The sequence below is a fragment of the Lysinibacillus sp. NPDC059133 genome (assembly GCF_042755925.1).
In the GTDB taxonomy this organism is placed as follows: Bacteria; Bacillota; Bacilli; order Bacillales_A; family Planococcaceae; genus Lysinibacillus.
Genome location: NZ_JBHZDH010000033.1, coordinates 1 through 55,791, shown reverse-complemented (window position 1 = coordinate 55,791; position 55,791 = coordinate 1). Strand labels below are relative to the sequence as shown.

At 36.2% G+C, this 55,791-nt stretch carries 60 protein-coding genes, 4 pseudogenes and 1 riboswitch; of the genes and pseudogenes, 48 read left to right on the top strand and 16 right to left on the bottom strand.

The window, feature by feature from the left end; translation table 11 throughout:
* Positions 1 to 745, bottom strand: a 745-nt coding sequence (locus ACFXN8_RS16920) for a transposase (RefSeq protein WP_386846698.1), incomplete at its 3' end; no start/stop codon positions are given.
* Positions 746 to 940: 195 nt separating this feature from the next.
* Here ACFXN8_RS16920 and ACFXN8_RS16915 point away from each other — a divergent pair.
* The 10 genes and pseudogenes from ACFXN8_RS16915 to ACFXN8_RS16870 form a co-directional block, all read left to right on the top strand.
* On the top strand, positions 941 to 1,105 hold the full coding sequence (locus ACFXN8_RS16915) for a hypothetical protein (RefSeq protein ID WP_386846696.1): 165 nt from the start codon (positions 941 to 943) through the stop codon (positions 1,103 to 1,105).
* A gap of 108 nt (positions 1,106 to 1,213) precedes the next feature.
* Positions 1,214 to 1,612 (top strand): cytidine deaminase family protein, encoded by a 399-nt coding sequence (locus tag ACFXN8_RS16910; RefSeq protein ID WP_386846694.1) that lies wholly within the window; start codon positions 1,214 to 1,216, stop codon positions 1,610 to 1,612.
* 291 nt (positions 1,613 to 1,903) lie between these two features.
* The gene (locus ACFXN8_RS16905; protein WP_386846692.1) at positions 1,904 to 2,290 is read left to right on the top strand and encodes an Rrf2 family transcriptional regulator; all 387 of its coding nucleotides are present in this window, start codon (positions 1,904 to 1,906) and stop codon (positions 2,288 to 2,290) included.
* A 275-nt stretch (positions 2,291 to 2,565) separates the two neighbouring features.
* The gene (locus ACFXN8_RS16900) at positions 2,566 to 3,462 is read left to right on the top strand and encodes an NAD(P)/FAD-dependent oxidoreductase (protein ID WP_386846702.1); all 897 of its coding nucleotides are present in this window, start codon (positions 2,566 to 2,568) and stop codon (positions 3,460 to 3,462) included.
* A 112-nt stretch (positions 3,463 to 3,574) separates the two neighbouring features.
* Positions 3,575 to 3,889, top strand: a complete 315-nt coding sequence (locus ACFXN8_RS16895; RefSeq protein WP_386846690.1) for a thioredoxin family protein — start codon at positions 3,575 to 3,577, stop codon at positions 3,887 to 3,889.
* Positions 3,890 to 3,909: 20 nt separating this feature from the next.
* Positions 3,910 to 4,806, top strand: a complete 897-nt coding sequence (locus ACFXN8_RS16890; RefSeq protein WP_386846688.1) for an NAD(P)/FAD-dependent oxidoreductase — start codon at positions 3,910 to 3,912, stop codon at positions 4,804 to 4,806.
* 745 nt (positions 4,807 to 5,551) lie between these two features.
* Positions 5,552 to 6,183, top strand: a pseudogene (locus tag ACFXN8_RS16885) (FadR/GntR family transcriptional regulator).
* Between the two features lie 30 nt (positions 6,184 to 6,213).
* Complete coding sequence (gene accD / locus ACFXN8_RS16880; RefSeq protein ID WP_386846686.1) at positions 6,214 to 7,062, top strand: acetyl-CoA carboxylase, carboxyltransferase subunit beta; 849 nt, start codon at positions 6,214 to 6,216, stop codon at positions 7,060 to 7,062.
* Positions 7,055 to 8,011, top strand: coding sequence for an acetyl-CoA carboxylase carboxyltransferase subunit alpha (locus ACFXN8_RS16875; protein WP_386846684.1), 957 nt, complete (start codon positions 7,055 to 7,057; stop codon positions 8,009 to 8,011). Before accD ends, ACFXN8_RS16875 begins: the two co-directional genes overlap by 8 nt.
* Positions 8,008 to 8,241: pseudogene (locus tag ACFXN8_RS16870) on the top strand (GNAT family N-acetyltransferase); the annotation flags it as partial. The gene ACFXN8_RS16875 and the pseudogene ACFXN8_RS16870, both read left to right, overlap by 4 nt.
* Before the next feature lie 550 nt (positions 8,242 to 8,791).
* On the opposite strand, the gene ACFXN8_RS16865 reads toward ACFXN8_RS16870, so the two are convergent.
* From ACFXN8_RS16865 to ACFXN8_RS16855, 3 genes are all read right to left on the bottom strand, one after another.
* Positions 8,792 to 9,679 carry a sigma-70 family RNA polymerase sigma factor gene (locus ACFXN8_RS16865; RefSeq protein ID WP_376071168.1) on the bottom strand — a complete coding sequence of 296 codons (888 nt, stop codon included), beginning with the start codon at positions 9,677 to 9,679 and terminating at the stop codon, positions 8,792 to 8,794.
* 80 nt (positions 9,680 to 9,759) lie between these two features.
* Positions 9,760 to 9,993, bottom strand: coding sequence for a DUF2798 domain-containing protein (locus tag ACFXN8_RS16860; RefSeq protein WP_386846681.1), 234 nt, complete (start codon positions 9,991 to 9,993; stop codon positions 9,760 to 9,762).
* Between the two features lie 44 nt (positions 9,994 to 10,037).
* Positions 10,038 to 10,904, bottom strand: coding sequence for an NAD-dependent epimerase/dehydratase family protein (locus tag ACFXN8_RS16855; protein WP_386846700.1), 867 nt, complete (start codon positions 10,902 to 10,904; stop codon positions 10,038 to 10,040).
* A 381-nt stretch (positions 10,905 to 11,285) separates the two neighbouring features.
* Between ACFXN8_RS16855 and ACFXN8_RS16850 the strand changes: the two genes are divergently transcribed.
* The 4 genes from ACFXN8_RS16850 to ACFXN8_RS16835 are packed head-to-tail and all read left to right on the top strand — an operon-like array spanning position 11,286 to position 13,658.
* Positions 11,286 to 11,939 carry a stalk domain-containing protein gene (locus tag ACFXN8_RS16850; RefSeq protein WP_386846679.1) on the top strand — a complete coding sequence of 218 codons (654 nt, stop codon included), beginning with the start codon at positions 11,286 to 11,288 and terminating at the stop codon, positions 11,937 to 11,939.
* An 11-nt stretch (positions 11,940 to 11,950) separates the two neighbouring features.
* Positions 11,951 to 12,193 (top strand): hypothetical protein, encoded by a 243-nt coding sequence (locus ACFXN8_RS16845; protein ID WP_386846677.1) that lies wholly within the window; start codon positions 11,951 to 11,953, stop codon positions 12,191 to 12,193.
* Positions 12,194 to 12,206: 13 nt separating this feature from the next.
* Positions 12,207 to 13,103, top strand: a complete 897-nt coding sequence (locus tag ACFXN8_RS16840; protein WP_386846675.1) for an FAD:protein FMN transferase — start codon at positions 12,207 to 12,209, stop codon at positions 13,101 to 13,103.
* Positions 13,104 to 13,106: 3 nt separating this feature from the next.
* Positions 13,107 to 13,658 carry a ferric reductase-like transmembrane domain-containing protein gene (locus tag ACFXN8_RS16835; RefSeq protein WP_370045765.1) on the top strand — a complete coding sequence of 184 codons (552 nt, stop codon included), beginning with the start codon at positions 13,107 to 13,109 and terminating at the stop codon, positions 13,656 to 13,658.
* A gap of 56 nt (positions 13,659 to 13,714) precedes the next feature.
* Here ACFXN8_RS16835 and ACFXN8_RS16830 read toward each other — a convergent pair whose 3' ends face one another.
* Together ACFXN8_RS16830 and ACFXN8_RS16825 are read right to left on the bottom strand one after the other, a co-directional pair.
* Complete coding sequence (locus ACFXN8_RS16830; protein ID WP_386846673.1) at positions 13,715 to 14,950, bottom strand: sensor histidine kinase; 1,236 nt, start codon at positions 14,948 to 14,950, stop codon at positions 13,715 to 13,717.
* On the bottom strand, positions 14,950 to 15,621 hold the full coding sequence (locus tag ACFXN8_RS16825; protein ID WP_386846671.1) for a response regulator transcription factor: 672 nt from the start codon (positions 15,619 to 15,621) through the stop codon (positions 14,950 to 14,952). Before ACFXN8_RS16825 ends, ACFXN8_RS16830 begins: the two co-directional genes overlap by 1 nt.
* A 164-nt stretch (positions 15,622 to 15,785) precedes the next feature.
* On the opposite strand from ACFXN8_RS16825, the gene ACFXN8_RS16820 reads away from it, so the two are divergent.
* On the top strand, positions 15,786 to 16,688 hold the full coding sequence (locus ACFXN8_RS16820) for a DMT family transporter (RefSeq protein ID WP_386846669.1): 903 nt from the start codon (positions 15,786 to 15,788) through the stop codon (positions 16,686 to 16,688).
* 32 nt (positions 16,689 to 16,720) lie between these two features.
* Here ACFXN8_RS16820 and ACFXN8_RS16815 read toward each other — a convergent pair whose 3' ends face one another.
* Positions 16,721 to 17,407, bottom strand: coding sequence for an ArsR/SmtB family transcription factor (locus ACFXN8_RS16815; RefSeq protein ID WP_376071198.1), 687 nt, complete (start codon positions 17,405 to 17,407; stop codon positions 16,721 to 16,723).
* A 91-nt stretch (positions 17,408 to 17,498) separates the two neighbouring features.
* Between ACFXN8_RS16815 and ACFXN8_RS16810 the strand changes: the two genes are divergently transcribed.
* The 7 genes from ACFXN8_RS16810 to ACFXN8_RS16780 all read left to right on the top strand — a co-directional run bounded on the left by ACFXN8_RS16810 (position 17,499) and on the right by ACFXN8_RS16780 (position 22,393).
* A complete protein-coding gene (locus ACFXN8_RS16810) occupies positions 17,499 to 17,807 on the top strand; it encodes an antibiotic biosynthesis monooxygenase family protein (RefSeq protein WP_376071201.1) in 309 nt (102 codons plus the stop codon).
* A gap of 52 nt (positions 17,808 to 17,859) precedes the next feature.
* Positions 17,860 to 18,696 carry a CbrC family protein gene (locus ACFXN8_RS16805; protein WP_386846666.1) on the top strand — a complete coding sequence of 279 codons (837 nt, stop codon included), beginning with the start codon at positions 17,860 to 17,862 and terminating at the stop codon, positions 18,694 to 18,696.
* Positions 18,697 to 18,728: 32 nt separating this feature from the next.
* Positions 18,729 to 19,841, top strand: coding sequence for a PA2928 family protein (locus ACFXN8_RS16800; protein WP_376071205.1), 1,113 nt, complete (start codon positions 18,729 to 18,731; stop codon positions 19,839 to 19,841).
* 135 nt (positions 19,842 to 19,976) lie between these two features.
* Positions 19,977 to 20,294, top strand: coding sequence for a PadR family transcriptional regulator (locus ACFXN8_RS16795; RefSeq protein ID WP_376071208.1), 318 nt, complete (start codon positions 19,977 to 19,979; stop codon positions 20,292 to 20,294).
* On the top strand, positions 20,294 to 20,839 hold the full coding sequence (locus ACFXN8_RS16790; RefSeq protein WP_386846663.1) for a DUF2812 domain-containing protein: 546 nt from the start codon (positions 20,294 to 20,296) through the stop codon (positions 20,837 to 20,839). Before ACFXN8_RS16795 ends, ACFXN8_RS16790 begins: the two co-directional genes overlap by 1 nt.
* 798 nt (positions 20,840 to 21,637) lie before the next feature.
* Positions 21,638 to 21,796, top strand: a complete 159-nt coding sequence (locus ACFXN8_RS16785) for a DUF3951 domain-containing protein (RefSeq protein WP_197143465.1) — start codon at positions 21,638 to 21,640, stop codon at positions 21,794 to 21,796.
* Positions 21,797 to 21,889: 93 nt separating this feature from the next.
* A complete protein-coding gene (locus ACFXN8_RS16780; protein ID WP_386846660.1) occupies positions 21,890 to 22,393 on the top strand; it encodes an SIR2 family NAD-dependent protein deacylase in 504 nt (167 codons plus the stop codon).
* 31 nt (positions 22,394 to 22,424) lie between these two features.
* Here ACFXN8_RS16780 and ACFXN8_RS16775 read toward each other — a convergent pair whose 3' ends face one another.
* The 4 genes from ACFXN8_RS16775 to ACFXN8_RS16760 form a co-directional block, all read right to left on the bottom strand.
* Positions 22,425 to 22,772, bottom strand: a complete 348-nt coding sequence (locus tag ACFXN8_RS16775; RefSeq protein ID WP_197143467.1) for a hypothetical protein — start codon at positions 22,770 to 22,772, stop codon at positions 22,425 to 22,427.
* A gap of 30 nt (positions 22,773 to 22,802) precedes the next feature.
* Positions 22,803 to 23,132, bottom strand: coding sequence for a fluoride efflux transporter CrcB (gene crcB, locus ACFXN8_RS16770; protein WP_376077691.1), 330 nt, complete (start codon positions 23,130 to 23,132; stop codon positions 22,803 to 22,805).
* Complete coding sequence (crcB, locus tag ACFXN8_RS16765; RefSeq protein WP_386846658.1) at positions 23,129 to 23,491, bottom strand: fluoride efflux transporter CrcB; 363 nt, start codon at positions 23,489 to 23,491, stop codon at positions 23,129 to 23,131. Before crcB (ACFXN8_RS16765) ends, crcB (ACFXN8_RS16770) begins: the two co-directional genes overlap by 4 nt.
* Positions 23,492 to 23,826: 335 nt before the next feature.
* Complete coding sequence (locus ACFXN8_RS16760) at positions 23,827 to 24,252, bottom strand: VOC family protein (RefSeq protein ID WP_386846656.1); 426 nt, start codon at positions 24,250 to 24,252, stop codon at positions 23,827 to 23,829.
* Between the two features lie 566 nt (positions 24,253 to 24,818).
* Here ACFXN8_RS16760 and ACFXN8_RS16755 point away from each other — a divergent pair.
* Complete coding sequence (locus tag ACFXN8_RS16755; RefSeq protein ID WP_376077684.1) at positions 24,819 to 26,561, top strand: ABC transporter ATP-binding protein; 1,743 nt, start codon at positions 24,819 to 24,821, stop codon at positions 26,559 to 26,561.
* Positions 26,558 to 28,291, top strand: coding sequence for an ABC transporter ATP-binding protein (locus ACFXN8_RS16750; RefSeq protein ID WP_376077682.1), 1,734 nt, complete (start codon positions 26,558 to 26,560; stop codon positions 28,289 to 28,291). Before ACFXN8_RS16755 ends, ACFXN8_RS16750 begins: the two co-directional genes overlap by 4 nt.
* Positions 28,292 to 28,363: 72 nt before the next feature.
* Here ACFXN8_RS16750 and ACFXN8_RS16745 read toward each other — a convergent pair whose 3' ends face one another.
* Positions 28,364 to 28,735 carry a hypothetical protein gene (locus ACFXN8_RS16745; RefSeq protein WP_376077679.1) on the bottom strand — a complete coding sequence of 124 codons (372 nt, stop codon included), beginning with the start codon at positions 28,733 to 28,735 and terminating at the stop codon, positions 28,364 to 28,366.
* A 175-nt stretch (positions 28,736 to 28,910) separates the two neighbouring features.
* On the opposite strand from ACFXN8_RS16745, the gene dacB reads away from it, so the two are divergent.
* The 8 genes from dacB to ACFXN8_RS16705 all read left to right on the top strand — a co-directional run bounded on the left by dacB (position 28,911) and on the right by ACFXN8_RS16705 (position 39,203).
* Positions 28,911 to 30,344, top strand: coding sequence for a D-alanyl-D-alanine carboxypeptidase/D-alanyl-D-alanine endopeptidase (dacB, locus tag ACFXN8_RS16740; RefSeq protein WP_386846652.1), 1,434 nt, complete (start codon positions 28,911 to 28,913; stop codon positions 30,342 to 30,344).
* A gap of 257 nt (positions 30,345 to 30,601) precedes the next feature.
* Complete coding sequence (locus ACFXN8_RS16735; protein ID WP_386846650.1) at positions 30,602 to 30,952, top strand: hypothetical protein; 351 nt, start codon at positions 30,602 to 30,604, stop codon at positions 30,950 to 30,952.
* 562 nt (positions 30,953 to 31,514) lie between these two features.
* Positions 31,515 to 32,450: an LCP family glycopolymer transferase gene (locus tag ACFXN8_RS16730; RefSeq protein WP_386846648.1), complete on the top strand. Its 936-nt coding sequence runs from the start codon at positions 31,515 to 31,517 to the stop codon at positions 32,448 to 32,450.
* A gap of 586 nt (positions 32,451 to 33,036) precedes the next feature.
* Positions 33,037 to 33,147, top strand: a complete 111-nt coding sequence (locus ACFXN8_RS16725) for a transcriptional regulator (protein WP_376077665.1) — start codon at positions 33,037 to 33,039, stop codon at positions 33,145 to 33,147.
* Positions 33,148 to 33,295: 148 nt separating this feature from the next.
* On the top strand, positions 33,296 to 33,856 hold the full coding sequence (lepB, locus tag ACFXN8_RS16720) for a signal peptidase I (protein ID WP_376077702.1): 561 nt from the start codon (positions 33,296 to 33,298) through the stop codon (positions 33,854 to 33,856).
* Between the two features lie 470 nt (positions 33,857 to 34,326).
* Positions 34,327 to 34,426: riboswitch (purine riboswitch) on the top strand.
* Positions 34,427 to 34,489: 63 nt separating this feature from the next.
* Positions 34,490 to 35,680, top strand: a complete 1,191-nt coding sequence (locus tag ACFXN8_RS16715) for an MFS transporter (RefSeq protein WP_376077662.1) — start codon at positions 34,490 to 34,492, stop codon at positions 35,678 to 35,680.
* Positions 35,681 to 35,784: 104 nt separating this feature from the next.
* The gene (locus ACFXN8_RS16710) at positions 35,785 to 36,075 is read left to right on the top strand and encodes a hypothetical protein (protein ID WP_376077661.1); all 291 of its coding nucleotides are present in this window, start codon (positions 35,785 to 35,787) and stop codon (positions 36,073 to 36,075) included.
* Between the two features lie 521 nt (positions 36,076 to 36,596).
* On the top strand, positions 36,597 to 39,203 hold the full coding sequence (locus ACFXN8_RS16705; protein WP_386846644.1) for a cation-translocating P-type ATPase: 2,607 nt from the start codon (positions 36,597 to 36,599) through the stop codon (positions 39,201 to 39,203).
* Between the two features lie 46 nt (positions 39,204 to 39,249).
* On the opposite strand, the gene ACFXN8_RS16700 is transcribed toward ACFXN8_RS16705, so the two are convergent.
* From ACFXN8_RS16700 to ACFXN8_RS16690, 3 genes are all read right to left on the bottom strand, one after another.
* The gene (locus tag ACFXN8_RS16700) at positions 39,250 to 39,741 is read right to left on the bottom strand and encodes a DUF3231 family protein (RefSeq protein ID WP_386846642.1); all 492 of its coding nucleotides are present in this window, start codon (positions 39,739 to 39,741) and stop codon (positions 39,250 to 39,252) included.
* Between the two features lie 381 nt (positions 39,742 to 40,122).
* Positions 40,123 to 40,410, bottom strand: a complete 288-nt coding sequence (locus tag ACFXN8_RS16695; RefSeq protein ID WP_376077652.1) for a hypothetical protein — start codon at positions 40,408 to 40,410, stop codon at positions 40,123 to 40,125.
* A 151-nt stretch (positions 40,411 to 40,561) separates the two neighbouring features.
* A complete protein-coding gene (locus tag ACFXN8_RS16690) occupies positions 40,562 to 41,251 on the bottom strand; it encodes a cupin domain-containing protein (protein ID WP_376077699.1) in 690 nt (229 codons plus the stop codon).
* 318 nt (positions 41,252 to 41,569) lie between these two features.
* On the opposite strand from ACFXN8_RS16690, the gene ACFXN8_RS16685 reads away from it, so the two are divergent.
* The 14 genes and pseudogenes from ACFXN8_RS16685 (at position 41,570) to ACFXN8_RS16620 (ending at position 53,044) form a co-directional block, all read left to right on the top strand.
* Entirely contained in the window at positions 41,570 to 41,791 is a 222-nt protein-coding gene (locus tag ACFXN8_RS16685; RefSeq protein WP_370045713.1) for a transcriptional regulator, read from the top strand.
* Positions 41,788 to 41,993, top strand: a pseudogene (locus tag ACFXN8_RS16680) (Y-family DNA polymerase); the annotation flags it as partial. The gene ACFXN8_RS16685 and the pseudogene ACFXN8_RS16680, both read left to right, overlap by 4 nt.
* A 476-nt stretch (positions 41,994 to 42,469) precedes the next feature.
* Complete coding sequence (locus ACFXN8_RS16675; protein ID WP_386846639.1) at positions 42,470 to 43,300, top strand: AraC family transcriptional regulator; 831 nt, start codon at positions 42,470 to 42,472, stop codon at positions 43,298 to 43,300.
* 307 nt (positions 43,301 to 43,607) lie between these two features.
* Positions 43,608 to 44,969, top strand: a complete 1,362-nt coding sequence (locus tag ACFXN8_RS16670) for an NtaA/DmoA family FMN-dependent monooxygenase (protein WP_386846637.1) — start codon at positions 43,608 to 43,610, stop codon at positions 44,967 to 44,969.
* The gene (locus tag ACFXN8_RS16665; RefSeq protein WP_386846635.1) at positions 44,962 to 45,954 is read left to right on the top strand and encodes an ABC transporter substrate-binding protein; all 993 of its coding nucleotides are present in this window, start codon (positions 44,962 to 44,964) and stop codon (positions 45,952 to 45,954) included. The genes ACFXN8_RS16670 and ACFXN8_RS16665 overlap by 8 nt, the downstream gene beginning before the upstream one ends.
* Before the next feature lie 117 nt (positions 45,955 to 46,071).
* Positions 46,072 to 46,805, top strand: a pseudogene (locus tag ACFXN8_RS16660) (FecCD family ABC transporter permease).
* Between the two features lie 133 nt (positions 46,806 to 46,938).
* On the top strand, positions 46,939 to 48,369 hold the full coding sequence (locus ACFXN8_RS16655; RefSeq protein WP_376077636.1) for a DHA2 family efflux MFS transporter permease subunit: 1,431 nt from the start codon (positions 46,939 to 46,941) through the stop codon (positions 48,367 to 48,369).
* Positions 48,370 to 49,209: 840 nt separating this feature from the next.
* Positions 49,210 to 49,431: a transcriptional regulator gene (locus ACFXN8_RS16650; protein WP_376077633.1), complete on the top strand. Its 222-nt coding sequence runs from the start codon at positions 49,210 to 49,212 to the stop codon at positions 49,429 to 49,431.
* Positions 49,428 to 50,687, top strand: a complete 1,260-nt coding sequence (locus ACFXN8_RS16645) for a Y-family DNA polymerase (protein ID WP_376077630.1) — start codon at positions 49,428 to 49,430, stop codon at positions 50,685 to 50,687. The genes ACFXN8_RS16650 and ACFXN8_RS16645 overlap by 4 nt, the downstream gene beginning before the upstream one ends.
* Before the next feature lie 13 nt (positions 50,688 to 50,700).
* The gene (locus tag ACFXN8_RS16640) at positions 50,701 to 51,033 is read left to right on the top strand and encodes a YolD-like family protein (protein ID WP_376077628.1); all 333 of its coding nucleotides are present in this window, start codon (positions 50,701 to 50,703) and stop codon (positions 51,031 to 51,033) included.
* A complete protein-coding gene (locus ACFXN8_RS16635) occupies positions 51,026 to 51,373 on the top strand; it encodes a YhjD family protein (RefSeq protein ID WP_386846632.1) in 348 nt (115 codons plus the stop codon). Before ACFXN8_RS16640 ends, ACFXN8_RS16635 begins: the two co-directional genes overlap by 8 nt.
* Before the next feature lie 55 nt (positions 51,374 to 51,428).
* Entirely contained in the window at positions 51,429 to 51,668 is a 240-nt protein-coding gene (locus tag ACFXN8_RS16630; RefSeq protein WP_386846630.1) for an RES family NAD+ phosphorylase, read from the top strand.
* 397 nt (positions 51,669 to 52,065) lie between these two features.
* Positions 52,066 to 52,530: a hypothetical protein gene (locus ACFXN8_RS16625; RefSeq protein ID WP_386846628.1), complete on the top strand. Its 465-nt coding sequence runs from the start codon at positions 52,066 to 52,068 to the stop codon at positions 52,528 to 52,530.
* A gap of 250 nt (positions 52,531 to 52,780) precedes the next feature.
* Complete coding sequence (locus ACFXN8_RS16620) at positions 52,781 to 53,044, top strand: hypothetical protein (protein ID WP_386846626.1); 264 nt, start codon at positions 52,781 to 52,783, stop codon at positions 53,042 to 53,044.
* 299 nt (positions 53,045 to 53,343) lie between these two features.
* Here ACFXN8_RS16620 and ACFXN8_RS16615 read toward each other — a convergent pair whose 3' ends face one another.
* Complete coding sequence (locus ACFXN8_RS16615; RefSeq protein WP_170938954.1) at positions 53,344 to 53,499, bottom strand: hypothetical protein; 156 nt, start codon at positions 53,497 to 53,499, stop codon at positions 53,344 to 53,346.
* Between the two features lie 97 nt (positions 53,500 to 53,596).
* Here ACFXN8_RS16615 and ACFXN8_RS16610 point away from each other — a divergent pair, with 97 nt between their 5' ends.
* On the top strand, positions 53,597 to 54,166 hold the full coding sequence (locus ACFXN8_RS16610) for an SAM-dependent methyltransferase (protein ID WP_376074846.1): 570 nt from the start codon (positions 53,597 to 53,599) through the stop codon (positions 54,164 to 54,166).
* A gap of 11 nt (positions 54,167 to 54,177) precedes the next feature.
* Positions 54,178 to 54,321, top strand: a complete 144-nt coding sequence (locus ACFXN8_RS16605; RefSeq protein ID WP_386846623.1) for a class I SAM-dependent methyltransferase — start codon at positions 54,178 to 54,180, stop codon at positions 54,319 to 54,321.
* Positions 54,322 to 55,791 lie beyond the last annotated feature (1,470 nt).

The window sequence follows — 55,791 nt, the reverse complement described above, 5'->3', positions numbered from 1 at the left end:
TGAGGCGTCCAACGATATATTGCCCTTTTGTTGTCACGGCGAGATGACCTTTAAAGCCAAACCAAAACGTATTTTTGCCGTCACTGTTCTTTTTGATGCCCCAATTCGGTTCGATGGGCGCATCTTGCCACAGTGTCTCCAGTGGTGTATCGAGTTGATGCCTGATTTCTTTTTCATAAGTCGACTGATTGGCTTCGATTTCCGCTTGTTTCCTAAGCCAATCCTCGCGTTCTTCTTTTGATTTCCGTCCCCGTTTTTTGGGTGGTGTAGGTTCTTTTTTCTCAGAAGGTTTCGCTGCATCGCGTGATTCGAAATGCGTGGCATCGATCGCGAGGTGCTCATCACAAAGAAACCCTTCTATAAAGGCCGTTTCAATCAATGTATCTTGCATGTAATCGAGGACATCTGATTGACTAATGACGTCGATCATACGCGAATAAGACGCTTCAGAAGGCACAACATCTGAAACAAGAAACCCACAATCTAAGCGGAATAAAGGGTCATTGACCAAACGTTTGATTAAATCCTTGATCGTTGGAATACGCTCGACAATGCGAATAATCAGTGATTGGATCATCGCACCATAGTTTAGTTCACGTGGGGCACCACGCAATGTTCTTTTTAAAAATAACTGAAAAATAGGTTGTACGTCGAAAGTGGCAAAAATCGCATCAAAACGACGGGAACTTTCCATTTCCAATAATTTTTGGATGTCAAATAGGCTCATTTGTTTTACAATAGTCATAGGGCATTCACCTCATTCAGTATGTTAGTTTCGTCGCTACCATTATACCGAATTTGGGGAGGTGCCCGTTTTTTATTGTTTCAGAACCCCTGATGCTAAAGGGATTAGAATTATGAAATTAACTCATTTATATAAAAATCATTATGCAGATCTATACTTTTAATTAAGTATAGTAGATAAAGGAGAAATGTAATTATGAACGAAAGAGAGTTTGATAAAATTTTCGCACTTATGGAAGTATCATTTCCGGAAAGTGAGAGAAGAACTTATGTGGGACAGATGGGGCTCCTGGCCAATCAACATTACCGTCTTATTACGGAAACAGATAATGCAGGTAGCCTTCTCCAATATTGCATTTAGAGTGTAGTTCGATTTTTTTGCCTTTTTAATGAATATTTCACTATTCTCGAGAACCTAAATATTTTTACCCAATCGATTTCATGTTTCTAGAAAAGGAGGATCATATTTATGAATTATAAAGAATTAAAAAAGATTGCAACTACAGTTACTTCACCTACAGAATTAAATGATTTTGTTCAGTACGGAAGTGTTGGTGCAGCGATTGAAACCATAGATAGTAATATCTATACAGGGATTAGTATAGATACAGCTTGTTCCATGGGTTTTTGTGCAGAGCATGCAGCGGTTGCTGACATGTTGAAAAATGGCGAATATCAAATAAAAGCTTTTGTAGCAGTTGACTCGGAAGGAAATGCTGTTCCACCATGTGGACGGTGCCGCGAGTTGATTAGTCAGCTTTCAAAAGAAAATTTAGAAGCTGTTGTAGAGGTTGAAAATGATACGTTTGTTTTATTGAAAGAGATTTTGCCGTATGACTGGAAAACCAATCGAGGTAGGGAATGGTAATTGGTCAAGTTTGAAACTTTATGTTTACTTGCTATCGATTTAAAAGTAAAAGCCTAGCAAAAAGTGCGCTTTCGAGGGAGAACACTATGTTGGTATCCTTCATGGACTGAATGCAGCGTATTTAACTTACTTTTCTTACTTGTTTAAACATAAAACACCCAGTTGGATAATTAATATCAAACGGGGTGAAATAGTCATCCTTTTTCCAACATGAAGACACAAATATTGAAACAACTTAAATTCAATGCTATTATGGATATGTAAAGTCTCTTATTGGAGTGAATAACAGTAATGAAATATTCTAAAGCTACAAATTATGCACTACACACAATGCTTTTTCTAGCAAAGGAAACGTCAAATAAACCAGTAGGTGTCCAACAATTAGCGGAAATGCAAGATGTGTCTCCTACGTATTTGTCTAAAATCTTAACTAAGTTAGTAAAAGAGGGAATGATTAATTCTGTATCGGGTGCCAATGGTGGCTATACACTTAGTCATCATTGGGAAGAAATTTCATTTTTAGATATAATACATGCAATTGAAGGCAAATCGTCTTTGTTTGATTGTTGTTTATATAACGATCCTAAGTGTGTAATAAAAGAAGTAATGCTATCTGCAGAGGAAACACTGGAGAATGAGTTAAGAAACAGAAAAATATCTGATCTAGTGAAAAAATAGTCGTGGATATAGTCCACCATTATTTTTTTTGAATAATCAAAGATATAAAGAGTCTTTTAAGTCTCTAAACGAACTTAAAGATCTAAGAAATTTTACACTCTAAACTCTGATTTTTCTTGGTTTTGTACTTCTATAAATTTTTAGGTGGTTATAGCTTAAAATCATTTTTGTTTTAAACTTTAATTTGAGCTAGAATGCATGTTGTAATATACGGAAATGAACATTTTTAACGAAACAATATGTACTCTAAACAACTTATGAAGGAGAGTTTCATGATGGAATTATTTGATTGTGCAATTATTGGTGCAGGTGGCGCTGGGCTAAATGCAAGTTTGATTTTAGGAAGGTCTCGAAAAAAAGTCGCTCTATTTGATAATGGAACAAATCGGAATCGCGTGACTCAGGAATCACATGGATTTCTTACACGTGATGGAATTAAACCTGCAGAGTTTAAAGAAATAGCTTTGAATGATGTAAAAAAATACCCATCAGTTCATTTTTATCAAAACACGGTTATGAATATAACAAAACAATCAAACGGTTTGTTTAAAATTGAGACGTTAGAAGATCTAGAGTATGTTGCTGAGAGAATTATTTTGGCAACGGGTGTTCAAGAAGAATTCCCGCTGATTCCGGATATGAGAAATTACTATGGGAAAAGTTTATTCAGCTGCCCAACTTGTGATGGGTGGGAATTAAGAGACAAGCCTCTAATTATAATTTCAGAAGATGAAGAACAAACCCTGTTTAAAGGAAAATTTATCTATAACTGGTCAAAAGATTTAGTAATAGCCACAAATGGTCATGAACTTTCTAATTCGACATTGAATGAACTACAAAGAAAAGATATAACTGTTATTACTGAACCTATTCAACATTTAAAGGGTGTGGATGGTTATTTAAACAAAGTAGTGTTTAATTCAGGACTTGAAATCGAAAGAGTTGGAGGATTTATTGTACCTAATTTTGTGCGTCCAAACCGATTTGCAGAGCAGTTAGGTTGTCAACTAAATGAAAATGGTAGCATTGTTGTTGATGAGGTAGGGCGTACGTCACAGGAAAATGTTTATGCAGCAGGGGAAACTGCTAAATTAGGTCAGTCTTCGTTAATAGTTGCTGCTGCTGAAGGATATAAAGCCGCGATGGCAGTTGTTTTCGATAGTACAATTTAAAAAATTTTAGATTAATTACAGATATTAAATACCTTTAATGTTCATTGAAAGGGGGATATAAGTTTTAGATTATATCTTTAAGATTTTGATTTCCGCGGAGGAGGAAAAAGTTATGTCAATTACTCATGTAACAACAAAGCAAGAATTAGGAGAACACTTAAAAACTGAAAAGATTGTGTTAATAAATTTTTGGGCGGAGTGGTGTAGCCCTTGTAAAATGTTCGGAATGGTTCTTAACCAACTCAATGAAGAACGCGGTGATAAGGTGGAAATTTTAAGGGTGAATGTTGATAAAAGCCCAGAACTTGCAGCGGAGTACCAGGTACTAGGTATCCCTCATTCTCGTTTGATTATTCACAATAAATTACATGAACCAATTGCTGGATATATTCCTTTAGAAAATCTAAAGCAAATTATTGGAGTTTGATTTAAAATAGGAGGGGAAACATGGAGATTCTTGATTGTGCAATTATTGGTGGAGGACCTGCAGGATTAAATGCAGCATTATTGTTAGGTAGAGCGAATCGTTTAGTTGCATTGTTTGATACAAATAATGACCACTTTGCATTCGAGCTTCAAGAGAGTATTTCTAGAAATGGAAATGCCGCTATTGAATTCATGCAAGTAGCAAGAGAAAAATTAAATCAATATCCTAATATTCATTCCATTGTTGGTCAAAACGTTAGGGTTATTAAACAATCAGACAATAAGCTTTTTAAAATTTATACTGAAGATGGCGAGAATTTTCTTGCTGAAAAAATCCTGCTAACGGATGGTGCTAAAATACAGACAGATATTCCTGACTTTGAGCAATATTACAATAAAAGTATTTTTAGATCTCCATATAGTTATGGTTGGGAGTTAAAGGGTAAAAAATTAATTTATATAAATGAAACAAGGGACGTTACACTAACGGCCAAAGTAATTCACAATCTGTCAAATGATTTAATCGTGGCAACAAACGGTAATGAAATAACGGAAAACGAAAAGCGAGAATTAGAAAATAAAGGGATACATGTGATTACCGATAAGATTAAAGAAATGAAAGGACATAATGGGTTATTGAGTAGTGTTGTCTTTCAAAATGGGTTAGAAATTGAGCGGGAAGCAGGCTTTATTACCCCATCCACTTATACAACAAATATTATTGGTCAAGGATTTTCTTGTGATCTTGATAAGCATGGGTTAATCGTTGTTGACTATTTTGGAAGAACATCGGAAAAAAATGTGTATGCAGCTGGTGATGCTGCTCAGCCTGCACCAACCGAAATCGTACTTTCAGAAGCAACAGGTATAAAGGTAGCAATGACTATTAATTCAGATATTTCAATGGAGAAATTTTGACCTATAAGAAAGAGAAGTTATCAGTTCGCCAACTAAACAATCAAGGCTGTTTAGTTGGTGAACTTTCTGTTGTACATATCCTCTAAAATTAACGTTCCATTTTTATGTAGTATAGGTGTAGCTTTGAAATAAAGTTGCGATGTTTATAAAAAAGATACGATGTCTAAAATAAAGTCGCGACGATTATAAAAAAGTTACGATTAATAACCCTGGGTATTGGTTCACTGGGCCACGCCCGGACGTTGCCGGGTGCGTGCATTACTGTAGGTCGCCGGTTACAAATGGCCTTTATTCAATTCAGGATGAGTTTGGAACGGTATCTGAAACCTTATTCTCGCAAGTTTTTCATCTTGTTCAAGAGCTGTTACTAAAAGATGAATTGCTTTACATTGAGAGAACGCTTGAAAAGAGACCTCAAGTGAAAGTAAAACATGCACAAACGACGAAAAGAATATGAAATTGAAGGAATTTTAGAAATTGCATAAATTTTTATGCAGTTTTTTCTTTACTTTTAAATAATTATTTTGTAAGATAAAGCCAACTTCAAAAGTGGCCAGACCACTTTTGTATTCATTCAGTAAGAGACGCCATCATCTGAAGGTGGTGGATTTTGTTTCTTTATAGTAGGTATCCAAACACCTACTGAATGAAGATAAAGCCTTTGGATGTATTGTTTATCTGCGCGAAAGGAAAGTGACAGCAATAATTATTCCAAGGCGAATAGATTGACCGAGGAGTTGATCGTATGGATAAAAAAACCGAACAAAAGAAAGTGTTTTTAGATATCGTCCAACAATTACGACAACTTATTAAAATGGAAAAAATACAGGCTGGTGAAAAGTAACCTTCCGAACGAGTCCTTTCAGAACGTCTAGGTGTCGGGCGATCCTCTGTGAGAGAGGCATTGCGAAGTTTAGAGTTGTTAGGTCTTATTGAAACGAGACATGGGGGAGGTACGTTTCTAGCTTCTACACAAAAGCATCAGCTCGTAGAAATATTGCCGATGTTTATATTAGAAGATGAAAAATCAAAAAAGAATGTCGAATTAACGCGACAAATTCATGAAAAGGAAGCCATTCGCGTTATAAGTTGTACAGAGACTCTGCGAATACTACCAGTGTGGGACAGTTTTTTGTAAAGCTAGAGATAGAAAGTACGATTAATTGTCGGGATGTTTTACGAGAAATAATCATCACGTCAGGAAATCGTCTTTCACGAAAAGTCTGGTTTCAGTTAGCAGTTTATGATGATGACTGTTTAAATCGAAACTCAACAGAAGAAGAAAAATTAATCATTCAAACTATGTTGAAATCGATGCAGCTTGGCTATGAAAAAGAAGCATTAAAAGCTTACGAACAGTGGATGAATGCTGAATAAGGCATTTAGACAACAAAGGGGGAGTAAAACATGGCAATACGTAGCTTATTTAGTAAAAAGAAAGAGGACGGACAGGAAAAGGGATTTCCAGAAGGACTTATGACAAAATGTCCAGAATGCCGTCACATTCAGTTAACAAAGGAATTAGAAAAAAATCATAAAGTGTGTACAAAATGCGACCATCATTTCAAAATGACTGCACAGGAGCGCGTAGCATATTTCTTAGATGAAGGTTCATTTGTTTCAATGGATGATCATTTACAAACAAGTAATCCACTTAATTTCCCTGATTATGTAGAAAAAATTTCAGTGGCTAAACAACAAACGGGATTAAGTGAAGCTGTACTGACTGGGTTAGGTACTCTTGATGGAGAAGGAATTGTTGTAGCAATTATGGATTCTCATTTCCGTATGGGCTCAATGGGCTCAGTTGTAGGAGAAAAAATCACACGTGCCGTTGAAAAAGCTATTGAATTACGTGTACCGGTTATTATCTTTACTGCTAGTGGTGGAGCGCGCATGCAAGAAGGTATTCTATCATTAATGCAAATGGTAAAAACAAGTGTGGCATTAAAACGTCATAGTGAAGAAGGACTATTATTTATTTCGATCATGACGCATCCTACATACGGTGGCGTTTCAGCAAGCTTTGCTTCTGTTGGAGATATTAATATTGCTGAACCACAAGCATTGATTGGCTTTGCTGGTCGCCGTGTAATCGAAGAAACAGTAAGAGAAAAACTACCAAATGATTTCCAAAAGTCGGAGTTTTTACTAGCGCATGGTCAGCTTGATGCAGTTTTCCATCGGAAGGATTTACGAAACCAAGTAGCAATGCTTGTAAAAATGCATACGAAAGGCGGTGTGCAACATGTCTAAAAATTTAGCTTTTGAAGAACCAGTAGTACAATTACGAGAAAAAATTGATGAATTAAAAATGATTGCTACAAAGGCAGATGTAGACATGACAGGCGAAATCGAAAAGCTTGAAACACGTCTAACACAGCTAGAACAATCCATTTATGCCAATATGAAGCCATGGGATCGTGTACAGGTTGCTAGACATCCAGAACGACCAACAACTTTACAATATATAGAAGCTATGTGTGAAAACTTTATTGAGTTACATGGAGATCGTACATTTGGTGATGATGCAGCTATTCTTGGAGGAATTGCTCTTTTTGAAGGTCAGCCAGTAACAATTGTTGGACACCAGCGAGGAAAATCCACAAAAGAAAATATTCGTAGGAATTTTGGTATGCCACATCCAGAAGGATATCGTAAGGCACTACGTTTAATGAAGCAGGCTGAGAAATTTAAGCGCCCAATTATTTGTTTTATTGATACGAAAGGAGCCTATCCGGGTAAGGCAGCCGAGGAACGCGGCCCAAGTGAAGCCATTGCTAGAACTCTCTCTGAAATGGCGATTCTAACAGTACCAGTTATTAGTATTGTTATTGGGGAAGGCGGAAGTGGGGGTGCAATTGCATTAGGGGTAGCTAATCGCGTCTTTATGTTAGAGAACTCAACGTATTCGGTTATCTCGCCTGAAGGGGCTGCATCGATCTTATGGCGAGATGGTAGCCTAGGGAAGCAAGCAGCAGAAGCAATGCGTATAACAGCACCTGACTTAAAAGAGCTTGACGTTATTGATGGAATAATCCATGAAATAACTGGTGGAGCACACCGCAATGTTGCGAAGCAAGCATTTTATATAAAAGAATGTATAAGCGTCACACTAAAAGCATTGAATTCTCTAAATGGCGAACAATTAATTGAAGATCGCTATGAGAAATTTAGAAAGATTGGACAATATACAGAAGCTTAACTGTCACTACTGGTTTATTAATAGAAAGCAAATATAGTTATGGTATTTATGATGTGATGACAAAAGAAACATTTAGAGGTAAAGGACATGGCAGTGAAATGTTTCAATTTCTTCTAAATCAAAAAAAGGATAAACAAAAACCAGTTGTATTACAGGCTTCAGATGATGGGAAAAATATCTATAAGCGATTTGGATTTATAGATGTCGGAGAAATGGTTGTATTTGAATAAGGGATTTTCTTATTAAGCTAAAGGGCACGATTGTTGAGCAACATAGATAGGAAATGGTCAAACTTTTTTATAAGAGAGTGACCATTTGAAAATATTAAGGGCGTGTTTTGATCAAACTTTTTTCAAAACACGCTCTTTCTTTTTGTTCGTTTATCAAGGTTATTTGCATTAATTTGAACAAACTTTATTCTAAAACAACAATAGGCTACAAAAAGAAATGAAACCCACCTATATATAATCTTATTGTATAGTATCTTCTATAGAGAAGATTTGTTTAGTTAATTATTTGGAAGTAAACAAAAACATTTAGAAATGTTTCGGAGTAACCAATAGCTTTACAAGAATTGTAATAGACGGTATATAAAACCAATTCTGAAAATCTATGATATTCTTAGGGATGTGATGATTTCTTTTTGGATATTTATGTTAATATTAGAATAATGATTGTGAAGAAATGTACTTAAACTAATATGAGCGGAGCAGTTTAGTTCAATAAGAAAATAAATACGGACAGCTCTTTAAAAAGAACTATCCGTATACCAACGCACACCTAAAAAGGATTATATTTTAACTTATTTGGATCTACTACATAGAAAATCTTTTTAATTGTTCGGGTTGAAGAATTCCAGTCAAAACAAAAAACCCCTGTTATTTTTTTATTTTCAGTGACTACTATACCATATTGATTATTTATTAAAGCTACAGTAGCACTTTTTCCAAAGAAAAACTTCTTTGAAATTCCTGAAATAAGTGCTGATACTCGCTCTTTACCCTCAATGATGTTTATTGCCGTTCTTACCCTACCTCCTCCATCAGCAGCAAATAGAACATCATTAGATAACAAATGGGTTATTCCATGAATATCCCCGTTGGATAATGCCAATATAAATTGTTCTATATAATTTTTCTGAAGAGTAACAGTCAAATCTTTTTCACTTTTTCTTCCCATTTTAATTTGTGCTCTACTCAATATCTTACGGCTATTAACAGTCGTCGTTTTTAGAATATCGGCAATTTCACTATGCTTTAGCCCTAGAGCATTTCTTAGTACGTAAGCTATCCTCTCGCTAGGTGAAAGGTTTTCCATAAGAACCATATATGAATAGCTTAATTGGTCTGACTGGATTAGATTCTCAAGAGGCTCGCTATTGATTGTCTTTAGTATAGGTTCGGGTAACCAAGTACCTATATAAGTTTCTTTCTTTTTTCTACTTGATTTTAGTTCATTTATACAGCGGTTAACAATCATTTTATTTATATAAGGCTTTAAATTAGTAATTTCTTTCTCGATCTTTTCTTGTTCCTTTATTTTCAAAAAAGTATCCTGAACAATATCTTCAGCATCTGTAATTGAACCAAGTAAATAGTACGCTATTGATAAACAATAATTCTTATATTCTTTATATAAGTCTTCTATATTCAAATCATTGATTAACATGATAAACCCATCCATCTCTAATGTTATGCATACCGTAGTTCGTAGAATATTCTACATACAGTATTATATTTTATTATCTATCATTTTTCTACAAAAGTAATGATTCTCATAAGTTTATTTATTATCTTTGGAAAAATGTAAGCACAAATTATAGCACAAAGAAATGCTTCTCCCCACATTCTTAGCCAATGAATTAAAAATGTATGGCTATATCCTAAGTTTATAGAAACAAGGATAAACGATATGAAACAAGAAGTAAAAAGTCCAGTTAGAATAGTGTAAATAAAAGACTTATAAATTTTATTTATTTTCATAAATTTAACCTTCTTATAATGTTCAATATTTTCTACTTTTATCATTAATAATGACGCAACAATTTAAATCCTTTTGTCCAAGAAGGGTAAATAGGTTTCCAGCCATATTGTTTTTTTGCTTTTTCATTTGATGCTCCTCGTTCCCAAGAATTATATATATCATTTATAGGAGGGAGAGGGGCCCCAATAACTTCAGCAAAATAGGGAAGCCAAATAGAGCTTTTTGCAGGTTTATCATCTACAATGTTTACAGAACCTGACTGCCAATTTAAAGCTAATACAGCTGCTTTTGCTGCGTCTTTTACGTGGATAAAGGATGTCATCCCATTTGTTGCGTATAGTTCCTGACTCTGTAATTGTTTAGCAATTTTACCGTTACCCGAATACCAAGTTCCAGGACCATATAATGTACCATAGCGAAGGATAACGAACTCGGGCATTTCTTTTACCTTTTCCTCTAATGAAATAACTCCATCAATTGTTTTTTTGCGAGGTAATGAGGCATTTGTATCTAAAGGTGTTTCTTCTGTAGCTAGCGTATTCCCAGGCTCATAAGCCCATGAAATACTTTGTGCAACTATCTTTTTTACTCCAACGTGATTAGCTGCATCAACAAGGTTTCTTGTTCCTTCTATCCTTATTTTTGAATTATCGTTTATATCGCCACTATTTAGTGCAGTAAGTTGATGCATTACAACATCAGGCTGAGTTTCAATTAAGGCTGCATAAACACTATCTCGATCAAATGCATCTGCAACTACTGGTTTTACTCCCATCTCTTGCATTGTTTTAACATGTTTTTCTGATCGAATCAACCCGATTACTTCATGCCCCTCTTCTATTAACATCGGAATCACCATTTTTCCAATCACCTCGTATTTAATAATGTTTGTTAAATATTTACTTCCAATTTTCGCTTTTTAAACATTCTGATTCTTATCATAGTAAAGAGGGCTTTCAAGGCGATGTAATTGTCAAGGTTATATGCTTATTAATGATGGTGAGCGTAAAAGAAACAGACGCATTGAATAAAAACTTTATTATTTTTGGAGCAAGTCAAGGTTTAGTCGTTACGTTTGTAAAAAGCTTACCTCAATGGAAATACTGTATGGATGGTGTTTACCAAGATAATATATACAAAAGAATAATAGATTTATGAACTAAGCTATTTCTAAGCAGAGGAATCTGTCCATAGAAATGGCTTTTTATTGTATGTAAAAATTTGTTTGAAAAATTCAGTCTTATATCATATTTAAAACCTACAATGAAGTCAAAGGAAAGGAGTAGTGTAGATGAAGATGAAAAAAATTAGTCTTGTTGTAGTTCTTATATTGACAGGTTTTATAACAAATGACGTAGTCGTACATGCAGATGATCACGAACATAAAGATAAAAAACATGAAAAGTATAAAGAATATAAGGACTATAAAGGCCACGACGATGACGATGACGATGAGAAATATTACTATGACGATGAAAAAGAAGGTGAAACTTACTATTTTCAAGATGCAGTAAGTACAAAAGGGACTTGGAATATTTGGACACGAACAGTTGCTGCAGATAAAGAAGTGCTACCTTTTACAAGCTCTCAAAAGGTCACGTTAAAGGTAGAAGGTACAAATAAGGAGCTGAGCTTTTTTGTTATACCAAAAGACGGGGAATTATTTGTACCGGGAAAAGCAGTAGCACAGGTTCTAGGAGCAAAAGCAACCTTTTACAAAGCAAGTAAAATTTTAGATATCCAAAATGAAGCAAATGAATTAATTTACCGGGCTGGAACTAACGTTGTTTATGATAACAATGTGAAAACACCATCTCCTGCACAAGTATTTTACATGAATGAAGAATTATATGTACCTATTAGTACAATAACGAATGGCTTAGGCTATATAGCAGAGTGGCAAGAAAATAATCAAACATTTGTCTGCCAGCCAATCACGAATTAGGGGGAAGCACTATGAAAGATCCGAAAAAGGCAAAATGGGTATTAGGGGCGTCAGGGATACTTTTATCTGCAGCGATACTAACCCAAATTAACAGCCCAACAGAAGCCGAAACTACACGCACAAATAATATTCAGGAAGTAGATCAGGAAAATATGACGAAAAAAGAAAAAGAACTAGTACAGTTGGATTGGACAAACTTTGAAATGACAAGTCAGCCTGCCGTCAAAAGCGAGCGCAAAACGAAAAGAACTTAATGGAGTTGGTCGTGTGGATACACTAACTTTGCAAATAATGAATACTGAATTTTATATTGCTATGCCAAAAGGTGTTCATTTCGTATGGAAAGAAAAAGCCGAGAAATGGCTTCACTACGTAGCAAAAGAATGGTCAAGATTTCAATCGAATAATGAATTATCACAACTTAATGATTTAGAAATGGGAGAAACGCTACGCATTAGTTCGTTACTATATGATTGTTTAATGCAAGCGGATCAATATTATCAACTTTCTAATGGTTTATTTTCACCATATCTTAAACGCCAATTAGAACAGCATGGCTACAATCAATCTTTTCCATTTGATGCAGCTAAAAGCAAGGCATTTCAAAACAAACCTCTGATTGCAGATCAAGCATTTCAATTTTTAGGCGACGCGCAAGTAATGAAAGTAGCACCGCAGGAAATTGATTTAGGTGGATTTGCCAAAGGGTATGCTATTGAAAAATTGGCGAATTGGCTTGAAGAAGAGGTATCTCCTGATTACGGACTAATAGACGGGGGAGGGGATATGAAAATGTGGTCTTCCGGGGACAAGACTTGGACAATCGGTGTTGCAGATGCCTGGGATATCGATAAGGAAATTAGCTCGATTAAGATGAAAACAGGTGCCATCGCTACATCTAATCGAGTTTATCGAAGCTGGATGCAAGGAACATTGAAGAAACATCATTTATTAAACGGACAAACAGGTGAAATTGCAAATACTGAAGTATTACAAGCTTCAGTCGTAACGTCTTCTTTATATGATGCAGAGGTTGGTGCAAAGCTTTGCTTTCTTATGGATGAGGGTGAATTGCAGCAATGGTTCGAAAATAATTGTCAACAAAGTGCCCGTTTCATTGTTAAAGAAGGGCAAGCACCAAATTGGATGATAACGGGGGTGTAATAAATGATCTTCAGTACGTGGGAATGGATTCGATTATTGGGGTTTTTAGCGTATTTTTACTTTACGATTTCCATTATATTTGGGTTGTTGAGAAAATCATCATTTATAAAATCACATAAAAATTTAATTTATCATATACATCAAAATGCGGGATGGCTAGGATTAATCACCGTAATCGCGCATATGTTAGTCCTTTTAATCGATCATTATGAGCCGTATAGCATAGTAGGAATTTTAATTCCTTTCTCAGCAAAATATCAGTCTCTACCATCGGCACTTGGAACAATAGCATTTTATTTGTTTTTAGTAGTAATCATGACATCAGATTTATGGATTAGAACAATGAATCGCTCGTTATGGAAAAAGCTACACTTTCTTGTGTTACCAGCATGGGCATTATCACTTGCTCATGGAGTGCTAATTGGAACGGATACAGAAAATACGTTGATTATCATGTTTTATGTAGTTTCTGGGGGAATTACCATGTTAGTGCTGGTTGCAAGAACAATAAGCCAGTTCATGAAAAAAGTAAATGTTTCAACGTCACAACAATAATTAAGAGGAAGCGGGGCTGTTTTAAAAAGCCCCGCTTCCTCTATGTTGAACTATATTTATATAGGGAATTCAATATGAAATGTAGTGCCTTTATCGACTTTACTTGTCGCATAAATTTTCCCCTCATGCTGCTCCACTATTGCTTTTGCTATGGCAAGACCTAAACCAGTACCATTTCGTTGACGAGCAGCATCACTTCGGTAAAATCGCTCAAACACTAAAGGCAATTCTTGTTCAGTCATACCAACGCCGCTATCAGCAACAGTAATTTTCACAGAATCTCTATTTTTTAAAAGCGTCAGTGTTATTGCTCCACTATTTGTATATCTTATCGCATTATCTAAAAGAATATAGAGCAGCTCTTGTATCTTTGAAGCATCACCAAGCAGCTCGATGTTTTCTTGGATTTCAGTAGAAAACTGTATGTCAGGAGGCATAATCCTTTGGAATTTCGTACTCACTTTTTTGAGTAAAGTTGATAACGGTATGATTTCTTTTTGAGTGGAAACCTGCTGCTGATCATGTCTTGCTAAGAACAGTAGCTTTTCTATCAGCTCTTTCATTATTTCAGCCTCATCTTTTAAATCCGCAATCAATTCTTTTCCAAAAGGACTTAATTGCTTTGCTTCCTCATCTTCTAAAATTTCAAGTGAACTATAAAAAATACTTAATGGTGTTCGTAATTCATGGGATGCATCGGATACGAATTTTTTTTGTTTATCGAACGACCATTGAATAGGGATCATCGCTTTACCCGCCAAATAATAGGCCAATAGACCGATTAAGACCGTAGAAATACAAGTTAATACTATTAGTAAATACTTTGTCATCTGGAAAAAGTGATGCTGTGACGTCACAGATTTACCAACGAAAATATAGCCTGCTACAGTATCATCGTTGTAAATTGGCTTTTTCAAAATAAGAAAATGCTCTTCTTGCCATTCATAATGCTGTACGAGTTCCTCATTAGGATTCCTATTGCCAAACGCTTTTTCTATCTGATTCTTCAGATCCTTGTAAGATTCATCACCATGGACAAACTTATGATCCTTTGTGTAAATATAGTAAAAAAAACTACGATTTGGGTCATAACTTAAAGTTTTAGTGTCTGCATGAACATGTTCAAAGAAATCATGCTCCTGCTTACCATAAAAGTCTTCTAATTCGTTTATTTGTTGATTTTCCATTAATTTTACGAGGGAAAAGTATAGAACAATAACGAATAGTGAAAATAGCAAAAAGTAAAGCGTTGCATACAAAAAGGATAATTTTTTTTTCGTTTTCTGAAACATTAGTCTTCCCTCAGTTTATAGCCAATCCCTCTAACATTTTGAATACGTGATTTGGATTGACCATCATCAATTTTTTTTCGAACAAGCTTGACTAAAGCATCTAAGGAATTATTCGAAACATCGTAATCGTAGCCCCAAATATAAATACAAATTTGTTCTCTCGTTAATACACGACCTTTATTGATAAATAAATACTCCAAAAGTAAAAATTCATTTTTAGTTAGATCAACTACTACATTATTGTACAAAAACACGCGAGAATCTACATTCAGCTGCAATTGATCAATCTGGATGACCTGTTCTATCACTTTATCTTTTCTTCGTAGTAATGCTCGAACTCTTGCTAACAGTTCCTCTATTTTAAATGGCTTTACTATGTAATCATCTGCGCCACTATCAAGTCCTTTAATGATGTCCTCTGTGTCGTCCTTCGCTGTTAGCATTAAAATACTACCATTGAATCCAGTGTTTCGTAGCTGCTGGCACACTTGAATTCCACTAAGATGCGGCATCATCCAATCTAAAATAACAAGATCGTATTGCTCTGTAAGCGTATGGTCTAGCGCTTCCTGGCCATTCTCCGCTTCTGTCACATGGTGAAATTCTTTCTTTAAAATATGAACGATATTTCTTCTTAATCGTGCATCATCTTCTGCTAGTAATATTTTCAAGGCAGCTTCCTCCTAGTACCTATATTCAACTAAGTATACGCATATAAAAATGAAATGAAACTGAAAAAAGTTCCTTCCTCCACTATATGTATTCCATACTTCGATAATAGTTGAAGTTTTTCCTATCTATAATGTTCTTAAATATAGAAATTGGGGGACAAATAATGAATATTTATAAATTTACAGCATTGTTAGTTTTAACGACATTTTTAATGGGATCTTCATTTGCCATTGTTAAATTGGGATTGCCTTATGCATCTCCGCTGTTATTGGCTGCACTCCGCTTTATACTTGCAGGGATAATGATGGCTGTCGTCGTGTTAGCGTTAAAAAGACCTCATCCAACTTCAAAAGAAGGTTGGATGAAAATTTTAACGATTGGAGCATTTCAAACTGCTGGTGTAATGGGCTGTATCTTTTTAAGTTTACGGACAATTACGGCAAGTGAATCCTCTATTCTAACATTTACGAATCCTTTGCTTGTAGTCATCTTCGCTACAATATTTACGAAAGCACGTTACCGATTGTATCAATGGTGTGGTGTTTTCTTGGGGTTAATTGGTGTTACGATTACAATGGGTATGCAGATTGAAGGGAAAATCGGCATTCTTTTTGGTATTCTTTCAGCTGTTTTTTGGGCAATTGCGACATTACTAGCTAAAAAGTGGGGAGTATCATTTGATACATGGGTGCTTTCAGCCTATCAAATGCTTTTTGGTGGTTTACTACTTTTAATGGCAAGTTTCGTGTTAGAACAACCATTTTTTACTGTGAATGTTCATTCAGTATCCATTTTATTATGGCTTAGCATTTTCTCGTCAATTGTTCAATTTGCCGGCTGGTATTATCTTTTACAAAATAGTGATCCTGGAAAAACGAGTGCTTTTTTGTTTTTAGCTCCTTTCTTCGGCGTGTTAACAGGCTGGGTACTATTAAATGAACCATTAAAACCATCGTTAGTCGTAGGCGGGCTGTTTATAATTGCTGGTATTTATTTAGTGAATCGTAACTTTACAGCTAAATCTAATAAAAATATCCGCGGAGAGACTTTGAATGATAGTATTTGAGCATAGCCTACCCGCGAAAGAAGATAGATCATTTAAACTTCAAATTTAAAAACTTCTTTAAAGCCTAGTCGTCCTTTTTCAGTCACTTTAATGGCACGAATAGATGGGACACGAGTCACCCATCCCAAGCTTAAAAAATGTGTAAGCATTCCTTGACCAAGAGCACCAGCTAGATGATAACGTCGTTCACTCCAATCCAAACATGCATGGGAAAATGATCGACGCTTTCTTTTTAAATCATCTAGATCAAGACCGAAATCTATAAAAAATTGTGCGCCTTCAGCTGTTATGAGAAACTGCTTTTTCTCTAATTTTAGATAACCAGCGTTAACTAATGATTCTGTTAATTGAACGCCTAGTTTACCAGCTAAATGGTCATAGCAAGTTCTTGCATCCTGTAATAACTTTATTTGGCTAGATTGTTTTAAAGAGCGTACTTCAGGTGGGGGAGAAATCGCTAGGAAGGATTCTAGTAAATGAGCAATTTCTTCGTCTGCTAATTGAAAATATCGATGACGACCTTGTTTCTCTACTTTCACAAGTTTACCTTCTACTAACTTTGCAAGATGAAAGCTAGCTGTCTGGGGTTTAATGGCTGCCATATAAGCTAATTCACTTGCTGTATGAAAACGACCATCCATCATACTAGCTAGCATCGTAGCTCTTGAAGTTTCTCCAAGGAGAGAAGCAATTTCAGCCATATTTGGATTAATACCCATTTGTCACAATCCTTTCTGCATTCCATATTTCGATTTTCATAAAAGTATTTATCGTTTACAATAATACATAAAAAGGTGGGAGTAAATAGCTATGGAAACATATTATGCTGTAATTTTTACATCACAAAGAACAGATGAGGATGGGGAAGGCTATGCCAAGATGGCAGAAGTGATGGACGAACTAGCACAAAAGCAACCTGGATTTCTTCGTGTAGAAAGTGCTAGAAATGCTGAAGGGAAGGGAATTACTGTATCCTATTGGGAGTCACTAGAGGCCATTCAGGCATGGAAAGAAAATTCAAAACATCTAGTTGCACAGCAATTCGGAAAAGAAAAATGGTACATGCAATATAATGTGGAAATTTGTAAAGTTATAAAAGATTATTCTTTTACAATGTAATTAAATCGAGAAACGTTAAAACGATTATTTCAATTATAGAAGGTGTTAAAATATGACTACGTTTATTTTAGAAGAATGGCATGAACAAAGAAAAAATTTCAATCCTTCTGATCCTGTTAGTATTAATCGAATGCATGAGTTCAAGGAAAAAGTGAAACTTCAAGAGCTAACTGAAGGAAATTTGAGGATCCTCGTAGATATCTACTGTATGCTTAGAATGTATTCAGAGGCATATAAAATTTTCACTTCAGTTATGGATGTAGGGAACAAGAAAGATCAGAAAAAATTTGGATCAATAAAATATTACATAGATAATCCGAATTGTGTGAAGCCTTTGTATCCTTGTAAAATTAGAGAGGATAAAATAATTAAAACAATAATACCTAAATTTAAGTATTTGCCAGACCCATTAAAATCTAAAATCTTTGAAGCGGAAGAAGATGTAACTTGTGATTGCTGCGAACAGGAAGTAGATGTTTATTATACTGGAAGTATTTATGCTGTTGAAGAGGTTGATTATCTCTGTCCTACATGTATACATAGTGGTGCAGCTGCTAAAAAATACGACGGTTCTTTCCAGCAAGATATAATCAATGATGAGAATGTTGTCAATTCAGATTTTACTGAGGAAATAATGTGTAGAACGCCTGGTTATGTAAGTTGGCAAGGTAATAATTGGATGGCTCATTGCTCAGATTATTGTGCATTTATTGGCTATGTTGGCTGGAGTGAGTTAGTGGAGTTAGGCATTACAGAACAATTTGAAAATTATACTGGTTTTTCTATTGAGGAGTTATCAAAATCACTAGTGAATGATGGGCATCATCAAGGGTATTTATTTCAATGCTTAGAATGTGGTCGCTATGTCCTGTATTCTGATTTTAGTTAAATTTGAAAAACAGTCTGTGAGGAGGAGGAGAATTGGACAATTTTTTTCAACGATATATTGATTCGTGGCGCTTTAATGGTTGGTTTGTCCACGATATCTTTCTAGGTATCGTCATTGGAGTTGGGCTTTTATTATTATTGTATGCTTTGTTCAAACGCCGACTTAATCTTGCTTTTGTCATAACTTTTATCCTTTACGCTTTTTTAGGTAATCTTTTGATGATTGTTTTTGGCTTAGCTGGTCGAAGCTTCCCAATCAATTCCGAATCTCCTATTTATACAGATGATTCCCAGAAAATCGCTGTCCAAATGGTTGAAGGATCTGAAAATAACGGTACAACTAATGGCATTACGCAAATTATTTCACATCATCAAATTGTAGCAATTAATTTGCAAACAGGTGAAAAACAGTGGTCCAAATATTCTTCAAGTAAAGAGACACTGATTGGTAATTTTATGGGCGGACTTCTTGTTCATCATCGTGATGATGAATACGGAAAACTTTCACTCTTGGATATTCAAACTGGAAAAGAAAAGCTTTCTGAAACAGAATTTACGGAAAAACATAAACAGTTAATTGATGTTTTAGATAATGGTTCCTACAATATAGTCTTGTTGCAAAATAATCTTTATTTAGAGGGTGTTGATGGAAAATTTTATCGCTTTGATGGCAAAAATTTAAGCGAAGATCACAAAGCGGAAACATATCTTTCTACAAAATTTTTCATAGAATCCGATATTCCAGGTTACTTTGCTTCGCATAATCAACCGTTGGAGGATTATAATGAGGTTCGAGAATTTAGTAGCAATGTATTAGCTGAACCCTCTATTCAAGCATACAAAAATCTTGAGCCAGCTGTATTAGATGTTGATCTGCAACAACAAACAGCCATTGTATCCTATCGACAAACGAAGCGAGAAAGTGCAGACAGTATCGTATTATCATATGATATGAAAAACCATCGCATAATGTGGGAAGCAAATATTGGTGCTGTGAATACTGAGCAAAAAAATCCGGGAGTTCGTACATTAGAGAACTATTATGCGATTCAAGCTGGAGATGAGTTTCTGTTGTTAGATAAGGATACTAAAAAAGAAATGTTTAGATATCAGCTACGTTGGAATCACCCAGTTCGAGAAAATTAATAAGCATGGTATGATCCCCTCCAAGAAACGGCTTGGTGGGGATTTTTATATTTTGGGCCAGGGTTGCTCTATATATCACAAAATGATATATTAATTAACGATATATCATTTTGTGATATATTGGAGGTGTAGACAATGAAATCATTAGAGCAGTTAACAGATTCTGTTTTTTATATTATGGCTGCCTTAACGGAACCACGACATGGCTATGCGATCATGAGTTTAATTGAGGAGACGACGGAGGGTGCTTTCGTAGTAGGTCCAGCATCCCTTTATACAATTATAAAAAAACTAGTAGCTGAACAGCTAATTCAGCTACACGATGATTCGGATTCTCGGAGAAAGGTCTATGTCTTAACGGATAAAGGTCGAGAAATATTGCTCGAAGATATTGAAAGAAGAAAGGTCATGATTCAGTTGGCAGAGCAGGGACTACAAAGGGGGCAAAAATAGTGCGAAATAAGAGATATATGGCATCATATGGTTTAGCTTTTTTTGAGGAGCGCGATATGAAAGAATTAAGTGAAAAAGCGGCAAAAGGGTGGCATTTAAAAAGATTTCGATGTTCTGGCTATGGGCTAGAGAAAGGTGAACCAGAAGACGTCATTTTTAGTATTGATTATCGTAAATTACCGAAGGATGAAGAAGAGGAGTATTTTGAGCTATTTGCTTACGGTGGCTGGACACATGTATGCTCAAGCACTGATATGCATATTTTTAAAGCAGCTCCAGAAACAACACCTATTTATAGTGATGCTGAGTCCTCAATTGATAAATTAGCTCGTCTTGCGAAGCCTGTAAATCTAGCAGCATTAATTGCTCTTGCTATAACTATGGTATTATGGGCATTTATGACATTTGCTTCTGGGACAATTCAACACATTGCAGAGCAAGGATTTGAATATTCCTTTATTTTTACTATTCCAGCAGTGATGACTTCCGGTGGAGTTTACTATCATATGTGGAAAAACCTACGATTAAAATCAAAGCATATATGAGATAGAACAGCTGAAGCATTTCAGCTGTTTTTTTATGACCGCGGGATAGGAGTCTCAGAGCGATGGAAAGAACTCCGACACCGAAGGAAAGCAAGTCCTCATCGACGGATAGAAATCCCAAGGCGACGGATAGAATTAGCGTCGACGGAAAGTAGGATTTCAACGACGGATAGAAGACTTGGAGCGACGGAAAGAACTCAGGCACCGACGGAAAGAAAACTCGAGGCGACGGATAGAATTAGCGTCGACGGAAAGTAGGATCTCAACGACGGATAGAATCCAGGCACCGACGGATAGAAATCCCAAGGCGACGGATAGAATTAGCGTCGACGGAAAGCAAGGTCTCAACGACGGATAGAAGACTTGGAGCGACGGAAAGAACTTAGGCACCGACGGAAAGAAAACTCGAGGCGACGGATAGAATTAGCGTCGACGGAAAGTAGGATCTCAACGACGGATAGAAGACTCGGAGCGACGGATAGAATTAGCGTCGACGGAAAGTAGGGGAGAAATAGCTGCACCGAACTACAGGAAAAACTGATTTGTTGTCGAAGTATTAAGGATTAATAAGTAGTTTTCTAAATAGGTCTTCCAAAATAAATGCAAGATTTTATTATTTTAAAAAACATTTACACTTGTATGTAGAGTATATTGGGATAATTATGTTAACAATTTGGGCATGTCCAATGTTGGCTGACAATATAAATAGTAGAGAGTTGGTAGCCTACATTAGTAGGAAATACACTCACAAAATAGGAGAATATTTACTAACTAAACGGAGAGAAAGGATCGGGTGGAATGAATATTGGGAATAGCGTAGCGCTTATTGTAAGTCTGATTTTTTCAAGCATTTTGGTTCGTGCAATATATCGCGTTTTTGTGAAAAAGAAAGTCCCTACTATGACCTATACACCTTATGATGATGCCATGGATGGAGGAGGAAAACATGACAATTGAACTTTTAAGTGACTGGTTACAATCCTCAAACAGCGTGGTCATTTTAACAGGGCATTGGCACAAAATTATTCATTGTTTCATGAGTTTTATAAAATGCGAATAGAAAATTTGGAAAAGGTGGTACCACATGAAGGTCATCAAATTTTAGCTGATTGGGAAAAGCGGGGAATCGTATCGTTAGTTGCCACGCAAAATGTTGATGGTTTTCATCAGCTGGCAGGAAGTCAAAGGGTCGAAGAGTTACATGGCTCGATACGCTCCATTCGCTGTCATCGGTGCGAGAAAGCTGCTTCAATGGAAAGCTTCTTACGCAAAGAGAGTTGTGCACATTGTGATGGTAAACTACGCCCAAATGTAGTCCTTTTTGGAGAAAACTTACCCCAAGTAAGCTGGAACAATGCGATGGAAGCTATTAGAGCGGCAGAGCTTGTCCTTGTCATCGGTACGAGTCTCGAAGTGTATCCTGTCAACCAACTACCAATGATGACAAAAGGAAAAACTGCTTATATTAATTTAGATATTGCGCAGCATACAGTACAATTTGATTTAACAATTGAAGGGAAAATAAAAGAAGTGTTGCAACAATTGCAACTTTAGAAGGAGGCGCCCTTGAAACATCGAGAGGCGCCTAAAACATTTGTGGTAAAAATTCCGTCATAAAGCGTTGATTTTTACGTAGCCATATTTTTAAAATCATACGGTGTGTTAAAAGTCGTTGTCTTTTTTGTGGTCTAGCTTTTGCCTCTATTAAACTTTGTAGTAGAGTGCATGTTTCTGTTGCCAAACCTTGAGGATCAACGAGGACGTCAAGTTTATAATCAATTAACTGAGCAGCCTGAACCTTTGCAAGTAATTGTGCAAAGCGGGTATTCATTTCTGGAAAGTTTTCTTCTAGTTCTAAGTCGATTAAAGTATATAATGTTTGTTCAATTTCTGCTTCGAGCGCTTGTAATTGTTCAATGGACGGCTGTGTCAAAAAATCACCTCTAGTTTTTCATAAATGCTGCTACACAAGGACAAAGCCAAGTGCCGCGAAAAGTAAACCGAATAAAACTGTAGTGCATATATAAATAATCGCTTGTCTCCATTTTTTCTGCTCTAAAAGTTGCAAACATTCAAAACCAAATGTTGAAAAGGTCGTATAGGCTCCTAAAAAACCAAGCCCTATAAAATGCCAAATCCAATCACTTGGATGTAATGCAAATAGAAAGCCAAGTGCAAAAGAACCCGTTATATTAATAAAAAATGTTGCCCATGGGTATGTATGGACAATCAATTTTCCTAGATAAAATCTTGTTAGTGCACCCAAAAATCCACCGATACCAATAATTATCATACGAAGCGCCCCTTAGCTAGTTTAAATCCTAGCCATGCACAAGCTAAACCGCCAAAAACACTCACTAAAATATAAAGAACCGCTTGTAGCCATTTATTATCCTGCAAAAGTAATAGCGTTTCTAACGAGAATGTCGAAAAGGTTGTAAAGGCACCAAAAAAGCCAGTACCAATTCCTAAAATAATAGGCGTACGTTTTGTAAACGTTGTAAATAGCCATGCTAAACAAAAGCAACCAATTAAGTTTATGCAAAGTGTCGCAAATGGAAAACCACCGTTATTTGAAAGTGCTAGACCAAGGTTATATCGACAGATGGCACCAAAAAATCCGCCGATTCCAACAGCTAAAAATGATTTCAAAGTAAAGACTCCTTACTAAAATGTCTATATTAAAAAGTGTATCATGAGATACCCATTTTAGATAATAGTTAGGCGTTAAATTTAAGTTGGGTGATAAATTAAAAAAGTTAGGCGATAAATTTAAAAAGTTGGGTGATAAATTTAAAAAGTTAGGCGATAAATTTAGAAATTAGGGCGATAAACCTTGAAATTGTTCCGATAAATCTCGATGTTGTTCTGATAAATCTGGAAATTGTTCCGATAAATTGATTTGGACCCTATCGAACTAGCTTTGTTCGACAGGGTCTTCCAGAACTTTTCAGCGGGTTTCCAAACATCCGCTGAAATAGAGGAATCTATGATTGATTTTTAACATTGTCAATGACAGTATCAAAGTCTTTATTGGAATCGACACTTTCAGTTATTGTAAAAACATAGCCATCTGGATCTTCTATCGTTAATTCTTTTGCATTCCATGGTTGAACTGTCGGCTGTTGAATGATTTTCGTTTTATTTTCTAGTGCAGCCAGATAAATACTATGAATATTATTAGAGAATACATTAATAATGACAGAGTTAGAAGTGCTGACTTCTTCATCCTTTAATAACATTAAATCTTGATACTTGGCTCCTCTCAAATGTGTCATGGAAGTTGTTCCGTTCGCATCTGGAAAATCAAATACTGAATTGAAATTGAGTATATTTGCATACCAATACTTTGATTTTTCAATATTGCTTACTTTTAGCTTTACGAATAAGGGCATTTGATAAAATTCATTCATGTTTATTTCCTCCTTTAGGTTCATACAAACTAACCATAAAGGCTTACGTTGCGTTAAAGTCAATACAAAAAGTTATAGGTTTGAAATTCTAAATTTAAGGTGCCGAGTTTACTTTGTTCCAAGATTGTAATTGTAGTAATTCATTGCTTTAAAGCGTTAATTATTTCCTGAAAAACGTAAAAAATAACAGTGAGTTGGTTGACAAATATTTCTAAAGTGTGATAATCTTCAAGAACACTATAACAATCTTAAGTAGAGGAGGGCATGACGATGTTAATTTTATCAGTATCATATCAAAGCACAACTGCATACATTGTCCATGTCTTCTAACTTTTTTATTTTGCGTTGCAAATAAAGGGCATGGGTAACTCCTGGCCTTTTATGAAGAGACACATGCTCTTTTTTGGGGTATGTGTCTTTTTTTGTTGCAAAAAAGGGTTGTAGTGACAATGAAAAAGGAGTGCATGTGTATGCGAAACAAAGTACAAAAAATGATTTTCAACAAGGTATTTCTGGATAGTGGGTAGCAAAGCTTTAACAGCACTAGAGAAAGAAGGTTATAACGTATGTTTGATGTTTTAAGTAAATTAGGCTGGTTTTTTAAGAAATACTGGAAGCAATATTCTATAGCCGTCGTGCTATTAATGATTGCGAGTGGCTTAGAAGTTGTTCCACCGTATTTACTAGGGTCAATTATTGACATGTTGACTGCTGGAGAAATGACACCAGCCCTTTTAACGAAGTATATTTTGATTTTTGTGTGTATCATTATTGGGGGTTATGTCCTTAATTTTGTGTGGCAATTCAGATTATTCGAAGGGGCTATTAACCTAGAGAAAATTTTACGTCGAAACCTTATGCAGCATTTTTTGCGCATGACACCAACGTTTTATGAAAAAAATCGTACCGGGGATTTAATGGCACGTGCGACCAATGATTTAAACGCAGTGTCGTTGACTGCTGGTTTCGGGATTATGACATTGGTTGATTCCACCATCTACATGGGCTTTATTATTTTTGCCATGGGTTTTATGATTTCGTGGAAGCTTACTTTTTTTGCAATGCTGCCGGTGCCAATCATGGCTATCCTTATTCAATATTTAGGGAAAATAGTGCATGAACGGTATATGAAGGCGCAGGATGCTTTTGGAGAACTGAATGATAGTGTTCTAGAGTCGGTTGCAGGTGTGCGAGTTGTACGGGCATACGTACAAGAAAAAAAAGACGAAACAAATTTTGCAGAGATGAGCGAGATTGTCTATGAAAAAAATATGCATACCGCGAAAATTAACGCATTATTTGGACCGATTACCAAGGTCGGTACTGGGATTAGTTATGTGGTAGCGCTTGGCTACGGTGCTCATTTAGTAGCAACTGAGGCTATGACAGTTGGGCAGCTTGTAACGTTCAATGTTTACTTGGGGCTAGCAGTTTGGCCAATATTTGCAATTGGGGAACTTATCAATGTGATGCAGCAAGGTAACGCTTCTCTTGATCGTGTACAAGAAACGCTAAACTATGAGGCGGATGTTCGGAATATTGCGAATCCACGAACGATTATGACACCGAATGCGATTGGCTTTGATGATTTAACATTTCAATATCCGATGAGTCAAGTGAAAAACCTCCAGGAAATTTCGTTGTCATTGAAAAAGGGGCAAACACTTGGGATTGTTGGTAAAACCGGAGCGGGAAAAACGACCTTCCTGCGACAATTATTACGCGAGTATCCAATCGGCGAAGGTCATCTATCGATTGATGGAGTCGATATTACTGCACAAACGAAGGAGCAGTTACTCGACTGGATTGGTTATGTTCCACAGGATCATGTTCTATTCTCACGTACCATTCGTGAAAATATTTTATTTGGAAAAGAAGATGCTACACAGGCTGAATTGCACCAGGCGATTCGTGCAGCATATTTTGAAAAAGATTTGAAAAATTTACCGATGGGCCTTGAAACACTTGTTGGTGAAAAGGGTGTATCTCTTTCAGGTGGTCAAAAGCAACGTGTTTCCATTGCGCGTGCTCTTATTAAAGACCCTGAAATTTTAATGCTTGATGACTCGCTTTCTGCTGTAGATGCAAAAACAGAGGCAAGAATTATTGAAAATATACAGCGGGAACGACAAGACAAAACGACGATTATTACCACGCATCGTTTATCAGGAATTCAGCATGCCGATTTAATTATCGTGCTAGATGAAGGCCAAATTGTAGAGCAGGGAACACATGAGCAGCTTCTTTCACAACAAGGATGGTATAAAGAGCAATTTGACCGTCAGCAGCTTGAAGGAGGTGCCTCATGAGTACGAGTCAACGTTTAACACGCTATGCAATGTATTTTAAAAAGACGATTCTACTTGGATTATTTTTCTTAACAATCGCCGTCTTTACGGAGCTTGTTGGGCCATTTATAGCGAAGCATATCATTGATAACTACATGACAATTGGCCGCATTGAATTTAAACCAATCACTTGGCTATTACTTGTCTATTTAACTTTAGCAATAGCTACAGCTGTTTTACGCTATTTTATGTATATCTATTTACAAATGGGTGCCAACCGTGTTGTACAAAAATTACGTAAGGATGTATTTGAGCATATTCAAACATTGCCAATTCAGTACTTCGATAATTTACCTGCAGGGAAAATTGTAGCTCGTGTAACGAATGATACCGAGGCTGTTCGTAATTTATATGTTCAAGTACTGTCAAACTTCGCTACGAGTTTAATTTCTATTGCGGGTGTTTATATCGCACTCTTCATTTTAAATTGGAAAATGGCACTCCTAGCATTGACTATGGTACCAGTCGTTTATTTATGGATGATTTTATACCGTAAAGTGGCCTCGAAATATAATGATGTCATCAGAACGAAAATTGCCGATATTAACGCAATGATTAATGAATCGATTCAAGGAATGACGATTATTCAAGCATTCCGTCGTGAGCAGCAAATGACGAAGGAATTTGATGACATGAATAATGAGCATTATGCATATGAACGCAAGCTACTTTTCCTTGATTCTGCAACTTCTTTCAACCTTGTTAATACATTAAGACTTCTTATGTTTACGATCTTTATTTTTTACTTTAGTACACAGTCATTTACGGCAACGGAAGTTATTTCTGCGGGGACATTATATGCCTTTGTCGATTATTTAACGCGATTATTTAATCCGATCACAAATATCGTCAATCAATTTTCTCAGCTTGAGCGTTCGTTAGTCGCAGGAAAGCGTGTCTTTGAAGTGTTAGATACGAACGGAGAGACAGTATCTGAAAAAAGTTTACCTAGATATAAAGGAAATGTGGTGTTCGAAGATGTTTCCTTTGCTTATAAAAATGATGAATACGTATTGAAAAATTTATCATTTGAAGCACACCAAGGTGAAACAATTGCCTTAGTAGGTCATACAGGATCTGGGAAAAGTTCTATTATGAACTTATTGTTCCGTTTCTATGACCCATCTATAGGAAAAATTACGATTGATGGAATCGATATCACTTCGGTTCCTCGTCAAACAATGCGTGAACATATGGGCATTGTTCTACAGGACCCATACTTATTTACAGGTACTATTGCTTCGAACGTTAGCCTAAATAATCCTAAAATTTCACGAGAAAAAATAGAAACCTCATTAAAGGCTGTTGGTGGGGAACGTGTTTTAGCGAACTTGCCAGATGGCTATGATGAACCTGTTATTGAGAAGGGGAGCACACTGTCATCTGGGCAGCGCCAGCTAATTTCCTTTGCGCGCGCCCTTGCCTTTGACCCAGCTATTTTAATTTTAGATGAGGCTACTTCTAATATAGATACAGAAACAGAGGAGATTATTCAGCATGCGATGGATGTGCTGAAAAAAGGACGTACAACATTCATTATCGCTCACCGACTTTCTACTATTAAAAATGCAGATCGTATTCTTGTTTTAGATCGAGGTAAGATTGTTGAGCGTGGCACACATGATGAGCTATTAGCACAGGGTGGCATTTACGAAAAAATGTATCAAATGCAGGCGAATTCATTGCAATAATAATTTGAATGGTTACATGGAAAATAATATAAAAGAAGCCCCACTTTTTAGAAAAAAAGCGGGGCTTTCTATTTAAGATTTTACATTTTTAAAGACATTGACAAAAAAGAACAGCACCGAAATTGCTACTGCAATACCGCCACCAGATACAAAGAGCTCAAATAGCCAGTGCGGTACATCTATATAGACCATCATCATACCGACTAAGAGGAACGGCAATCCGATATTGTAAAACCAAAATTGTGCTTTGGCCAATCCTGTCTCGGCGGCATCTTTATATACGGAATAAATTAATCCGATAAAACCAGTTGTTAGCCAACCCATCACACCAATATGTGCATGTGTCGCCTTCCATTCGAGCTGAATTGTATAATGCATAAACAGTCCAAAGGCCAAAACAATCACTAAATATAAGACTGAAATCTTTATCCATTTAGCACCCATTTATAAACAACTCCTTTCCCGAAATGATTTAGCTAGCTATTACAGTGTATTCTTGTCGAATAAAAAAGATGACATATTATTCTTTGCAAACTAAAAAAAGTGTTTTATTGTAAAATGCTAATTTTTTCTGTGGAATAAAAGCGCGAAAAGTAGAAATTTGCCAATTGGAGGGTCTATGAAAAAGAAAATTATTTTTTTAATGATTATTTTAATGGTCTGTTTTTCGTCAATCAACTTTATTGTGAATATAAGAGCTCGTAAGCACACGATGACAACAAAAGTGAATAGCATCATTGAGGAAAATTGGAGGAACAACGAGTATAGCATCACTGTACGAGATATAGAAACAGGGGATGTGCTTTACAATAGAAATGGTGATAAAATGATACGCCCTGCATCTTCGCTTAAGCTTTTAGTTAGCGCTGCTGCTTTGGATTTATTAGGTCCTGACTATCGCTTTGCTACGAAGACATATGTCGATGGCACAATTGAAGATGGTGTTCTTCACGGTAATATTTATATACAGGGCGGGGGAGATCCAACGCTTTTACCTGTTCATTTAGAATCGTTTTCCAATGGATTGAAAGAAATGGGTATCTCGAAAATTACGGGTTCCTTAATCGGGGATGATACTTGGTTTGATGCAGATCGTTTACCGAAGGGAATTGTTCCTGAAGAAGAGGATCAACCTTATGCTTCGCGCATTTCGGCATTAACGATTTCGCCAAATGACCAATATGATATTGCAACTGTGCAAGTGAAAGTGACAGGCTCAAAGGTTGGCACTAAGGGTAATGTTCAGCTTGTTCCGTTTGCAAGTACTATTCCGGTTGTCAACAAAACAAAAGTTGTTAACAAGGGCGAGAAAAGTACGGTAACAATTACAAGAGAATACGGTACAGATCGAATCATTGTAACGGGTAACTTACCAGCGGGTTCAAAAGAAAGTACATATGTAGCTGTCTATGATCCAACGCTATATACACTTGACGTATTTCGAGAAAAATTAGTAGCGAAAGGTATCCAAACAATGCCTCTTGAAACTGGAAAGGTACCTGAAAATGCACAACGAGTAGGTATTTCATATTCAAAACCATTACAGGATATTAACTTTAAGTATTTGAAGTTAAGCATTAATGGCATGGGTGATATGTTGACTAAACAACTCGGGCGAGAGCTACTTGGGGAAGGAAGTTGGTCGGCTGGCATTAAAGCGATTCGTACGTATGGTAGTGATATGGGGCTTAATATGGAGCAATGGTATTTTGAAGATGGTTCAGGATTAAGTCACCAAAATCGAGTAAGCAGTATTCAATTAAGTCTATTATTATATAAAGTTCGCAGTAAATCCTGGTATTCCTCCTATTTAGATGCATTACCGCATGCGGGAAAAAAGGGCAGCCTTGTTGGTGCAACTTTAGAAAATCGTATGAAGGGCTATAGTGTATCTGCTAAAACAGGCTATATTTCTGGAACATATGCTTTGTGTGGCTATGTAAAAGGAAAGAGTGGCAAGTGGTATATCTTTAGTATATTGACAGAGGCCAATAAAACATCAGCTATCCCAACTATTGATGAAATTGTTATGCAAATTGCAAATGAAATGTAAGGATGTTGAACAATTTGGTGTACTTCTTTCAGCAGATGTTTTTTGTAGCGAAAGCGAAGCGCCAGCTACAGATGTTTTTTGTAGCGAAAGCGAAGCGTCAGCTACAGGTGTCCAAACAACAAAGCCTGTGGTTCAATACATGATATAATAGAATGGAGGATAATAAAGGGCTTCCTCAATCTGACTTAAAAGAGTGGTTGGAGAAAAATTTATGATTAGTATTAAAGGGTCATAATTCTTTTCAAAGGGGGATCATAATGAAAACGATTTATATTTATCCAAAATTAGCAATGGGGTTTAGGGGATTTGCAACAGGTTTAGATAGAGAAGGATTCTTTTTGAAGAAAAGGTCAACGAGACTAAAAAAAAGTATAGAAAATTCTTTGAAAGAAAATAATTTGAGTTCTTTTAACGTAGAAGTTACTCATGGGTATGAATCTCCAGAGGAATTATTAGAAAATGATGGCGTTTTGGTTTTGATTTCTCCATATTTAAAAAGTTTACTTGGTCACATTGATTTTTCTAAAAGTGGATACTATCTTTTATCAGAGGCAGAATATAATTCAGAAAATATTGATAACATCTTAAAGTATATAAAAACGCTATAAATCTATAAAACGCATAAGATTAAATGAAAACTATTGAATTCAAAAGCCATAATATTGGGAATATATATATAACAGGAATGTTCATATTAGCATTCTTGTTTTTTTATTGTGCGCCCGGCATGCGTATGACTATAGGGTGTAAGTCCCGAACCCTGAAGACAGAAGTAGAGGTTAGCAAAGAGCTAGTGTGTCCGCGGAACACGAATCTCATAGAAGGCTAGGTATGATTGGATGAGTTTGCAAAGCAAAACAAAGTCCTTTCTGTCGAGGTCATAGCAATGGCCGGCTAATTTGCAACCTCAATAGGTCCTGAGATGAATGTGGACAAAGAGTGCTAGGTGTGTATAAAACATAGTGGCATCATATAAGTCCCTTTATCATAAATTAGCTGACATTAAATAATCGAAGGATGATTTACAAATAAAGGAATAGTGTGTGTTATTTTGTAAATACTAGTGTACGTCTTTTTTTCGTCCAATATGCATATAATTAGACTATATTAACTTTTTTCCAACTTAAAACGTCAAAGAGAAGGGTAAATTTTGCAAGAGAGGACTTATGTATGGAAAAAAATACGAAACGCACTAAGGAAAAAAAGAGCAAGAAGAAAATTTGGCTTTGGATAGTAGGTGGCTTATTAACGATTTTTTTAATTTTTATAGGTACTGCTTATTACACTATCCAAAAAACAATGAATAAAATAAATACACCACTAATTGAAACGACAGGCGATGAAAATAAAGAACAAAAAACAGTTACGAAAAAAGACCCGTTTTCCGTTTTAATGCTTGGAGTGGATGAACGTAAAAATGATAGTGGGCGTTCTGACACGATGATTGTCATTACGGTGAACCCTGAAAAACACACGATGAAGATGCTCAGTATACCTCGAGATACTCGTACAGAAATTATTGGACATAATTCCGTCGATAAAATCAACCATGCCTATGCATTTGGCGGCGTTCCAATGGCGGTGAATACGGTGGAGCATTTTTTAAATATACCCATTGATTATTATGTGTTTGTTAATATGGAAGGCTTCCTGCAAATTATCGACACGATTGGCGGGGTAACAATTGATAATGACATGGATTTAACCTATGATTCCTATCATTACCCGAAGGGTGAGATAACTTTAGATGGTGATAATGCACTGATCTTCTCCCGTATTCGTTATGAAGACCCTCGCGGTGATTTCGGTCGTCAAATTCGCCAACGACAAATTATTGAAGCGGTTCTGAAAAAAGCCTCGTTGACATCTTCTATATTATTAAAGGCTACAGATATGCTTGATGTAGTAGGAGATAATGTTCGTATGAATTTTACGATGAAGGATTTAATACAACTACAAAGTATTTATAAAAATATGGATGGTAATATTGAGCAGTTGTCGTTTAAAGAGGGAAATGGTAAAAGGATTTCTAACATATGGTATTTCATCCCTGAAGAGGCCGAACTAAAAAAAATCAAATCGGAACTAAAAGCCCATTTGCAATAAATACTTAGTGACAATTTGAGTGATAGCTGTAAATCTTTTGACAATGAAGGGAGGGATATAAATGAATGGGAGGACCCAGGTGCTTAGGTATACAGCTGTAAACAATTGCATGCAAAGCTATGTACCTAAGCGTAAAGTTCAAAAAAATCCTGTCAGTTCAGCTATGCGTCACTTACAATTATTGTGCTTAAAAATTTTCATGTGAAACATAAAAAATCATTCAGGTAGGGTGCATGCCTAGTTGAATGGTTTTTTTATTTTAACTTATTTCAGCAAATGTTTTATGTAACGTAAGTGAAACGGCAGTTACAAATGTTTTCTGTACCGAAAGCGAAGCGACAGGTACAAATGTTTTATGTAACGTAAGTGAAACGGCAGTTACAAATGTCTTTTGTAGTGAAAGCAACACAGTTTTATCTGTGCGAAAGCGAAGCGACAACAACACACAACTGAGTGACCAACATCACGTTAGCCCAAAGCCGATTCCGGACGCAATTATGCAGTGGTATAATCGATTTCATCATTTGTTTGAAATATCAGAAAATTCGTGTATAATTGTGTTAAGAAGATTGAGGGAGTGATTGTGATGATTATAGGCACATTTTTTTTAGCAGTTGCATTACATGTAGGTATTGTTTTAACAGTAGACTTATTTACTAATCCGCATCACTCTACTACGCAAAGTAACCATTCATAATCGAAAAACAAAAAAATAGAATGTATCTAGGCAAAGTTAAAAAGTAGCTTTGTCTATTTTTTATGAACTTGGAACAATTTATGTGATTAATTCGTCCATATACTGTAGAAAATGTTATACTATAAAAAAACAGTATCGGGGAATGAACATGCAAGAAGAGAAAACAAGTAGTTTCAAAAAGGATTTAATATCCTATCTTAAAATTATTGTAATTACCGCTATAGTTGTTTTAGGCTGTAAGCAATTTTTATTTGCACCGATTAAAGTACAAGGTGCTTCTATGTACCCAACTTACCATGATAAGGATATTATTATTGTAAGTAAAATGAGTAAAATTGAACGCTTTGATCAAATTGTCTTTCAATCACCAACAGAAGATGAGCTATATATTAAACGAGTGATTGGCCTACCAGGTGATACAGTTGAAATGAAGGACGATGTTTTGTATGTAAATGGCAAAGCTTATAAAGAGGATTATGTGAATCGTCAAACAGATGATCCTAAGCAATTACGTATTACAGAAAATTTCACGTTAGAGCAATTAGTAAATGAAAAAAAGGTACCTGAGGGTGAGTATCTTGTACTCGGGGACAACCGTTTAAGAAGTTCTGATAGCCGCCATTATGGCTTGATTTCTAAAGATGCCATCTATGGTGAAGCTAAATTAACAGTATATCCATTTAATCGTTTCCATATTGGTCCAAAGTAAAATAAATTGTGACTTGCAGTGAAAAAGAGGCACCTGAGTGGCCTCTTTTTTTAGTTCTCTGATAATGCTTTGCAAACTTTATAAGTGGGGTAATAGACACAAACTGTTGAATTTTCAACCGTTTCTTTTATGGGGATTTGCTGTTCGCTCAGACTGGGAGAATTGATTGCTTGTTTATCGATTGAGAGCTCTTCTGTTACTGGTTCTACACCATAAAACAACAATAAAAAATAGCATACTAAACCTACTATACGCAAACAATCACCTCGCAATGTTCTGTTATATTAGTATGTATGGTCAAACTTAAAAAAATATAAGTAAAATCTGAAATTTCTTTCTTTTAATATGATTTTTTAATAGCTAGGCGGTTGCACATCCGTGATTGAGAGTGCTATAGTGAACTAATTTTATGGATGACAAGAAAGAAATAATAAAAAGTTGTTGTCATGCGAAATTCAATATGCTAATATAGCTAACGTAAATATTTGATCTGTATAACCTCAATGATATGGATTGAGGGTCTCTACCAGGAACCATAAAATCCTGACTACAAAAATTTTGCTTCATTTTTGTAGTCAGGATTTTTTTTATATCTCCCTACAAAAATGAAAGTGTAACAGAAGGGTGATAACTATGAATTGGAGAGTGTACATTCTGGCCGTTACTACTTTTGCGGTAGGATTGGTGGAATTAATTGTAGGTGGTATATTACCAACAATTGCAAAAGATTTAAATGTGTCCTTAGCAACAGCGGGACAATTAATTACAATATTTGCTCTCGTCTATGCAATATCTGCGCCTGTCCTTTTATCATTAACCGCAAAAGTGGAAAGGAAGCGCCTTTATCTTATTTCTTTATTTATTTTTACGTTAGGTAATCTTATGACGTTTTTTAGTACGACATTCTTGATCGTCATGATTGCTAGAATTTTCACAGCGATGAGTACTGCATTGGTCATCGTCTTATCCTTAACAATTGCAACAAAAATTGTTGAACCAAGACATCGTGCAAAAGCGTTAGGGCTTGTTTTCATAGGTGTAAGTTCGGCACTTGTCATCGGTGTGCCAATTGGGATATTTGTGTCAGAAGCATTTGGATGGCGAGCAATTTTCTTAGGAATAGCACTACTTTCAACTATATCTATGATTCTTATTGCGTTATTGCTTGAAAAAATGCCAGTTGTAGAAGTTGTCCCATTAAAGACTCAAATTAAATCATTAGCGAATTTAAAAATCTTAAGTGCACAATTAACAACACTGTTTATGCTGGCTGGTCATTATATGCTTTATGCATATTTAACTCCATTTTTAGTAGAAGCATTTGATATGAGTGCCTCTTGGATTAGTATCTGTTATCTAATCTTCGGAATAGCGTCTGTTAGTGGGAATGCTCTTGGTGGTTGGTTAAGTGACAAAATTGGTACTGGTAAAGCCATTCTAATTATTGTTTCTACATTTGCCGTTGTATTATTTAGTATTCCTTATACAATTGTTGCTTTTCCACTCTTTTTAGTCGTGACAATTTTATGGGGTGCACTTAGCTGGGCACTTACACCTCCATTACAAAATTATTTAATACAAACTGATCCAAAAACGTCTGACATTCAACAAAGTTTAAACACTGCTGCATTACAAATCGGTATATCCATCGGTTCAGCTGTTGGTGGTGCTATGTTTGCTGTTACAGGATCTGCTAAGCATTTAGCTGGCTTCGGTGCCATTTTAGTTTTATGTGCTTTAGGCTGTGCTATTTTCTCTCTAAAAAGAGCGCCAGGTTCACATGGGGCTGAACTAGAGATGAAATCGGCTCACAACAACTCCTAGTTTAGAGTGGAGTTTTTGGATGAAATATCCGGAAAATACTGCTGAAAAAGAAGGACAATGATAGAGAGAGATAGAATGTAAGTTTAGAGGAGGTTGGTAAATACATGCAGATAGATTTAACAGAATTTCAAGGATCAAATGTGAAAATTGTCGCAACGATTGACCAGACGCTTTACCGTAATGTGGGTGCTATTATTTTATATGAAGAGGATTCACACACTTTATCTGTACGAAAACTAAAACGAAAAATCGCTGATCAATATATACCAACAGACGAACTCGAAAACTTTATGTTTGACTCTCAAGCAGATGCTATAAAATTTACTCATAAACTTACTAGAATGAGTGCACTCGATTATTTATTATCCGCAAATAAAGAGAGACAACTAAAATAATAAAATAATTGCAAGACTGGCCTATAGGGGTCTATGCATGTGAAGGGCATTTGGAGTAGCCATACTCCAAATGTCTTTTTTTTTGCTCAGATAGCTAGTAAGCGGAGATTATTGATATGGCTTCATTGTCATCGCGGTACCTCGCATGAACTACCCGTAAAACCCCACTGATTCAAGTTTCACTTTATTTTATATGTTCAATATTAAACAAATATTTAATTTCTATATCGATTATTATCATACTGGAATAGGACAAGGAATAGATTGTTGTAGTTAAAGTATTTTAGGGGCTCGAGTAGATAGGGAGTCTGATGATTCAATACTATTTTTAGGATATATAATTTTCTCTCTGCCTAAGATAGGTAATTCAAAGGGGTCTACTAATGGGAATCTAATTTATTAACTAATAACAGCATTTTCTCCTGAATTTAGTTATTGAGGAAGAATTCGGGATATGGTAAATGCTGTGAGTTACTTAATCGGCATGATTGTCTAATAATTTCAAATGGAGGGGGAATCGAATGTCAGAATATCATCAACAATCATCAGCTGAAGTAATGAAAACTTTGAACGTGACAGATCAAGGATTGAGTGATTATGACGTTCAAAAGAGGCAAGAAGTATACGGCTATAATGTATTAGAGGAAGGAAAAAAAACAAGTGCATTCGCCGTTTTCTTTGGACAGTTTAAAGATTTACTAGTCATTATTTTAATCATTGCTGCTTTCGTTTCATTTCTATTAGGTGAAGTAGGAAGTACGATTGTGATTATGATTGTCGTTATATTAAACGCTATCCTAGGCACTGTACAGCATGTCAAGGCAGAACAGTCTTTGGATAATTTAAAAGCCTTAACCTCCCCAATTGCCAAAGTAATGCGAAATAATCAGCTAATAGAGATTCCTTCAGAAGATCTAGTCGTTGGAGATCTTCTTTATTTGGAGGCTGGCGATTATATTAATGCAGATGGGAGATTATTAGAAAGTCATAATTTGCATATTAATGAAAGCTCGCTGACGGGTGAATCAATCGCTGTAGCAAAAAGTATTGATGCTATTAAGGAAAGCAATGTAACTGTTGCTGATAAAAAGAACATGGTATACTCTGGAAGCTATGTGACAACTGGTCGCGGTATTGTTATGGTGACAGCTATCGGAATGCAAACTGAAATCGGAAAAATTGCAAATTTACTAGATACTGCGAAAGAGAAGAAAACACCGTTACAAGTAAGTTTAGATCATTTCGGAGAAAAATTAGCTTTAGGGATTACGTTAATCTGTTTAGCTATTTTAGTGATTGACCTTATTAGAGGACGTGCGCTTGTAGAATCGTTTATGTTTGCTGTTTCACTTGCCGTGGCAGCAATTCCAGAAGCGCTAAGTTCGATCGTTACCATTGTGCTAGCTTTTGGAACGCAGAAAATGGCAAAGGAAAATGCCATCATTCGAAAGCTTTATGCTGTTGAAAGTCTAGGAAGTGTATCTGTCATTTGTTCAGATAAAACAGGAACATTAACTGAAAATAAAATGGTTGTTCAAGAGGTCTATGTGGATGAAAAAGTGATTCCACATAATCAGCTATACACTGAAAATGCAGTTGAGAAAGACCTTATGTTAAAGGCAATATTATGTAGTGATGCTGTGGAAAGGGACGGTAAGGAAATCGGTGATCCTACTGAGGTTGCACTCGTAAAACTAGGGAAGCAATATGATTTTGACGAATTACTGGTAAGAGATTATTATCCAAGGGTGGCTGAAATCCCTTTTGATTCAGATAGAAAGCTCATGAGTACTGTAAATACTATCAATCAACAATCTATTATGATTACAAAAGGCGCATTAGATGTCCTTCTGCCTAAAGTTATAAAAATCGAAACGTCAAAAGGTGTAGTTAATATTACAAAACAACAACGCCAAAAAATCGAAGCGGTAAATCGTGAATTTTCTATGAATGGGTTAAGGGTGCTAGCAGTTGCCTACAAAGAGATAAGGGGAAATCAAGCAATCGATGTAAGGGCTGAAAAAGATTTAATCTTTGTTGGTTTAATCGCGATGATGGATCCTCCAAGACAAGAATCTAAAGGTGCGGTTGAAAAATGTATAAAAGCTGGTATCAAACCGGTGATGATTACAGGGGATCATAAAATTACGGCAACGGCTATTGCCAATCAAATCGGGATTTTAAATGATCCCTCTGAAGCGATTGAAGGGCATGAAATAGAAGGCTTAACAGATCAGCAGCTTCAAGAAAAGGTTAACGATTTTTCTGTTTATGCCCGAGTAACACCAGTTCAAAAAATTCGTATCGTGAAAGCATGGCAAGAAAAAGGACATGTCGTCGCCATGACAGGAGATGGTGTTAATGATGGCCCTGCGCTAAAACAGTCCGACATTGGTGTGGCAATGGGAGTGACCGGTACAGAGGTCGCGAAGGATGCCTCCTCTATGATACTAACGGATGATAATTTTTCAACGATTGTGAAGGCTATTGCAAATGGTAGAAGTATTTATACGAATATTAAAAACGCTATTTTGTTCTTATTATCTGGGAATGCGGGTGCCATTTTTGTTGTTTTATATGCAACAATATTAGGTTTGCCAGTTCCTTTTGCACCTGTGCATCTATTATTTATTAACTTACTAACGGATAGTTTACCGGCGATTGCCATCGGTCTAGAGCCGAATAATAAAAAAACAATGAAGGACAAGCCCCGAAATATTCATACACCACTGTTAAATAAAGCATTTACTACTCAAGTGGTGCTCGAAGGATTACTAATTGCGATTTCTACAACGGTGGCTTTTGAAATCGGATTGTCAACGGGAGATACTTTAACGGCGAGCACGATGGCATTTACAACATTATGCTTGTCACGATTAGTGCATGGCTTCAACTCCAGAGCTAAAGAATCCATCTTCGCCATTGGACTATTTTCGAATAAATACACTTGGCTTGCATTCTTAATCGGTTTTTTAAGTTTACACGCAGTATTGTTCATTCCTATGCTTACAGGTGTGTTTGAAGTGGCCACATTAAGTACCGCACAATTAGGCTTTATTTATAGCTTGTCTGTACTACCGTTCATCGTGAATCAGTGGTACAAGCTGTTGTTCGTGAGAAGTCGATAATGAGGAAAAAATATTGAAGCTCTCGTTTTATTGAAACGAGAGCTTTTTAGCGTTGAATTGTAGCAGGCGCTAGTAGCCAGCCTCGATCATTACTGAGCTGTATTAGCTTTGCGCCAAGTATGGCATACCTCATATGAAGCTCTCCATATTTCGCAGTATGCTTCTTCTTCACAGACATTTCTAAAGCCTGACTGACTGAAATAACTGAAGAAGCTATATTCATCGATAAAATGGTGCTGATCTCTGTATCATTAATGGCTTTTGTTCCTCGTCTATTTTTCATTTTCAACTTTCCATAGTCGATTGATGCCGTAGGGGCAAGTATTCCATTGTCCTTTAATAACGCTGTTAGTTGTTTATTTTCCTCTTTTAAACATTGAACAAAATCCACAATAATAGCCTTCAACTTTTTATCAACAGCGTGCTTGAAAAATGCATGATTTGAAGCTATATAGCCATTATTAACGCCAATCTGCGTCCAAATCTTAAAAATCTCCTTATAGCGTAATGATGTTAGATTCCCATTTGCCAATTCCATAATTACACATCCTAACTCATGTTCTCGTGCATTTGTTTGAGATTAGGATGTGTTAATAAATGAAATTCTAATCATTTTTTACAATAAAAAGGGGGGATAATCATAACATGGGACTTTCCTGGGGGCCTCAGATGAGCCGCGCTGCTCGCACCGAGTCTCATCTGTGACTAATTCCAAGGAGTCGCTCATAGTTGATAAAAACTGAAATTGTTCCGATAAATCTTCAAAGTATTCATATAAAAATGAATTCATCACAATAACGTGGAGTTGATTTCCGTTCCTGCTGAGTCGCTTCGCTGCAAGGTCTCAAAATCCCCAAACACTCCAATCAACAATATACACGGCATACGTTTAAACAAATGTCATTCCAAATTAAAAGGTTCATTCCTTCAATTTCTTGCTTTTAAAACTATTAATGGCTGTTTTTAATGCAGCAAAGTTTCCAATAGCTGCATAACCATAAAAAAAGCCCATAAATATTCCAGCAATAAGATTATGTCTATGGCTAATGAAGATAGAAATAACCAAGCCAATAACAAGGGCGATCGCGGGAACATATTTAGGCTGAACATGCATAAATACCTTAACTAGCTGTGTAATAAGTAACACAGCTGGAACGGCTATTACAGCATCCCAAAAATTCGTATGGATCACTGGAAATAATTCCATTTTCTACACCTCTTTTAGTAATAACGAAGCTATGACTTAAAATATAGATTTTCCTTTTTATTTATTTTTATGCGATGAAAGGTGTAGAGCTTATGATTTCGAGTCATACACTCGTATGAACGATTGCGATTTTTCGTTTTTTGACTGTTGCTTAATAATATGAGCCATAAGGATTCATATATGGATAGTGATATGGCGGATATGGGTTCATAAATTGTGAAGTTGAAGGTCTATACTTATTTTTATGTTTATGATGAGGATCTTTTTGCTCCTTTTGATCTTTTTGATTTTCCGAAGTTGATTTTACACGGTTACAGTCTTTAGGTGGACCGATATATGTTGAGGGTACAATAGGAGCAATTGTTTTCTTCCACTGAGTTTCATCTAAACAATACGTGTGAGCCATAACATTGGAAGGTGTAAATTTCAATATATCTGAACCTAAAATAACTTCGGGAGTTGGCGCATCAAAAATAGCCAGTAAATGTGTGTCATTCTCAGTAGCTATTTCATAATGCCACCATCCTTGCGGTACACTGGCGACTTGGCCAGGCTCGATAGGATAGTTTTTTATCTCTTTTGTAAAGGGATTAAATATAGCAACAATCGCAGCACCAGAAATACAATAAACAAGTTCTGCTGCATTTTGATGATAGTGGGGCTCTATCACCTTATTCCTACTTAGAAAAATATCGAGCAAAGATATATTTTCTAACGTATTTAATTGTTCTACACCTAGAATATTTATAAAATTTCGATCATCTTTTTTAAAAAGAGTGTTGTCATTTACATCAGAAGTGAACTGAGTTGATGGTGAAGTATAGTCAATATTTGAGCTAATACTTACATCCTTTCTCTAATTAATTTTCAATACATGTCTTAAGCACAGAATATGTACAAAGCTATTATAGGCTTACACGAACGCCCATTGTCTTCATTCAACAAATGTTTTCTGTGCGAAAGCGAAGCGTCAGCGGCAATTACGGCCAAGGCGAAATTGATTTATTTATCCTCTAAAGACTTTTTTTAAATTAACTAAAATTCCCTCTTCTAATTAGGAACGTATGTGCGTATGATGGGTATGCAAACGTTTGTTCTGTTTTGAAAAACAGCCCTGCTGTGCTCAGTGCATATAACAAAGTGAAAAGGAGCAACTAAGATGAAAGAACAGTTAATAAAAGCAATGCAGCGTCAACAAGTAGTTAGCATGATGTATGTAGCTAAGTCTGGTGTTATTACGAAAAGGCGTGTGAAAATCATAAAGATTGTTGGTGATTCCTTTACAGCATTTTGCTTTACGAGGCAGGCAAAGCGTACGTTTATTATTAACAATGTTCTAGCAATAATGCCTGTTACACACCGGAAGCGTGAGGTGATATGAATTACGACAATCTGCCGAACAAGGGCAATTTTTGTAGTGACATGAAATGCTTTTACGCAAGCTGTATGGCAATGCTAGAAGGTTTAGATGTCTTGAAAGATCCCATTGCAGTTATTGGCAACTTTGAGCAACCGGTAGTATCGTACTGGCAGCCTCACCAATGATGAAGGAAAAATTTAAAATCAAAACGGGAAATAGACGTTTATGTTCGTGTTTTTTTAGGAGATATCTTAAACCAAGCCTTAAGGACTAACGATTTTGACTAAATAGAGATACAATGTGATGAAGAAAATAAACATTGGAAATTGTATGTGGAAGTTAACAAGGCTCTTACAATATCGGCTAAATCATCTTTCGGTAAACCTGTATTAGATAATAATGCATATAGCATTTGTGATTTGTGTATTTGCATTTGTTGCAGACCTTGCTAGACTATTAGTTAATAATGAGAATCATTATTAACTAATAGTCTTCTAGTGGTAATATCTGATTAGAGTATTTCATGGGACAAAACTATTTTTACTATATAGAAAGGGGTGGCAATATTGACTGTGTGTAGCCTGACTGATCCCCAATAAATAGCGGTTAGGCTGATATCTCGAGAAATAGATTTGTTGTTTGGCATTAATGAAAGTAACCCAGATGTACAATGTTTGGATAGGGAGCAGGTGCATTATCATGATAGATTTGGATAAATTAGCCGAGATATTTGCTAGAGGTTTCTATGATATAGAAGGTGTTCACCGTTTAGTCATCCAGCCGAAAAGTATACTAAGTGAATTTAGGGCTGTCCGGCATGGATTTCTTTTTGTAATTCGTGGAGAGGCTAGAATGAGTGTGAATGGAACTGTCTATGAATTACATCCAGGCTCAGTAATTCATGTGGCTCCAGGCATGCAACTGGACGCGCAAGTTTTAAGTCAATCAGAGTACGAGTACTATTTACTGTTTTATAGATTTGACAAGTTAGACGAAGTATATAGCGGTCATGAATGCGACTCTCATTTCAAACTGGAAGCGGGAGCAAATCCGAGAGTGCTAGAATTACTTATCATGCTTCATCAGAATGCCAATACACTTAGAGGTATTGGGAAGCTTCGTGTCAAGGAGTTATTTCTAAGTGTCATGCATCAAGTTTTGGTGGGGTGTAAGCATCGGGAGAGTGGTAGTTCTCCAAGTGAAATGGTGATAGAGGAGGCTATTGCATACATACACCGGCATTATATGAATCCGTTGACACTCGATGAATTGGCGGAGCTACATGCAATGAGTCCCAAGCGCTTCTCCTACTTCTTTCACAAACATACTGGATTTCGTCCAATTGACTATCTTATCAATTATCGTATGGAAAGAGCGAGTGACTTACTTAAAGTAAGCAATTTCCCCATCCATGATATTGCTATTAGTGTCGGTTATACCAATCCGCTATATTTCAGTAGAGTGTTTAAAAAGAAATTTGGTGTGTCTCCCTCCGCATACATACATAATTTAGATAATCATATAAAGTGAATTACTGATTTATATATTACGCCTGCAACTGGTGATGAACCTAGAGTGCAGGCTTTTTCCCTTTTGTCACATTCTTTCCTTCCAGCCTTATCTTACATGACGGCTAAATCATCATTCAGCAAACCTAAATTAGATAATAATGCATATAGTATTTGTGATTTGTGTATTTGCATTTGTTGCAGACCTTGTTACACTGTAATCGATAATGAGAATCATTATTAACTAATAGCCTTTTAGAGGTACATCTGATCAGAGTATTTCATGGGCGCAAAACTATTTTTACTATATGAGAAGGGATTGGTAAATATTGACTGCGAATAGACAATTATGTATTGGCTTAGTCTTATCTGCTTGGTTGAAAGGAGGCGACTGGCGGCACCCAGACAGCGGTGTGGAAAAAATGGGTTCAATTGACCCTTACATTGATTTGGCAAAGATGGCGGAGAGGTCAAAGCTCGATTTTCTTTTCAGGGCGGATTATCTTTTTGTTAGTCCACAGATGCTTGGCGATTCCGCTAATTTCGGTAGTCCTGACCCTACTATGATATTTGCAGCGATTGCTCGTGAAACAGAGCGGATCGGGTTAGTTACGACTATTTCTACGACTTTTAATCCACCGTATGTTGTTGCTAGACAGCTTCAGTCTTTACATTGGCTAAGCAATGGACGTGCTGGCTGGAATATTGTCACTTCTATTGAAGGTGCCGAAAATTTCGGTGAGTCACCTATGCCTTCACCCCAAGAAAGATATGCGAAAGCAATTGAATTTACTGAGGTCGTACGCAAACTCTGGGGAAGTTTTCCGAATGAAGCCATTGTTATTGATCGTGAGTCAGGCATGTTTTCTGATAAGGATAAGGTTTCCCCAATTAATCATTCAGGTGAGTTTTTTAGTGTTAAGGGACCACTTACTTTGCCTGCCCATAAATCGGGACCAATTCCTTTATTTCAAGCAGGTGCGTCGGATACAGGACGAAATTTCGCCTCTTCAATAGCGGATGCTATTTTTGCAGCGATGCCAGACCTTGAATCGGGAGTGGAATTGCGAAATGATCTGAGAAAAAGAACTATGGAGCATGGGCGCGATCCGGACACCATAAAAGTTTTGCCAGGTTTATATTTTTTCTTGGCCGAAACTCGTGAAGAAGCCCATGAATTACATAAGGCTGCACACGCACATTTGACTGTTGAGCGCAGACATGCATCGCTTAAATCAGTACTGGGTCTTGATTTGAGTAGCTTTGCTTTGGATCGTCACGTAACTTCCGATATGCTTCCCGATCCGAATCAGCCAGTCCGCAGCCGAACACATGCTGAGCTGTTGCGCCGGTATATTACAAATCATCAGCCTACAGTGGAAGAGGTATTAGCAAGGCCGGAGGTTGTCGGGTCTGCTCACTGGGTTTCCGTTGGAACGGTTGAAGACGTATTGAACGATATAATTGAGCGATTTGAGGCTGGAGCTATTGACGGATTTATAGCTATTCCGGGTGGTTCAGAAAAATCTTTGAAACTATTTTTTGAAAAGCTGATGCCGCAGTTGGTTGAAAGAGGTTTGTTCAGAAATGAATATACGGGTATCACCTTACGTGAGCATTTAGGGATTAATACTACTGATCATTATGATAGGGATACTGTTTTGAAAGGGGTTCAAGAGAAGAATGAATAAAAAGTTTATACTAGCTGGTTTGATAGCATCATTCATGATTGTTTTGGCTGCATGTGGAGGAGGAGACAAACAGAGCAAATCAAACTCAACCTCCAGCAGCAACGGAGAATCAGCGCAATCTCAAGTGGACAATGCAGGAACAGGCGAAACAAGAACGATTGAGTATCTCGGTGAAAAGTATACCGTTCCACAAAAAGCAGAAAAAATTGTGATTGGGGCTATGGAAGCAATGGAAGATGCGGTAATGCTTGACGTTCATCCAGTAGGGGCAATATCGGTAGGCGGAAAGTTTCCAGAAATGTTTGCTTCGGTAACGGACAAGGCGGAATCAATTGGTGAAAAAAGACAACCTAACCTTGAGAAGATATTGCAATTAGAGCCAGACGTTATTTTAGGTTCAACCAAGTTTCCAAAAGAGGTGGAGGAGAAATTGCAAAAAATTGCTCCCACCATTTTGGTGTCGCATGTTTCTACAAACTGGGAAGACAACTTGAAATTAATGGCTGAATTAACTGGAAAACAAGCAGAGGCAGAAAAAATTCTATCCCAATATAAAACAAATACACAAGCAGTAAAAGCATCGTTAAAAGAAAAACTTCAAGGTAAAAAAGTAGCCGCTGTTCGTATTCGCGGAGGGCAAACTTACATTTTTGCGAAACATGTAGACTTTAACCCTTTTTTATACAATGACATTGGTTTAGAAATGCCAGAACAGGTAGGCATGGCGAAATTGCAAGATGCGATCTCTGTCGAGCAATTGGCGGAAATGAATCCAGACTATTTGTTTGTGCAATTCTCTATGAGTGATAACAAAGATGCGGAAAATGCATTCGAAGACTTAAAGAAGAATCCAATTATCCAAAATATTAATGCCTTTAAACACGATCACGTATATGTCAACGTGGTTGATCCGCTTATGGAAGGAGGCCCTGTTTATAGTCGAATCAAGTTTTTAGAAAGTGTGCAAAAGTATCTGAACAAGTAATGGAATGGAGCAGGGAGGAATAAATCGTTATTAAGCCATAAGTTTGTTCTAATTGTCGTATTATGCACTCTGTTCAGTGTGACAATAATCGTATCTCTTTTCTATGGTTCGAAATCAATGAGTTATGAAATGATGTGACAGGCGCTTTCTCATTTTGATTCAGAGAATATGGAGCATTTAATCATTCAAACATCGCGCCTTCCGCGTGTGATAGGAGCGCTATTGGTTGGCGCCTTCATGGCGGTTTCAGGAGCTTTAATGCAGGGGATGACAAGAAATTCTCTTGCCTCCCCTTCAATTATGGGCGTGGCCGATGTTTAGTAGGGATTGCCTTTAGTTCAGGTTTTGGGGCCATTACTCTTTATATTTCATTAAAGATGGACCCACAAGATTTTGAAATGGCGACTGTTTGGTTATCAGGTAGCCTTTATTGTACGACTTGGACTCATATATTAGCGGTATTGCTATGGATAATAATTTTCATTCCAATCATTTGGTGGAGATCGCACAGACTTAACCTATTAAATTTGGATGAGGTATCAGCCATAGGAATAGGTTTAAAGAAAGACCGGGAAAGAATGATTTTTCTTTTATGCTGCGTCGGGTTAGTTAGCGCATGTGTATCTGTAGCAGGAAGCGTTGGATTTATTGGCTTAATTGCCCCTCATATGGCTAGAAGACTAGTCGGTATTCATTATAAATATGTAATACCTGTCTGCGGAGCAATCGGCATGCTTATGGTGTTAATCGGGGATTTTATCGGAAAGACGATCTTTGCTCCAGCTGAACTGCCTGTAGGTATTGTGATCTCCATTATCGGTGTTCCTTATTTCGTATATCTGCTGTTTTAAAAAAGAAAGTAGAGTAAAGAGAGGAGGAAGCCACTTGTTGTACAAAAAAAAGTGCAGAAGAAGTGCAATTAAAATTAATCTGCTAAGACTAACGACAAGCTTATAACAAAATAAAATTTTAGGTGGATTATTTATGTCATTAACAGTAGAAACACAGCAAACAAAAGTGATTAAAACTACTCCAATATTAATTTCTTTCTTAATTGCTGGTTTCATTGGATTGTTCAGTGAAACGGCTTTAAACATGGCTCTCGGGGATTTAATACAAGTATTTTCTATTAGTTCTTCCACGGTTCAATGGCTGACAACAGGTTATTTATTGACCTTGGGGATATTAGTTCCTGTCTCGGGTCTCTTACTTCAATGGTTTAGTACACGTCAAATATTTATTGTGTCATTGATTTTTTCAATTATGGGGACACTAGTCGCAGCTCTTGCACCAAGCTTCGAAGTATTAATGTTTTCTCGAGTGATTCAAGCTATAGGTACGGGATTATTGCTGCCTCTGATGTTTAATTCGATCTTATTGATTTTTCCCGTCAATAAGAGAGGTGCAACAATGGGACTAATAGGATTAGTCATTATGTTTGCACCCGCAGTTGGACCCTCAATCTCAGGATTAATTCTTGAAAAACTGACTTGGCATTGGATTTTCTGGGTTTGTTTACCTTTTCTGATTCTTGCGTTGGTATCGGGTATAGTGTATATGCAGAATGTATCAACCATAACTAAACCCAAAATTGATATATTATCTATTATTCTATCTTCGATTGGCTTTGGAGGAATTGTCTATGGCTTTAGCAGCGCGGGTGAGAATGGCTGGGGAAGTACGATTGTGATCACGATGATTATTATAGGTCTTGCTGCACTTACCTTGTTTTCTTTGCGACAATTAAAAATGGATAAACCGATGCTTGATTTACGTGTATTAAAATATCCAATGTTTACTCTAGGTTTATTGGCCGTATTTATTTGCTTCATGGTAATAATGTCCACGATGATTTTGTTGCCATTATATTTGCAAACAGGACTAGCATTGACTGCATTTACCGCGGGGCTTGTTTTGTTGCCAGGTGGTGTGCTGAATGGATTAATGTCCCCAATCACAGGTCGTATCTTTGACAAATTCGGACCAAGAGGACTTGTTATACCTGGATTTGCAATCATGCTTATCATGTTATGGATTATGTCAAACGTTACCATTGAAACGCCGGTTACTATGGTGATTGTGATGCACTCCATTCTATTTTTAGGTGTATCGATGGTTTTGATGCCTGCTCAGACAAATGGACTAAATCAATTACCTAAAAAACTTTACCCAGATGGTACTGCTTTAATGAATACATTACAGCAAATGTCGGGAGCAATTGGCACTGCAGTTGCGATTACGATTATGTCCGCTTCTCAGAAAAGATATATGAACAATATGACTGATCTATCTGACCCTTCTTCAATTAGAGCTTCATTAACAGCGGGAGTACAGGACTCCTTTATATTCACCCTAATTATAGCTATGGTTGGTTTAATTATTTCCTTCTTCATCAAATCTTCTCATGTTAAATAGGACTTACTGAATAATTTAAAACTCTTATTTCATGGCTCAAAGCAAAAACCAGTGGTTGACATCATAATGCGAGGATAAAAATAGAAAAACATCTGCAAATCCTGTATTGTTGTAAGTCCTATCTAAACAAAATCTTTAGTGCATCTGTTATAAGGATAATCAATCATGCAGTTAATTCAACATGTAAGTCCTGAAAATTTACAATACCATTTATATTAGAAAGAATTAGAACTGTAGGAATCCATTCAGAAACTTCCGAGGTATTAGAGAATTGTAGGACTTTAAATCGATTCTTGATCAGTTAAAAGGAATGATCCAAAAATTACCACTTCTAAAAAAGAACGTTTGTACGTATAATATATACGAACGAACGTTCTTTTTGTTGCGGAGGGGGAGTAAAAACAATGAAAGATCAGTTAATAAAAGGGCTGCAACACAATCAGTTAGTAAATATGATGTACATTACAAAGTCTGGAGTCATCACGAAAAGGTATATCAAAATAATTAAGATAGTCAATAGCGTACTTTTATTCTCGATAATGTTCTTATTATTGTTCCATGTCTATAAAGAACGAGGGATGATACAGAGCTGAATGTTTTTATTAACAAAATTGATAAGAAAATTATGAAGGATGGATTGGGTGTTTTATTGATCAGTCAAGTATAATCTCTCTTGCAAGTGCATTAGAAGAGAATAATTTGCTTAATAAAAAAAGGTAGATGCGATTCAATTTGTGGAAGTTGATCCTTTACCAGTAGGGACATAGGTAGAAATTGAAAGTCTAGATATAGTGATTAGCCGATTTTAAAAATTGCGAGAGGTATTGGGAGGAAACTACGATGAGAGAACAACTGATTAAAGCTATGCAGCGCAAACAATTAGTGAACATGATGTATGTAGCAAAAGATGGTTCCATAACAAAAAGGCGTGTAAAAGTTATTAAAATTGTTGGTGATTCGTTTCAAGCATTTTGTTTTACAAGACATGCAAAACGTACTTTTTTGATCAGTAACGTTCTAGCCCTTATTCCTTTTGTTAGTAAGGGACGTGAAGTTGTATGAATTATGAGAGTATGCCCAATAGACCTATTATGTGTATCGATATGAAATGCTTTTACGCCAGTATCGTAGCGATGTTACATGGGCTAGATGTTTTAAAAACGCCAGTTGCAGTAGTAGCAAATTTTGACCAACCAGGTAGCGTAGTGCTTGCTGCATCTCCCTTAATGAAAGAAAAATTTAGTATCAAAACTGGTAGTCGTCGTTATGAAATACCTAAACATCCTGACATTAGATTGTTTGAGCCTAAAATGAGTTTCTTTATTCAAATGTCGATGACGATTACAAAATTGATCTCTAATTACGTCCCAGTTGATGCTATACATGTGTATAGTGTAGACGAAAGTTTTGTTGATTTAACTGGCACTGAAAAGCTTTGGGGTTCACCTGAAGAAGCGGCTAAGGAAATACAAAAGGCTATTCTTGACCAATTTAATATACCTAGTGCAGTAGGTATGGGACCAAATATGTTAATAGCCAAATTAGCTTTAGACCTTGAAGCAAAGAAAACAGGCTTTGCTAAATGGACGTATGAAGATATTCCAAAGAAATTATGGCCAGTTCGACCCCTTTCTGAAATGTGGGGAATCGGTAAACAGATGGAAGCAAATCTAAATGCTATGGGGATACAAACAGTCGGGGGTTTGGCTAATACAGATCTAAAAGGATTAGAAAAGCGCTTTGGTGTAATGGGCAATCAACTCTATTACCATGCATGGGGAATCGATTTATCCAAATTAGGGGAGCCGTTAATAACAAACGGAGCTTTAAGTTTTGGGAAGGGCCAAATGCTGATGAGGGATTACCATACACGCAAAGAAATCTCTGTAGTGCTCCTTGAAATGTGTGAGGACGTAATGAAGCGAACGCGGGATGCAGGTTATGTTGGACGTACAATTAGTATGGGTCTTTCTTATAGTCGAAACGCTATGACCAAAGGATTCCATCGATCTAAAACGATTGCAGTACCAACAAGTGAAACACTTGTGATGTATAGAACTTGTATTGAATTACTAGACGAACACTTTGCAGGAGAGCCTGCACGTCAGTTATCAGTTAGAATATCCAACCTGGAAAGAGAGCATAGTATCCAATTAGATTTATTCGATGATCGTAAGCCACAGCGTCAAATAATCGGTCCTACAATGGATGCAATACGCAACAGGTTTGGAGCTACCTCAATATTAAGAGCCATTTCTTTCACAAAAGCTGGTACAGCTATTAATCGAGATCGCTTAGTTGGTGGTCATTTGGCATAGGAGTGATTTATTTATGATACAAGACAGAGGTAATATTAAATGGGCATCGATGATGTTGCCGGAGCATTTAGAGCTTCTTAGAGAGTATAAACAAGAGTGTACAGAACAGCCAAGAGAATTGACTGAGTGGGAACTGGAAGAACTACAAAAAACAATTGATCAAGCTTTTAATCAGCAATTGGACATAAAATTAGAAGTGTGGAAGGACTACAAAATCACACAATGGACTGGAATAATTAAATCGATTAATACTAATGAACTCATACTTGAAACACTACTTAACACGAAAAGTATTCCAATCCAAAGTATTCAATCGGCCCAACTGGATGCTGATTATTATGATTAAACCCGACGAAAGACAGCTACTTCATAAGTATCTTTTGTTAGAGCTAGCAGTTAAATCATTGCAAGTTGACTATTGTAAATTAGAGCAGTTTAAAATGAAAACGGTATTTCTTCCAATGATGGATTCATTGCTAAAGGATCTAAGACAAGAATATTTTAACCTCAAACGAGAACTTGCACAAAAACGTATACGAGTAGTAGGGTGGCAACCAGTAGATGAATACTTTAGTGACGTGCAAGTTGCCACTACAGGTAATGATGTAGTACTCCGTTATGCAAATCAAGCTCTTAAATCACAAGTGGAAAAGCTGTTGATTAATCATATTAGAAACAACAAATGACAGGTTTAGAGGCAAATGGTATTAAACAGGCTATTCCATTTTCGTCTCTAATGAGTTGCCAGCTGAAGGGGAAGGATGGTACAAACCCCATTATGTGTTCACCAGGTTTGTAGTGGATGCAGCTTTATCTGTAGGATTTGATGCTATTCGCTATCCAAGTGTACGCGCTCATACAGGTAATAATATTGTAGTTCTAAACTATGAAAAACTAGAAGTTAAGACTAAAATAATGGATTTTAAATATGTTTCAAATGAGGAGTTTCTATTAAAACAAAAAGGTCAAAGGGGATACTAAAAAACTTATCTGCATTTAAGTATGTAATTACGTAGTGTAGTAACTTAAATGTTAGTTGAATAGAAGAAATTATAATATTCAATACTTAGAAAAGTATAAGGGATTGAGTCCGTTGTTACTTGAAGAATTAGAAAGATTAGCAGGACGAGAACAAAATTTTGAAGAAGCACTTAGTAAAATAATTGCTGAACAACTAAAAAAATTACCAAGAGCATAGGAATTTCTAAGTAATGTTGAGGAACGTCTAAAGCAAATTGAGAAAGTCTTATTATTTGATATTACCCATACTAAGTATGCTGACTTTAAGGCACAAACAAGGGAGTTTAAGAAAAGTATCCTGGTTACATTAAGGAGGGATATTAAAGAGGATGAACTTTTAACAGTATTAATTCATGAATTGGGAGAAGCGGATTACTTAGCTAGGAGATTACCGATTGTATTTAATGAAAAGGAGGACGAGGTTCATGGTCGCTTAATCGAATTATTTAGTCATCTGCATGCTAGACATATAGCTAGGAATTATAAACTAGGTGAAATTGAAGGGAAATTTCGTAATACCGAAGTATTAAAATTAATAGAAAAACACAATCAAACCGATTATAAAATTAATGCGGAAGTAATAATTAATATATGCTGGTTATTGTCCACATATCCTAGACTATTGGAACATAGAGAACAACTAAATGGATATATTCAAAATAAGGATAAAATAAATGAAATTCAATCAATAATTGAAGAAACTGATACATTCGGTGTACCTGAAATGGTTGAACTTTCTATGGAAAAAGTAATCAGCATATTAAAGAACGATAATCTTCCAGAATATATAGTAGTGAAAAATAGAAGTGAGAAATCTATATGATCAATGGGAAATGATACAGTATAACTCATAATGAATTCATCATAGGTGAGGATCACGACATGTTATCCTAACAGATACATAGGGACTCTTTAAAATTTTACGTCAATAATCGACAATTGATTGGTCTCATTGCAAAACTTTGTAAATTAATAGTGCATATTGTTACTACCTTGTGAATATAATAGCCACATGCAATTTAAGCTTTTAATTGATTTATTAAGGAATTAGGATGAAACAAAGGAGTGTAAAATTGTCGATTTCAAATCCTCAATACGCATTTTTAGAGGTTGATTTTCATAATCCTAATTTAACTAAAGCAGAACTGAAGGTTGAGAATATTTCTGAAGGGGTACGGGAAAATAATGAACTCGTAGGAAATACAAAAATAGCATCGAAAATAATACCACCTAATGTATATATAAAATTAAACTGGATAATGGGATTGCTCTTATTGATACCAATAGATATTTATTGTATTACGGCTTGGGTGGTATCTGAATTCTTATCAAAATAAAAAGTTAAAACCACCATTATAAGGGTTAACCCGATGAGTACGATAGATCGTTTACTCTGAATAACCAACAACTGTAAGCTAAAGCACCGTTGTCTTAGGTTATTCTTAAGATCGAATGCGAAAGCGAGACAGTGTGTTATGAAGGAAAAAAGTAAGTGATAATCAGCCCGGAATTATTTCCGGTTTTTTTGTACTTTAAGAAATCGAAAGAGATGGATCTAGGTGATGTTTACACAATAAGAAAATCCCCAATACACACCTTTTTCTAAGGTGAATATTGGGAGTTAAGTTTATCACTATTAACGTTTATTTTCATTTTGAATACTACTGAAATCTACTTCTTCAGCGAACTCTTCTCTGTTTTCATTTTTACGTTCTCTGTTAGCATTTTGATTTTGATTCTGCTGTTTTTTGTTGTCTTGAGTTTTATTATTTTTATGTTTATTATTACCCATGATCATCTCACCTCCACCATTAGTGTGAGAGAAAGATGATTTTTTATCCGCATAACTTACAATTAATTAATGAAATATATGTGATGAAACAAAAGGTATGGATATAGTAACATTTTCAACTCCACTTTCTGAGAACGCAGCCGGTAATGTTAATTCACTTGTTAGTGGTTACTTGTCTCTTCTTAGAAAGTTCCGTTTATTCTTAGATTCTGATGGAACTGCAGATCCATCTGCGCTCAAGCAGAAAAAGACTTCTAATCGTGTATATACTCGTAAGAAGAAAATGGATGTTGATGTTCCTTATCCATCGATCGAGCGGGTTGAGTTTTATCTTGTAAAGTGGGACGGCCTTGAGATCTACCACCTGCAGGAGGATGCACTTAATAAACTGTTCTTTAAGCTATGCCCGAAGAATACAGACGTTATCGATATTCTTTTGAAGACATCAACGCTTAACGATTTTTATAGTACGAACATTTTCTCAATCAGAGAGGTGATTTTGAGCCTTGCACAAGCTAAATCAGGTGATGAACTTCTTGATGTGGGAACAGGTCGTGGACTTTTAGCTATTTCCGCATCTCAAAGGGGTTGTAAGGTGACAGCTACTGATGTTTGGGCAAAATGGGATTTGGGAGGGAATGGAAAAGCTAACTACAAGCTAATATAGTTGCTGAAAGTGTGGCAGAAATCGACATCGTGGATGCTGACGCTCGGGAACTTCCATTTTCGGACGGAAGTTTCGATGTTGTTGTCTCAAACTTCGTAGTCCATAACATTAAAAGTGAAGAAGGAATGCGATTCTTGATATGTGGCGAGTTTTAAGCCCAAATGGTCGATTAGTCATTTCTGATTTCAGTAAAACTGCTGAATACATTCAAATATTGAATTCAGTTTCCAATCGCGTTGAAATAAAGCAATTTTTTATACATTTCCGTTTTCAAAAGCTGTTGTTGTGCAAAAGATTTAAGAAATCAATAAACAGAAAAGAAGTATTTACTAAAAGGTTCATATAACAGGGGGCAGAAAAAGGAAATGATGATTATAAGTTTTCTTTTAACTGGTTGGATATTAAGTTGGTTTAAGTTTGACGAGTTGTTTATTCAAGCACTCAAGGAACTATTTAACAAAAAGGTGACAATTGCAAGTTATTATTTTATATTTTTTTGTATTGGGGCAATTGGAGACTTGATCTTATTTTTCAAAGGAAATTATATAACCAATTTATTCAGCTAACGACCAGATTGGGGAATAAAGAAAACAGCTTATAACATTAAAAGCACAGAACTCTCTGTGCTTTTTTAACCTTCAATCTCATAATAATGAAGACCTTCTGGAGAACGACTTCCAGCAACTTCATCATATGTATTTCGCAAATGAAAATTGAGCCACTTCGCAATTGAACAGGCAATCCATTTCAGTGGACAAGTTAAATGTCATAGCATATTTTTCGGTGGGCTTTACATGGAGCCTCTGCGGGCATAATTCGCACTTTAAAGGCGTAGTATCAGTAATTTAACGCCCGTACAAGGGTATCATGCCCGCCACTCCAAATAAAGCCGAGGTGAAGACAGGTAGTGTAAAGTGGCTCACTGGCTCAGTTAACAATTGGCTCAAAATTGGGTTGCGATATACAATCATATTCCTCAATCATTTTTTCAAAAGCTTCTCTATTGCTGATTTCTTGTTGAATGATAGGTAACTTTTTTTAATGTGTCGGTTGAGTCAACTTTAAATTCTTCATAATATCTTTTTTGTTTTTCTTCCTGCTCAAAATATAATAATCCATCACAACTTTAGGAACCCTACGATCTTCACCAAGTAGGATTGTGGAAATAATACCATCTAATGTATATATAAAATTAAACTGGATGATAGGTTGGCTCTTATGGATACCAGTAGATATTTATTGTACCGCGGCTTTGGTAGTAGCTAAATTCATATCATAATAAAAAGTTAAAACTACCATCCATCATAACAATGAAGGTGTTCTGTGGTTATTTAATGTTATAATCATGCATACATAGGCATTTGAGAAGTTGATATGCCCATAAACATCTCATGTGTTGTTCGTACACTTCGTACATTGTGAGGCTGTTGCGTGGCTTGAATTAGTTGACTAATTCTACATTAAGCGTGCTTTTCAACGTATGACTTATTAGGATGTGTCTTTGGAATTTCTAATTTACTATTATTTTATCACGCGTGTTGATTATCTAGTTTCTTCCAATGAAAATTAAATAAAAAGAGAGATTCTCATGTAAAATTGTTAGTTACCACACAAACAATTACGAA

Coding starts and splice junctions, on each gene's coding strand:
- ACFXN8_RS16915 (WP_386846696.1), top strand. CDS start 941: ATGAACGAAAGAGAGTTTGATAAAATTTTCGCACTTATGGAAGTATCA.
- ACFXN8_RS16910 (WP_386846694.1), top strand. CDS start 1,214: ATGAATTATAAAGAATTAAAAAAGATTGCAACTACAGTTACTTCACCT.
- ACFXN8_RS16905 (WP_386846692.1), top strand. CDS start 1,904: ATGAAATATTCTAAAGCTACAAATTATGCACTACACACAATGCTTTTT.
- ACFXN8_RS16900 (WP_386846702.1), top strand. CDS start 2,566: ATGGAATTATTTGATTGTGCAATTATTGGTGCAGGTGGCGCTGGGCTA.
- ACFXN8_RS16895 (WP_386846690.1), top strand. CDS start 3,575: ATGTCAATTACTCATGTAACAACAAAGCAAGAATTAGGAGAACACTTA.
- ACFXN8_RS16890 (WP_386846688.1), top strand. CDS start 3,910: ATGGAGATTCTTGATTGTGCAATTATTGGTGGAGGACCTGCAGGATTA.
- accD (WP_386846686.1), top strand. CDS start 6,214: ATGGCAATACGTAGCTTATTTAGTAAAAAGAAAGAGGACGGACAGGAA.
- ACFXN8_RS16875 (WP_386846684.1), top strand. CDS start 7,055: ATGTCTAAAAATTTAGCTTTTGAAGAACCAGTAGTACAATTACGAGAA.
- ACFXN8_RS16865 (WP_376071168.1), bottom strand. CDS start 9,679: ATGTTAATCAATGATTTGAATATAGAAGACTTATATAAAGAATATAAG.
- ACFXN8_RS16860 (WP_386846681.1), bottom strand. CDS start 9,993: ATGAAAATAAATAAAATTTATAAGTCTTTTATTTACACTATTCTAACT.
- ACFXN8_RS16850 (WP_386846679.1), top strand. CDS start 11,286: ATGAAGATGAAAAAAATTAGTCTTGTTGTAGTTCTTATATTGACAGGT.
- ACFXN8_RS16845 (WP_386846677.1), top strand. CDS start 11,951: ATGAAAGATCCGAAAAAGGCAAAATGGGTATTAGGGGCGTCAGGGATA.
- ACFXN8_RS16835 (WP_370045765.1), top strand. CDS start 13,107: ATGATCTTCAGTACGTGGGAATGGATTCGATTATTGGGGTTTTTAGCG.
- ACFXN8_RS16830 (WP_386846673.1), bottom strand. CDS start 14,950: ATGTTTCAGAAAACGAAAAAAAAATTATCCTTTTTGTATGCAACGCTT.
- ACFXN8_RS16820 (WP_386846669.1), top strand. CDS start 15,786: ATGAATATTTATAAATTTACAGCATTGTTAGTTTTAACGACATTTTTA.
- ACFXN8_RS16815 (WP_376071198.1), bottom strand. CDS start 17,407: ATGGGTATTAATCCAAATATGGCTGAAATTGCTTCTCTCCTTGGAGAA.
- ACFXN8_RS16810 (WP_376071201.1), top strand. CDS start 17,499: ATGGAAACATATTATGCTGTAATTTTTACATCACAAAGAACAGATGAG.
- ACFXN8_RS16805 (WP_386846666.1), top strand. CDS start 17,860: ATGACTACGTTTATTTTAGAAGAATGGCATGAACAAAGAAAAAATTTC.
- ACFXN8_RS16795 (WP_376071208.1), top strand. CDS start 19,977: ATGAAATCATTAGAGCAGTTAACAGATTCTGTTTTTTATATTATGGCT.
- ACFXN8_RS16785 (WP_197143465.1), top strand. CDS start 21,638: ATGAATATTGGGAATAGCGTAGCGCTTATTGTAAGTCTGATTTTTTCA.
- ACFXN8_RS16780 (WP_386846660.1), top strand. CDS start 21,890: ATGCGAATAGAAAATTTGGAAAAGGTGGTACCACATGAAGGTCATCAA.
- crcB (WP_376077691.1), bottom strand. CDS start 23,132: ATGATAATTATTGGTATCGGTGGATTTTTGGGTGCACTAACAAGATTT.
- ACFXN8_RS16760 (WP_386846656.1), bottom strand. CDS start 24,252: ATGAATGAATTTTATCAAATGCCCTTATTCGTAAAGCTAAAAGTAAGC.
- ACFXN8_RS16755 (WP_376077684.1), top strand. CDS start 24,819: ATGTTTGATGTTTTAAGTAAATTAGGCTGGTTTTTTAAGAAATACTGG.
- ACFXN8_RS16750 (WP_376077682.1), top strand. CDS start 26,558: ATGAGTACGAGTCAACGTTTAACACGCTATGCAATGTATTTTAAAAAG.
- ACFXN8_RS16745 (WP_376077679.1), bottom strand. CDS start 28,735: ATGGGTGCTAAATGGATAAAGATTTCAGTCTTATATTTAGTGATTGTT.
- dacB (WP_386846652.1), top strand. CDS start 28,911: ATGAAAAAGAAAATTATTTTTTTAATGATTATTTTAATGGTCTGTTTT.
- ACFXN8_RS16735 (WP_386846650.1), top strand. CDS start 30,602: ATGAAAACGATTTATATTTATCCAAAATTAGCAATGGGGTTTAGGGGA.
- ACFXN8_RS16730 (WP_386846648.1), top strand. CDS start 31,515: ATGGAAAAAAATACGAAACGCACTAAGGAAAAAAAGAGCAAGAAGAAA.
- ACFXN8_RS16725 (WP_376077665.1), top strand. CDS start 33,037: ATGATTATAGGCACATTTTTTTTAGCAGTTGCATTACATGTAGGTATT.
- lepB (WP_376077702.1), top strand. CDS start 33,296: ATGCAAGAAGAGAAAACAAGTAGTTTCAAAAAGGATTTAATATCCTAT.
- ACFXN8_RS16715 (WP_376077662.1), top strand. CDS start 34,490: ATGAATTGGAGAGTGTACATTCTGGCCGTTACTACTTTTGCGGTAGGA.
- ACFXN8_RS16710 (WP_376077661.1), top strand. CDS start 35,785: ATGCAGATAGATTTAACAGAATTTCAAGGATCAAATGTGAAAATTGTC.
- ACFXN8_RS16705 (WP_386846644.1), top strand. CDS start 36,597: ATGTCAGAATATCATCAACAATCATCAGCTGAAGTAATGAAAACTTTG.
- ACFXN8_RS16700 (WP_386846642.1), bottom strand. CDS start 39,741: ATGGAATTGGCAAATGGGAATCTAACATCATTACGCTATAAGGAGATT.
- ACFXN8_RS16695 (WP_376077652.1), bottom strand. CDS start 40,410: ATGGAATTATTTCCAGTGATCCATACGAATTTTTGGGATGCTGTAATA.
- ACFXN8_RS16685 (WP_370045713.1), top strand. CDS start 41,570: ATGAAAGAACAGTTAATAAAAGCAATGCAGCGTCAACAAGTAGTTAGC.
- ACFXN8_RS16675 (WP_386846639.1), top strand. CDS start 42,470: ATGATAGATTTGGATAAATTAGCCGAGATATTTGCTAGAGGTTTCTAT.
- ACFXN8_RS16665 (WP_386846635.1), top strand. CDS start 44,962: ATGAATAAAAAGTTTATACTAGCTGGTTTGATAGCATCATTCATGATT.
- ACFXN8_RS16655 (WP_376077636.1), top strand. CDS start 46,939: ATGTCATTAACAGTAGAAACACAGCAAACAAAAGTGATTAAAACTACT.
- ACFXN8_RS16650 (WP_376077633.1), top strand. CDS start 49,210: ATGAGAGAACAACTGATTAAAGCTATGCAGCGCAAACAATTAGTGAAC.
- ACFXN8_RS16645 (WP_376077630.1), top strand. CDS start 49,428: ATGAATTATGAGAGTATGCCCAATAGACCTATTATGTGTATCGATATG.
- ACFXN8_RS16640 (WP_376077628.1), top strand. CDS start 50,701: ATGATACAAGACAGAGGTAATATTAAATGGGCATCGATGATGTTGCCG.
- ACFXN8_RS16635 (WP_386846632.1), top strand. CDS start 51,026: ATGATTAAACCCGACGAAAGACAGCTACTTCATAAGTATCTTTTGTTA.
- ACFXN8_RS16615 (WP_170938954.1), bottom strand. CDS start 53,499: ATGGGTAATAATAAACATAAAAATAATAAAACTCAAGACAACAAAAAA.
- ACFXN8_RS16610 (WP_376074846.1), top strand. CDS start 53,597: ATGGATATAGTAACATTTTCAACTCCACTTTCTGAGAACGCAGCCGGT.